General features: G+C 36.3%; 44 protein-coding genes and 4 pseudogenes. 12 read left to right on the top strand and 36 right to left on the bottom strand.

What is annotated here, in order from left to right; genetic code table 11:
• Window positions 1-365 precede the first annotated feature (365 nt).
• The 4 genes from CN326_RS05485 to CN326_RS05470 all read right to left on the bottom strand — a co-directional run bounded on the left by CN326_RS05485 (window position 366) and on the right by CN326_RS05470 (window position 4,057).
• Window positions 366-749, bottom strand: coding sequence for a hypothetical protein (locus CN326_RS05485; RefSeq protein WP_098307027.1), 384 nt, complete (start codon window positions 747-749; stop codon window positions 366-368).
• Between the two features lie 163 nt (window positions 750-912).
• Window positions 913-1,686: a Cof-type HAD-IIB family hydrolase gene (locus tag CN326_RS05480; RefSeq protein WP_098307025.1), complete on the bottom strand. Its 774-nt coding sequence runs from the start codon at window positions 1,684-1,686 to the stop codon at window positions 913-915.
• 303 nt (window positions 1,687-1,989) lie between these two features.
• Window positions 1,990-3,081, bottom strand: coding sequence for a DUF3626 domain-containing protein (locus CN326_RS05475; RefSeq protein WP_098307023.1), 1,092 nt, complete (start codon window positions 3,079-3,081; stop codon window positions 1,990-1,992).
• A 358-nt stretch (window positions 3,082-3,439) separates the two neighbouring features.
• On the bottom strand, window positions 3,440-4,057 hold the full coding sequence (locus tag CN326_RS05470; RefSeq protein ID WP_255258095.1) for a hypothetical protein: 618 nt from the start codon (window positions 4,055-4,057) through the stop codon (window positions 3,440-3,442).
• Between the two features lie 117 nt (window positions 4,058-4,174).
• Here CN326_RS05470 and CN326_RS05465 point away from each other — a divergent pair.
• Window positions 4,175-4,327 (top strand): annotated as a pseudogene (locus CN326_RS05465) (IS66 family transposase); the annotation flags it as partial.
• A 99-nt stretch (window positions 4,328-4,426) separates the two neighbouring features.
• Here the strand turns inward: CN326_RS05465 and CN326_RS05460 are convergent.
• From CN326_RS05460 to CN326_RS25540, 4 genes and pseudogenes are all read right to left on the bottom strand, one after another.
• Complete coding sequence (locus CN326_RS05460) at window positions 4,427-5,629, bottom strand: L-lactate MFS transporter (protein WP_098307018.1); 1,203 nt, start codon at window positions 5,627-5,629, stop codon at window positions 4,427-4,429.
• Window positions 5,630-5,766: 137 nt separating this feature from the next.
• Entirely contained in the window at window positions 5,767-6,507 is a 741-nt protein-coding gene (locus tag CN326_RS05455; protein ID WP_098307039.1) for a LytR/AlgR family response regulator transcription factor, read from the bottom strand.
• Window positions 6,482-8,251 carry a sensor histidine kinase gene (locus CN326_RS05450; RefSeq protein ID WP_098307016.1) on the bottom strand — a complete coding sequence of 590 codons (1,770 nt, stop codon included), beginning with the start codon at window positions 8,249-8,251 and terminating at the stop codon, window positions 6,482-6,484. The genes CN326_RS05455 and CN326_RS05450 overlap by 26 nt, the downstream gene beginning before the upstream one ends.
• A 171-nt stretch (window positions 8,252-8,422) precedes the next feature.
• Window positions 8,423-8,593, bottom strand: a pseudogene (locus tag CN326_RS25540) (IS66 family transposase); the annotation flags it as partial.
• Between the two features lie 178 nt (window positions 8,594-8,771).
• Between CN326_RS25540 and CN326_RS05440 the strand changes: the two are divergent.
• Complete coding sequence (locus CN326_RS05440; protein WP_098307014.1) at window positions 8,772-9,206, top strand: SMI1/KNR4 family protein; 435 nt, start codon at window positions 8,772-8,774, stop codon at window positions 9,204-9,206.
• A 355-nt stretch (window positions 9,207-9,561) separates the two neighbouring features.
• Here the strand turns inward: CN326_RS05440 and CN326_RS05435 are convergent, their stop codons facing one another.
• Together CN326_RS05435 and acnA are read right to left on the bottom strand one after the other, a co-directional pair.
• Window positions 9,562-10,212 carry a 2OG-Fe(II) oxygenase gene (locus tag CN326_RS05435; protein WP_098307012.1) on the bottom strand — a complete coding sequence of 217 codons (651 nt, stop codon included), beginning with the start codon at window positions 10,210-10,212 and terminating at the stop codon, window positions 9,562-9,564.
• 406 nt (window positions 10,213-10,618) lie between these two features.
• The gene (acnA, locus tag CN326_RS05425; protein WP_098307010.1) at window positions 10,619-13,342 is read right to left on the bottom strand and encodes an aconitate hydratase AcnA; all 2,724 of its coding nucleotides are present in this window, start codon (window positions 13,340-13,342) and stop codon (window positions 10,619-10,621) included.
• A gap of 285 nt (window positions 13,343-13,627) precedes the next feature.
• On the opposite strand from acnA, the gene sspO reads away from it, so the two are divergent.
• A complete protein-coding gene (sspO, locus tag CN326_RS05420) occupies window positions 13,628-13,777 on the top strand; it encodes a small acid-soluble spore protein O (protein WP_098307008.1) in 150 nt (49 codons plus the stop codon).
• 34 nt (window positions 13,778-13,811) lie between these two features.
• Here sspO and CN326_RS05415 read toward each other — a convergent pair whose 3' ends face one another.
• Together CN326_RS05415 and CN326_RS05410 are read right to left on the bottom strand one after the other, a co-directional pair.
• Complete coding sequence (locus CN326_RS05415) at window positions 13,812-14,492, bottom strand: polysaccharide deacetylase family protein (protein WP_375337703.1); 681 nt, start codon at window positions 14,490-14,492, stop codon at window positions 13,812-13,814.
• Between the two features lie 91 nt (window positions 14,493-14,583).
• Window positions 14,584-14,847 carry a hypothetical protein gene (locus CN326_RS05410; RefSeq protein ID WP_098307006.1) on the bottom strand — a complete coding sequence of 88 codons (264 nt, stop codon included), beginning with the start codon at window positions 14,845-14,847 and terminating at the stop codon, window positions 14,584-14,586.
• A 206-nt stretch (window positions 14,848-15,053) separates the two neighbouring features.
• Here CN326_RS05410 and CN326_RS05405 point away from each other — a divergent pair, with 206 nt between their 5' ends.
• Together CN326_RS05405 and CN326_RS05400 are read left to right on the top strand one after the other, a co-directional pair.
• Entirely contained in the window at window positions 15,054-15,200 is a 147-nt protein-coding gene (locus tag CN326_RS05405; protein WP_098307004.1) for a small acid-soluble spore protein P, read from the top strand.
• A 159-nt stretch (window positions 15,201-15,359) separates the two neighbouring features.
• Window positions 15,360-15,743: an Hsp20/alpha crystallin family protein gene (locus CN326_RS05400; RefSeq protein ID WP_098307002.1), complete on the top strand. Its 384-nt coding sequence runs from the start codon at window positions 15,360-15,362 to the stop codon at window positions 15,741-15,743.
• Between the two features lie 291 nt (window positions 15,744-16,034).
• Here the strand turns inward: CN326_RS05400 and CN326_RS05395 are convergent, their stop codons facing one another.
• Window positions 16,035-17,267 carry an MDR family MFS transporter gene (locus CN326_RS05395; RefSeq protein ID WP_098307000.1) on the bottom strand — a complete coding sequence of 411 codons (1,233 nt, stop codon included), beginning with the start codon at window positions 17,265-17,267 and terminating at the stop codon, window positions 16,035-16,037.
• 87 nt (window positions 17,268-17,354) lie between these two features.
• Complete coding sequence (locus CN326_RS05390) at window positions 17,355-17,747, bottom strand: hypothetical protein (RefSeq protein ID WP_098306998.1); 393 nt, start codon at window positions 17,745-17,747, stop codon at window positions 17,355-17,357.
• A gap of 139 nt (window positions 17,748-17,886) precedes the next feature.
• Between CN326_RS05390 and CN326_RS05385 the strand changes: the two genes are divergently transcribed.
• Window positions 17,887-19,095: an alanyl-tRNA editing protein gene (locus CN326_RS05385; protein WP_176524535.1), complete on the top strand. Its 1,209-nt coding sequence runs from the start codon at window positions 17,887-17,889 to the stop codon at window positions 19,093-19,095.
• A gap of 115 nt (window positions 19,096-19,210) precedes the next feature.
• Here CN326_RS05385 and CN326_RS05380 read toward each other — a convergent pair whose 3' ends face one another.
• The 9 genes and pseudogenes from CN326_RS05380 to CN326_RS05340 form a co-directional block, all read right to left on the bottom strand.
• Entirely contained in the window at window positions 19,211-20,305 is a 1,095-nt protein-coding gene (locus tag CN326_RS05380) for an acetyl-CoA C-acyltransferase (RefSeq protein WP_098306974.1), read from the bottom strand.
• Window positions 20,298-21,761, bottom strand: a complete 1,464-nt coding sequence (locus CN326_RS05375) for an acyl-CoA synthetase (RefSeq protein WP_098306972.1) — start codon at window positions 21,759-21,761, stop codon at window positions 20,298-20,300. Before CN326_RS05375 ends, CN326_RS05380 begins: the two co-directional genes overlap by 8 nt.
• A 39-nt stretch (window positions 21,762-21,800) precedes the next feature.
• Window positions 21,801-22,361, bottom strand: a complete 561-nt coding sequence (locus CN326_RS05370) for a biotin transporter BioY (protein ID WP_098306970.1) — start codon at window positions 22,359-22,361, stop codon at window positions 21,801-21,803.
• 119 nt (window positions 22,362-22,480) lie between these two features.
• Window positions 22,481-24,094: a long-chain fatty acid--CoA ligase gene (locus CN326_RS05365; protein WP_098306968.1), complete on the bottom strand. Its 1,614-nt coding sequence runs from the start codon at window positions 24,092-24,094 to the stop codon at window positions 22,481-22,483.
• Window positions 24,095-24,188: 94 nt separating this feature from the next.
• Entirely contained in the window at window positions 24,189-25,616 is a 1,428-nt protein-coding gene (locus CN326_RS05360) for an amino acid permease (protein WP_098306966.1), read from the bottom strand.
• Between the two features lie 135 nt (window positions 25,617-25,751).
• Window positions 25,752-26,327: pseudogene (locus tag CN326_RS05355) on the bottom strand (GNAT family N-acetyltransferase).
• 24 nt (window positions 26,328-26,351) lie between these two features.
• Window positions 26,352-27,365: a S66 family peptidase gene (locus CN326_RS05350; protein WP_098306964.1), complete on the bottom strand. Its 1,014-nt coding sequence runs from the start codon at window positions 27,363-27,365 to the stop codon at window positions 26,352-26,354.
• A gap of 475 nt (window positions 27,366-27,840) precedes the next feature.
• On the bottom strand, window positions 27,841-28,713 hold the full coding sequence (locus CN326_RS05345) for an RNA polymerase sigma-70 factor (RefSeq protein WP_098307035.1): 873 nt from the start codon (window positions 28,711-28,713) through the stop codon (window positions 27,841-27,843).
• A 17-nt stretch (window positions 28,714-28,730) separates the two neighbouring features.
• Window positions 28,731-30,014: a phytoene desaturase family protein gene (locus CN326_RS05340; RefSeq protein ID WP_098306962.1), complete on the bottom strand. Its 1,284-nt coding sequence runs from the start codon at window positions 30,012-30,014 to the stop codon at window positions 28,731-28,733.
• A gap of 399 nt (window positions 30,015-30,413) precedes the next feature.
• On the opposite strand from CN326_RS05340, the gene CN326_RS05335 reads away from it, so the two are divergent.
• Window positions 30,414-31,217 (top strand): GNAT family N-acetyltransferase, encoded by an 804-nt coding sequence (locus CN326_RS05335; protein ID WP_098306960.1) that lies wholly within the window; start codon window positions 30,414-30,416, stop codon window positions 31,215-31,217.
• Window positions 31,218-31,261: 44 nt separating this feature from the next.
• Here CN326_RS05335 and CN326_RS05330 read toward each other — a convergent pair.
• From CN326_RS05330 to CN326_RS05315, 4 genes and pseudogenes are all read right to left on the bottom strand, one after another.
• Window positions 31,262-31,366 (bottom strand): annotated as a pseudogene (locus CN326_RS05330) (tryptophan 2,3-dioxygenase); the annotation flags it as partial.
• A complete protein-coding gene (locus tag CN326_RS05325; protein ID WP_098306958.1) occupies window positions 31,367-31,612 on the bottom strand; it encodes a DUF2164 domain-containing protein in 246 nt (81 codons plus the stop codon).
• Window positions 31,613-31,753: 141 nt separating this feature from the next.
• The gene (locus CN326_RS05320) at window positions 31,754-32,221 is read right to left on the bottom strand and encodes a peptidoglycan recognition protein family protein (RefSeq protein WP_098306956.1); all 468 of its coding nucleotides are present in this window, start codon (window positions 32,219-32,221) and stop codon (window positions 31,754-31,756) included.
• An 11-nt stretch (window positions 32,222-32,232) separates the two neighbouring features.
• On the bottom strand, window positions 32,233-33,036 hold the full coding sequence (locus CN326_RS05315; protein WP_098306954.1) for a protein phosphatase 2C domain-containing protein: 804 nt from the start codon (window positions 33,034-33,036) through the stop codon (window positions 32,233-32,235).
• A 163-nt stretch (window positions 33,037-33,199) separates the two neighbouring features.
• Here CN326_RS05315 and CN326_RS05310 point away from each other — a divergent pair, with 163 nt between their 5' ends.
• Window positions 33,200-34,009, top strand: coding sequence for a YitT family protein (locus tag CN326_RS05310; RefSeq protein ID WP_098307033.1), 810 nt, complete (start codon window positions 33,200-33,202; stop codon window positions 34,007-34,009).
• A gap of 43 nt (window positions 34,010-34,052) precedes the next feature.
• On the opposite strand, the gene CN326_RS05305 is transcribed toward CN326_RS05310, so the two are convergent.
• On the bottom strand, window positions 34,053-34,427 hold the full coding sequence (locus tag CN326_RS05305) for a VOC family protein (RefSeq protein WP_098306952.1): 375 nt from the start codon (window positions 34,425-34,427) through the stop codon (window positions 34,053-34,055).
• A 440-nt stretch (window positions 34,428-34,867) separates the two neighbouring features.
• Here CN326_RS05305 and CN326_RS05300 point away from each other — a divergent pair, with 440 nt between their 5' ends.
• Window positions 34,868-36,766: a PAS domain S-box protein gene (locus tag CN326_RS05300; RefSeq protein WP_176524534.1), complete on the top strand. Its 1,899-nt coding sequence runs from the start codon at window positions 34,868-34,870 to the stop codon at window positions 36,764-36,766.
• Window positions 36,767-37,034: 268 nt separating this feature from the next.
• On the opposite strand, the gene CN326_RS05295 is transcribed toward CN326_RS05300, so the two are convergent.
• The 6 genes from CN326_RS05295 to hutP all read right to left on the bottom strand — a co-directional run bounded on the left by CN326_RS05295 (window position 37,035) and on the right by hutP (window position 43,738).
• Window positions 37,035-37,601, bottom strand: coding sequence for an undecaprenyl-diphosphatase (locus CN326_RS05295; protein ID WP_098306950.1), 567 nt, complete (start codon window positions 37,599-37,601; stop codon window positions 37,035-37,037).
• A gap of 163 nt (window positions 37,602-37,764) precedes the next feature.
• Entirely contained in the window at window positions 37,765-38,736 is a 972-nt protein-coding gene (hutG, locus tag CN326_RS05290) for a formimidoylglutamase (protein WP_098306949.1), read from the bottom strand.
• Window positions 38,715-39,986: an imidazolonepropionase gene (gene hutI / locus CN326_RS05285; protein ID WP_098306947.1), complete on the bottom strand. Its 1,272-nt coding sequence runs from the start codon at window positions 39,984-39,986 to the stop codon at window positions 38,715-38,717. Before hutI ends, hutG begins: the two co-directional genes overlap by 22 nt.
• 12 nt (window positions 39,987-39,998) lie before the next feature.
• The gene (hutU, locus tag CN326_RS05280) at window positions 39,999-41,657 is read right to left on the bottom strand and encodes a urocanate hydratase (protein ID WP_098306945.1); all 1,659 of its coding nucleotides are present in this window, start codon (window positions 41,655-41,657) and stop codon (window positions 39,999-40,001) included.
• Window positions 41,658-41,673: 16 nt separating this feature from the next.
• A complete protein-coding gene (gene hutH, locus CN326_RS05275; protein ID WP_098306943.1) occupies window positions 41,674-43,191 on the bottom strand; it encodes a histidine ammonia-lyase in 1,518 nt (505 codons plus the stop codon).
• Between the two features lie 106 nt (window positions 43,192-43,297).
• Window positions 43,298-43,738 (bottom strand): histidine utilization transcription antiterminator HutP, encoded by a 441-nt coding sequence (hutP, locus tag CN326_RS05270; protein ID WP_098306941.1) that lies wholly within the window; start codon window positions 43,736-43,738, stop codon window positions 43,298-43,300.
• Window positions 43,739-43,953: 215 nt separating this feature from the next.
• On the opposite strand from hutP, the gene CN326_RS05265 reads away from it, so the two are divergent.
• On the top strand, window positions 43,954-44,904 hold the full coding sequence (locus tag CN326_RS05265) for a class I SAM-dependent methyltransferase (protein WP_098306939.1): 951 nt from the start codon (window positions 43,954-43,956) through the stop codon (window positions 44,902-44,904).
• 55 nt (window positions 44,905-44,959) lie between these two features.
• Here the strand turns inward: CN326_RS05265 and CN326_RS05260 are convergent, their stop codons facing one another.
• Both CN326_RS05260 and CN326_RS05255 read right to left on the bottom strand, forming a co-directional pair.
• Window positions 44,960-45,550: an AAA family ATPase gene (locus CN326_RS05260; protein WP_483295635.1), complete on the bottom strand. Its 591-nt coding sequence runs from the start codon at window positions 45,548-45,550 to the stop codon at window positions 44,960-44,962.
• 103 nt (window positions 45,551-45,653) lie between these two features.
• Window positions 45,654-46,346, bottom strand: a complete 693-nt coding sequence (locus CN326_RS05255) for an aspartate/glutamate racemase family protein (protein WP_098306935.1) — start codon at window positions 46,344-46,346, stop codon at window positions 45,654-45,656.
• A gap of 257 nt (window positions 46,347-46,603) precedes the next feature.
• On the opposite strand from CN326_RS05255, the gene CN326_RS05250 reads away from it, so the two are divergent.
• Window positions 46,604-46,903 carry a hypothetical protein gene (locus CN326_RS05250; protein WP_098306933.1) on the top strand — a complete coding sequence of 100 codons (300 nt, stop codon included), beginning with the start codon at window positions 46,604-46,606 and terminating at the stop codon, window positions 46,901-46,903.
• A gap of 103 nt (window positions 46,904-47,006) precedes the next feature.
• Complete coding sequence (locus CN326_RS05245; protein WP_098307029.1) at window positions 47,007-47,438, top strand: DUF2621 domain-containing protein; 432 nt, start codon at window positions 47,007-47,009, stop codon at window positions 47,436-47,438.
• The last annotated feature ends 47 nt before the right edge of the window (window positions 47,439-47,485 follow it).

Genomic DNA, 47,485 nt, shown 5'->3' with positions numbered 1-47,485 from the left:
ACGTCTGGAGGTGCCAGAACATTTTTCTAACACTTGCGTTTGAAAAGCGAAATGCTTTGCACGATTAAATACGAAAAGAGCATGTCCAATAGCTTCAACATACTTCGGATTCAGTGCATTCTTATAGATACGAATTGAGAAATATGCTTTTTTCATTGGACACGCTCCTTTCTTTTTTTGTATACAAAAAGTATAAAAAAGAACATACGTTTCTATTTGTATACTTTAAAAAAACAAAAAAGTGATTCATCCCCCACCTACCGCTTCGCGCTTGAGGTGGGGGTCTTCTCGCCGGATATGATAAATAATTACAAATAAGTGGACAACGAAGCCGCTTTGACATAATTCAAAGCGGTTATCATTTATTATAACTTCCTATTTTTTACGGACTCGATTGTACTAAACATTCGTGAGTAAGCATCCTTAATATTCGGTTCATTTACCTTATCATTGTATAGCCCATAACCCCAACTTTGAATATCTTCGCCAGATTGGAAATAACCTGCTGCATATTCACCTGATTCCACTTCTGGAAAATCTTCGTAGGATAATTTCTCATCAACGAAAGGAATATATGATTTTCTAGTCTCAATAAAGAAAAATGGGATCCCTGCCTCTTTATATACTTTCGCATATTTACTCTGGGCAGCTTCTGACAGATGTTCTTTCATAATAAAGACGGCATCAAATTCAGATGCAAGTTTTTTCCCTTCTTCTAATTTAGCGAAATTTATAGTTGTGAATTTCACGTTATCTTCTCTTACCTTCGTAGAAAGGTGTATCAACTGTATCAGTACTACATCCCACTACACCCATTAAAAGAAAAAGGAAAATGGGTAATGCTTTTTTCATTACCTAAGCCTCCTCTGTAAACGTAACCTGAGTAGACACGATATGGAACTCTTCTTTCATTTAAATAATTCCGTACTTTCTTAGAGCAAAGTCGATTCCATCTTCACTTGACTTTTTGGTGACGAAATCCGCAACTGCTTTTAATTGTTCATTGCCATTCCCCATAGCAATTCCAAGCCCTACCAATTCCAACATGTCTATATCGTTTCCCCCATCCCCAAACGCAATAGCCTCTGATTTATCAATGTCAAAATACTGTAAGACACTTTTGATAGCTAAAGATTTGGATACTTCTTCTTGTAATACATTTAAAACAAAAGGATGCCATCTGCTAAACATTAGATGTGGGAACTTATGAATGTATTTCTCTACCATTTCATCAGTGGCATACAAACACATCAAATAGACCTCTTGATTATGAATATGTTTACTTATAGTTGGATAAGCATTCAATGACAACGTTTCGTTCAATGCTGTTAGTATTTCTTTATCTTCTACACCATTCATACTAAAATCTTCTGTAAAGAATGACAGCCCGTTATTCTCGATATATGCAAATTCAACCACTTCTCGAATGATATTTTTATCCATTGGTACTTTATGAATAACTTCTTGATAGTGCTTCACATAAGCTCCATTTGCTGTGATGAACGTATCTACTCCTAAACTTCTTATTTCATCGCACATGGATAACGGTCTTCCTGTTGCTGCAACCACCTTTACCCCTTTATTTTTCAGTGCTTTTATAGCCTCTTTCGTACTATCTGAAATACTACCATTTTCATGGTGTGTAAGAGTTCCATCAACATCAAAAAATATAATTCTATAATCCACAAGATAGCTCCTTTAAAAATCAATAAGTAAATCAGACGATAAGCGCTTAGAAAAATAAAAATAATCAGAAAATTATATACTCTAATAATATAAGCTTAAATATCTTAATTAGCAACATTGCTAAAGATAAGAAAAACATGACGCGTTGTGAAATCGACTTAACGCCTGATTTTCTAACAGACACAAATTTTATTCTGAATTTTTATTATTTCGCTCTGTTAAAGATTATTGTTGATATTTCACAAAAAAGAAAAGAACCAATTTTTTGGTCCTCTTGTATGTCTTCTTGAACTTACGCACCCTCTAGTTCAATTTTCGATTCGGCTTTCCATATCTCACTAAAACGTGCCACAATAGTTTCAATTCCTGAAGCACCTCCTTATACGTTCCACGATCGTTCCAAGATACTGGATTGCGTTTCAAGTCCATTACAGCAGATCCAATTATGTTCGCATCGATAAAATTATTTCGTGCAATGCGTCTTGCCAAGGAAGGCATTGTTGGACCTCTAAAATCTGCAGGAACCTCGTCTACCATAAGTACAAAGCCCATGTGCCAATAAAGATCAATGGAATACTTAAGGCATATTTGTTCCAAGGTTCTCCCTACATGAGTGTCCTTGAATGAAGGATCTGCAACAAGCATTTCCACGTCTTCTTTAAGAGAAATATCCCCATGAACCTGGGCTTCAATATAGTGGTTAAGATTGCGGTTTGGCTCTTTGTTTGCTAGGTCCGTAAACGGCCTTTCCAGATTAACCAGCAAATGATTGATTAATCTTGCTGGCGTCAGGTTTCTTTCACCAATTGCAAAATCTCTTAAGAACACCTCTTCCAAGAGAGCAGCCAAAATGATGTCAAATTCTTCATAAGTACCTTTTTCTTTTGGGTCTTGATGCGAATCCAAATACGTGTATGTGGAACGATAAGAGGCCTCAGGGGATAGAAGAAAATAACATGATCCAAAACGCGGAGCAGGCCCATCTGGATGTAACATCAAATTTAGTGCCCCATATTTAGGCCGTTGCTTATTGGTTACACCCTCCAGTTGATATGCTCCTCCAAAAATTCTCTTCTCCCAAAGGTCGCGTTCACCACCAGGGTAAGCGGATACGCTGCCATTAGATAAAAATGTTTCAAACTGGCTCTTATATATTCCCTGCTCAAGCAATGCCTCAGCAACGCTTTTCATAGTCGAATCTGATCTATCTGGATGAAAATGTAAACCAATCTTTGCGTGAGACTTTAAATTAACAACAGCATTTCCAAATATTTCATCCGAGATATTAGACATTTTAAGTATGTGATTAATTGTTGCTTTAGCCTCATGTTTATGGTCCCTTGCATACTTTGTAATATGCTCTAAAGCCAATAATTGAGACCTTGATAATTCCATGAACAGATCTCTCCTTTCATTAAATTGACCCTAATAATTTCAATTAAAAGTTTGTTTTTTCCTTCTTGTTCAACTAACCTGCTTCGTTGAACAAAAAAAGGCAAAAATCAACATTATACTTTAACAGAGCTTATTATTTAGCTATCGCTACAATAGAGAAATAAAATTACGATATCAGCATATGAGACCACAAACATATCGCTCGAAACATGATTTGCAAACATAAGAAAAGGGAAGGCGAAATGTGCCTTCCCTTTCTCGATATATACAACTTATGAAACCAATAAGTTCAACAATTGTGAAAAGAATCGAATTCTTATTGTTGTATGTTTTATAATTTGAGTTAAATCAAAGATAACTACATCCGTTCTTCTTTTCTTTTTACAGGCACTGCATTACATTTCACAATGACTACATACATAACAATGCTTCCTATCATTAGACAACAGGTAATATTTTGTGCAATACCAACAACGTCACTCCAGCTACTTTTACCGTTTACAAATAATTGTAAGATTAACCCTACAGCTAAAGGTAGTAATGCATACGATGTTTTTTTCATAAAAAACCCTAAAACTCCGCCTAAAATACCGCCAATAGCTGACGCTCCGTACCAAGTCGCATATGCAACTGCTTGTTCTTGAAATGATATCGTTACTGGTACGTCCTGATAAAAATAGCCAATCACAAAATAAAATGTAATGGCAGTGATTGTATAGAGGGCGCCAAGTAATACAGCTTTTTGAACATTCCTTGCAAATATATAGCCAACAAACATGGCAAGGATAAACCACATAGGTAAAGAGTTAATCATGACTGCTAAATACGAAATGAAAAATTTAAGGTATGTAACACCCTCACTTACATCTGATAAGTTATCTGAAAGAACAGAAAAGTAACCAACAATAAAACCAACGATACATGTAAAAAGAATAAAACTTCTCCAATGTCCGCTATATTTTTGATTCCCGTTCAACAAAACACGCTCCCTCATACGTTTTACAACATTCACTATATATCTAAATTGTACCAAAAAAGTATTTTTAAGGATATAATTTAGTAGGATGTAAAATTTTCTAAACTGTTGATATATCAGTTTTTAGCTAGTTTTCAAGGGTATTTACAAGTAGATGGATATAGTGGTTATCATCAAGTACCAGATGTTACCCTTGTGGGATGTTGGGCACATGCCAGACAGAAGTTTGATGAAGCCTTAAAGGCTTTACCTGATTCACAGAAGGGAAAAAAGTGAAGTAAACAAAAAATAACTCCAAAATCAACTTTTATTGTATATTTTGGAGTTACTTTACGTTTACTTTTAGAATGTAATAAAAATTTAAAATGCTTACGCTACACTGCGATAATTTTCTTCTTTTTCTTTTTGCTGATTAGGTGGTTGAATGAAAATCGCGATAATAAATGACACGATACACAATACGCCAATCACCATAAAAGTTGGTTTAAATCCACCTAGAATTACACCGATAAAGGAACCTGCAAGTGCTCCAAGACCAAAGCCTTGATACACGATTCCGTAGTTTTTACTATGATTTTTTAGACCGAAGAAATCACCAACAATGGCTGGGAAAATAGTGATATTTCCACCAAAACAAAAAGCAACACTTGCTACACAGGCTAAATAAATGCCATAATTTAAATCCACAAAACTAAGAACAAAGACAGACGTAGCTATAACGACAAACGTTGCGGTAACAATTTTTAAACGACCGATTTTATCTGACAATGGTCCCAAAATGATTCGGCCAACCGTATTAAAGATCGCAACTATAGCGACAGCATTAGCTGCTGTTGCTGCGCTAAGCCCTACGAGTTGAACACCAATATCCTTTACCATACCAATTAAATATAAGCCACTCATACATGATGTAAATAGCATGATAAATAACAGATAAACTTGTTTTGTACCTAGCATTTCTCTTGTTGTATAGTCACGACTTTTTGTTTCATGAACTGTATCTTGTTCAGCGGCTTGATGGATAAGACAAGCGCCTACCACTATCATAACTGTAACAATTAAGCCCCAATATAAAAACGCTTGTGATACACCAACTGAATCAATGAACTTTGCGTTAATGTATTTAAAGATTAGGCTACCCGTGCCATATGCGGAGACAGATATACCAGCAATTAAACCTTTACGCTCTGGAAACCATTTCAGTAAATTGGATAGTGAAGTAATATAGGCTGTACCATCTGCGTAACCTACAACAACTCCTGCTAGTACATAAAGCATTAGTAATGAGGAAACTTGCGAACTAAGCATCAAGCCAATTCCTAAGGCTAATCCGGCTATCATAATGAGTTTACGAAGTCCCAATTTCTCTTGTAATTTACCTGCAAACAAAGTTGAAAATGCTAAAGAAAAGCTAGTAATTGAGAAAGTTATAGCAACAGCGTTAAGACCCCAGCCGTATTTACTCACTAAAGGCTGATTGAATAAGCTCCATGTATATATCGTTCCAAGTCCCATTTGTACAATGACTGTACCGAGGACAACAAGCCACGGATTAACAGATGATTTTTTCATACCATCCTTGCACCTCTTTCGATTTGATAGCTTTATTGTATAGGATGTAAACGATTCCGTGAGCACTTACAACACAGAGCGTCAAATATATGAAATCAGTTACAGAAAAAGAAGGATGAAATGCAAAAAGCTGCTTGTTAAATACGAAGCAGCTTCTTTAATTCTTTTGCATAAGTACGGCTTACAGGTACTTTTGAATCCTCTTTCATAATTAAATTATACGTAGAGTTAAACCATGGCTGGATTTCAGAAATATGATTTACATTTACGATAAAACTGCGATGCACACGCAGAAAATTCATTTGTGGCAATTTCTTTTCTAATATGGCAAGCGTATCGTACGTCACATACGTATCACAAATCGTTTTCACAATTACTTTTCCGTCCAACAATCCAGCATATACGATATCTTCTATATTCACTAATACAATCGATTCATCAATCGGCAGCGCTAATTTTTTCATTCTACTAGATACATCTGACGCATGTACTTCTTGTTTCTCCTCCATTTCATGCTGTTTTCGTTTTTTAAATTTCTTAATCGCTTGGACAATGCGCTCTTCGTCAAACGGCTTTAAAATATAATCTAAAGCATCTACTTCAAATGCCTGAATGGCATATTGATCATAGGCCGTTGCAAATACAATAGCAGGTGGATTTTTCATCTTCTTTAGTATATTAGCAATCTCAAATCCATTATCATCCGACAACTGAATATCTAAAAAAACAAGATCCGGTTTACTCTCCATCAACTTCTCTAACGCTTCTTCTACACTGTCTGCCTCATCAATTATATCGACCTCTTTCGTTCGATATAATAAATATTTTAATTCGTCCCGCGCCAACATTTCATCATCGACTACTAATATTTTCAATATCGCTGCCTCCTTTTCTTTGAATTGGAATCGTGAAGGAAATCTCCGTCCCTGCTTCCAGTTCACTGACAATATGAAGCGTTGTATCTTTTCCAAACAACCCCATTAACCGTTCATTAATATTATATAATGCTGTTCCCGTTCCTTTTTTTGACGATACAATTGCTTTTCCTAACTGCTCTAATCGCTCCGGTTCAATCCCTTGACCGTTATCTTTTACTTTGAAATGTACGCTGTTTTTCTTGGCATAAACATGAATTTCAACTTGGCATAGAGGCTGTTTTTTAGGAAATGCATGACGAAGAGCATTTTCCACTAATAGTTGCAACACAAACGGTGGAAGCAAAATATTATGCAGCTCGTCTTCAATGTACATTTTCACCTCATATTTGTTCGGAAATCTTGCTTGTTCTAACGACAAATACGCATGCACATGATTCAATTCTTGTTCTAACGGAATGAGAAGCTGCCTTGCACCTTGTAAATTACAGCGAAAATACACGCTTAGCTGTAACAATAATTTCCTTGCTTTCTCTACATCTGTGCGACATAAAGCAGAGACTGTATTAATCGCATTAAAGAGAAAATGCGGGTTAATTTGTGCTTGCAGCGCCTTTATTTCCGCATCTTGCAACAATTTACTTTGCAGTTCTGCTTCTCCAAGTTCAAGCTGCGTTGAAAAGATTTTCGCTAATCCTTCTGCCAGCTCTTCCTCTACGGGGCTTAATGAATTGGGATTTTTAAAATAAAGCTTTAACGTACCGATGGTCTTTCCACGAGATGTGAGTGGAATCACGATTGCCGCTTGTAATAAACACTCTTCATGCTGACAATTAATCTCTTCGCGCGACTTTGCTTTCATAATTTTCCCGGTCTTTAATACCTCTTTTGACAATTCAGTAATTAAGCTATGAGAAGGAATATGATGATCAGATCCTAATCCAACATGTGCTAATATTTTCTCTGTATCTGTTAAAGATACTGCATCTGTTCCTGTAAAGCTGTGGATAATTTGTGCCACATGCGTACATGATTCTTCCGTTAATCCTTGGCGGAAATACGGAAGCGTTTTATCAGCAATGCGCAATACTTTATGCGTTTGTAATGCCTTCGCATGTTCTTCTTGTCGTAAAATGGACTGAATCATTGACAATAGAATAAAGCTTCCGAAACCATTTACGAGAATCATTGGGATTGCAATTGTTTTTACAATACTCCAGCCATCATCGATCATGAAAAGAATCATAATCATTTCCAGCGATACCATACAGATGCTAAGCACCGCAGAAAACTTAGGGGTTACAACGCGATTCCGTTTTTGATATAAATAGCCAATATAACCTGTCACAACCCCAGCTAAAATAGAAGAGATTGCACAGCTCAATGCAGTCGTTCCTCCTAGCATATAACGATGAATGCCGGCTATCAATCCTACTCCTATTCCAACAATTGGACCTCCAAGTAACCCGCTAATCCCAATTCCCATAATACGCGTATTCGCAATCGTACTAGAAGAAGAGACGCCCCGCAGCCAGTTATCATTCATAATCGTATTACCAGAAATCTCAATCCCTGTGTAGTTGCTTACAATTGTAAATAATGAAAATATGCCAATTAACATAAAGCTACCTTTATAGCTATCTTGCTTATACAGTAGCCAACGGAACGCCTTAATATGCGAAAGTAAATATCCTAAAATAACGATTAAACCAACGCGTTCAATCATCATCAATAATAAATCTCCCATTTTATGTCCATCCTTCATGTATTAACTTCATTTCATTCAATATATTACATCATTATGTCTATACCGTAAATGTTAATAGAATCCAAAAAATACCATAGAGATTGATTTTAGAGTTACCTTTTGTTTACTTCACTTTTTTCGGCCTTTGCAACTAGATGATAAATCCATTGACTACAGCAAGACTTTATCAATTTCCTCTTTATTATTTAAATCGATATTAGGGAGCGTTTCAAACAAATAGGAACTTAAATTGTTCTCTTTTCCGGTTTCAACCACACTACACATGATGGCACTTCCTCTAGCACCTCGTGGTGTATTTGAAAACATCCAATTTTTTCTCTCACCGATTTTTTGTTGAACAAATCGGACGCTTTTCTCTTATTAAACCATTTTATATTTTTAGCTCTGTTAATGAACATTGTTGATATCCTTATTGATTTAATATAGAAGTTTCATATAATGAAACTCTCAAGTAAAATTAACATCCATACAGAAAAACTTTTAAGTGAGGATGCTAAATATGTGGAAGACTTTTATCAGTACTATTTCAACAGCTTTTCAATTTAAATCCCCTGCAACGAAAGCTGAAATATCCCAAATAAAAGAAAAACTTAATGTTGAATTACCGAACGATTTATCCAGTCTATTGAATGAAACGGATGGTGTGTTCGATGAATATGACTGTCCTTTCATTTGGTCAATTGAACAAATCCTTGAAGAAAATCTGAATGTAAGAAAGGTTGATGATTTTAAGGATTTATATATGCCCTTTGATTGTCTGTTGTTTTTTGCAGATGGAGGAAATGGTGATTTGTTCGGATATGCAATATTAGATGGAGCCATACAAAAAGATGATGTATATGTTTGGAATCACGAAAACGATAGCAGAACATGGGTTGCCCCATCATTACAGACATTTATTGAATGGTGGAATGATGGTACCATTACTGTTTAATTGTAATCTCTTCTGTGCTAATTCCATTTTCTAAATGACGAGTAAATAAGATAAGAAATGATTTACGGTATAACCGAAAGAAGATCTGACGGAATTTCAGATTTTTTATTATTTCGATATCGATATATGGAATCACGAGCCATCTAAGGATATCCATTGATCACGAATATATCGCTTGAAATATGATTTTCAAGCATAAAAAAAGGAAGATGACTTTCGTCATCCTCCTTTTCTTATGCTGTAAATTAACTTTTATACACTTTAATGAATTACCATGCTAAACTTGCACTTCATTCGAGTATACTTAGTTTTGTCACAGTATAATACCATAAAAAACTCGTAATTGAGTGGTATCTTAATATAAAGGTCTTCTTCTTATCCATTGCGTCGCAACCCATTTTTCACCTTTGATAACAGGTGCACCGCCATGTAAAGTGAGCTCGTTTAATGATGCGTCCTGATAAAAATATTCAAAATATACCGCCATTCCTTTTTTTGGAGATACAGAAAGGTTGAGTTTTGGAAAGAAAGTCTCTCCGCCTTCTTCTACATGATTTAAGTACATGACAAGGGTACTAATACGATTGTTATTTGCTGCCGCACTGTTTTCTGTAAAAAAATCATAATGCGCTTTATATTCTTGGTCAACAGTATAATTTAAAATATGTAACCCTTCTCCATGTTCAACTGGAACATTCATGATTGAAGCGATCCGTCTTTCGATTCTAGTAGCAGCCTCACTTTCTTCTAAAAACGTACCACTACTCGTCCGAATGTCATTTATTTTGCGCGAAACACCAATTTTAGAACGTTTCATTTTATTTTTAGACATTTCAATTAACATTTCACACTCTTCATCGCTTAATACATTCGCTAACACGACAATAAGAGGCTCTTCTAATCTTGAAATAATTTGGATTTCTCTATCTTCTGTTACAATTGTGTTTCCAACGTGGTTAAAAATCGTTAGTTCCTTATTTTCAGCTGTTTGATTTTCCTTTGTCATGTTCCCCATCTCCCTTAAAAATGATTGGATATTATGAATATATCATATATTTCCCTCTATTCACTTTATTATGAAAATAATAACAAGAACTTTTCCGTTGCATGTTTTAACATGGGGAAAAAAGCTCGACTCAAACGGGAGCCGAGCTTTCTTTTACTAAGAAACGAACAATTTGGAGTACTAGGAAACTGGCAGTTGCACATAATATGCCCATAGCTAAGAATGTCTATCCCCCCACCAATAGCCAGGATGCACTTGCAGATGCAAACATCATTCCCATATACATCGCTTGAAATAGAATTTACAATCATAAGAAAAAAGAAGATGACAAAAGTCATCTTCTTTTTTTGGTAAAAATCAATTTTTATACAAAATATTGTTCATTTAGAACTAATAAATTTGCAACTTAGTTAGATACCTTAGACTCTTCTAATTTCTCACGAAGAACCATTTGTAAGATACCGCCGTGACGGTAGTAGTCGATTTCTACTTCACTGTCGAAGCGTGCTACTACTTCAAATTGTTTTTCGTTTCCTTCTGAGTCAGTCGCAACAACTTTTACAAGGTCGCGTGGTTTTACTGTTTTATCAATTTGAATTTCAAATGACTCTTGACCAGTAAGACCTAGTGTTTCTGCACTTTCACCATCTTTAAATTGTAGTGGTAATACACCCATTAACACAAGGTTACTGCGGTGAATACGCTCGAAGCTTTCTGCGATAACTGCTTTAATACCTAATAAGTTCGTACCTTTTGCAGCCCAGTCACGTGAGCTTCCCATACCGTAATCTTTACCTGCGATAACAAGAAGACCTGTTCCGTCTTGTTTGTATTTCATTGCAGCATCATAGATAGATGTCACTTCGCCTGTTGGCCAGTACGTTGTGAATCCGCCTTCTGTACCTGGTGCGATTTGGTTTTTAATACGGATGTTCGCAAATGTACCACGCATCATTACTTCATGGTTACCACGGCGAGAACCGTAAGAGTTGAAGTCAACTGGCTGCACACCATTTTCTAATAAGTAACGGCCTGCTGGTGTGTTTTTACCGATAGATCCTGCTGGTGAAATGTGGTCTGTTGTTACAGAGTCGCCAAATTTACCAACTACGCGCAGTCCTGAAAGTGTTTCCACTTCACCTGGCTCTTTTGATAATCCTTCGAAGAACGGTGGATTTTGGATATATGTTGAATCATTATCCCAAGTATATAAAGCTTCATTTGAAGTTTGGATTTCATTCCAGCGTTCATTGCTGTTAAATACTTGTGCATATTCTTTCTTAAATAGTTCAGATGTTACAACATTTTGTACAACTTCTTCGATTTCTGCCGCTGTTGGCCAAATGTCGTTAAAGTAAATTGGGTTACCATTTACATCGTTACCGATTGCATCGTTTTTCAAGTCGATATCAACTGTACCAGCAAGTGCATACGCCACAACTAGTGGTGGAGATGCTAAATAGTTTGCTTTTACAAGCGGATGAATACGACCTTCAAAGTTACGGTTACCAGATAATACTGATGTTACTAATAAGTCATTTGCAGCAATTGATTCTTCTAATTCTGGTGCTAGTGGACCAGAATTACCGATACAAGTTGTACAGCCGTAACCTACCGTTTGGAAACCTAATTGATCTAAATACGTTGTTAATCCGGACTTATCTAAGTATTCTGTAACAACTTTAGATCCTGGTGCTAATGATGTTTTTACGTAACCAGGTACTTTAAGTCCTTTTTCAATTGCTTTTTTCGCAACTAAGCCTGCACCAATTAACACATATGGGTTAGATGTATTTGTACAGCTTGTAATTGCAGCAATTGCAATTGCACCTGTTTTCATCGTTACTTCTTGATCTTGTAATACTACTTTCATTTCTTTATCAAATTCTTGCTCTGAGAAACCAAATCCTTGGTTACCAACCGGCGCTAAAACAGCTTTACGGAACTCATCTCTCATGTTAGAAAGAGGAATTAAGTCTTGTGGACGTTTCGGACCAGAAAGGTTAGACTCAATTGTATTTAAATCAATTTCAACAAGTTCTGTATAAATTGGATCTTGACTATCAGCTGTATAGAATAAGCCGTTTGCTTTACAATATTCTTCAACGATGCGAATTTGTTCTTCGCTTCTTCCTGTTAAACGTAAGTAATCTAATGAAATATCATCGATTGGGAAGAATCCACAAGTTGCACCGTACTCTGGTGCCATGTTAGAAATTGTTGCACGGTCAGCTAATGGCATGCTTTGTAAACCGCTGCCGAAGAACTCAACAAATTTTCCAACTACACCTTTTTGACGTAATACTTGTGTTACTTTTAGTGCAACGTCTGTTGCTGTTGTACCACTTGGAAGTGTACCCGTTAATTTCACACCGATTACTTCTGGTACTGGGAAGTATGAAGGCTGTCCAAGCATTCCAGCTTCTGCTTCAATACCACCAACGCCCCATCCAAGAACGCCGATACCGTTAATCATCGTTGTATGAGAATCCGTTCCTACTAATGAATCTGGGTATGCAACAAGTTCACCTTCAGCATTTTTCACCGCATGAACAACTGGCGCTAAATACTCAAGGTTTACTTGGTGAACGATACCTGTTGCTGGTGGAACTGCACGGTAGTTATCAAATGATTTTTGTGCCCAGCTTAAGAATTTATAACGTTCTTCATTACGTTTAAACTCCAAGTCCATGTTAAATTGAAGCGCATCTGATGTACCCGCTCTATCAACCTGTACAGAGTGGTCAATAACAAGATCAACTGTAATTTCTGGATTGATTTTATCAGGATTTCCGCCCATATCTGCCATTGCTTTGCGAAGAGAAGCTAAATCAACAACTGCTGGAACCCCTGTAAAGTCTTGTAAGATAACGCGAGATGGTTTAAACGGTACATCGATATCTTGAATATCTTTCGTTCCCCATTTCGCTAAATTTTCAACATGTTCTTCTTTAATAACGCGGCCATCAACTTGACGAAGTACCGATTCAAGCAATACTTTAATTGAATAAGGTAACTTAGAAACATTACCTACCCCTGCATCTTCAAGCGCTTTCAAACGATAATAATGATACGTGTTTCCATCTACTTCAAATGTTGTACGAGCGTGAAATGGATTGTGTTTTACCATTATGGTTACCCCCCTGTTAAACGTGACTGAAATTGTCTGAATATAAAATGTAGACAAACTTTTCAATACCTTACGATAATATATTATTACAACTTAAAGGATAAGTAAATAAGAAGAAACTTATAGTTTTTCATAAGTTTTCTTTATAACTTCGTTACTGCATAGTAAATTACTCGTTAACAGATACTATTTCTATAAAGTGAAACTGCTTTTTAGAAAGCGTTTTTCTTTATAAAAAGTAAATGGAACTCTTCAGGCTCTTATAGTCAATTAGGGGGTATAATCATGGGAAAACGTAAAGCCAATCATGTCATTCCAGGAATGAACGCAGCCTCTGCACAAGGACAAGGTACAGGGTATAATGAAGAATTTTCAAATGAGCCATTAACAGCGGCTCAGCGTCAAAATAATAAAAAGCGTAAAAAGAATCAATAATACAAAATCCCAAAAGATAATCTTTTGGGATTTTTCAATGCTTGTACTTTAATAACTCTGACACTTTCACGAATCGATACCCTTGTTTTTGCAAGGCTGGTAAAATCTCTTTTAGAGCTTCGACAGTTTGGCTTCTATCGCTTCCTCCATCGTGCAATAAGACAATATCACCACTTTTCGCGTTTTTTAGAACGTGATTTACAATCTTATCCTTTCCAGGATTAGACCAATCTCTCGGGTCTTGATGCCAAGACCATAACACGATTTGATATCCTGCTTCTGTTGCCGTTTTAAACACCGATTCATTAATATACCCACCAGGCGGACGAAAAAGGAGGGGCTTATCTACCCATTTTTGTAAATACCGTTTCCCATCTAGAATATCATTTTCGAGTTTTTGTCCAGCTTCACTGCGTGCGTACAAATGATTCATTGTATGATTACCAATTTCATGTCCTTCCTTTAACACCTGTTCAATTAAATATGGATTACCCTGAATTCGGAATCCAATCATAAAAAAGGTTGCCTCAGCATTATATTGATGTAATATCTTTAAAATTTGAGGTGTATATGTAGGATCCGGGCCATCATCGAAAGTGATTGCCATTATTTTTTCATGAGTTGGTACTTCCCATGTTACATAGCCAGTTGGTTCTAACTCTTTTCTCATTAACATTTTTGCATCAACATGTTCAATTCCTATCATACTTAACATAACAATAAAACAACTAATTATAATACATTTTTTCTTAATCATCATTAGCTTGTCTTATGTGAAAAGGCTGCTGAGACTACTCAACAACCTATTAATCACGTACTTCCTCCACATTTTGCATAATATGTTGTAAATTTTGTTCATATTGTTGCAATTGCTTTCGCTGTGTTTCAGAAGCAACTTCTAATGCATTTTGGATTTGTTCATATGCTTCATGCACTTCTTGACGTAAATGTTTTAAATCCTGTGCATAATTTGGATCGTTTTTTACAATGTTGTTATATACATTTTCTGCATCCGTCGTTCCTTGCTGTGCAGCTTGAAATGCTTGTTGCTTATCTTTGTGATACGGCATAACCATTCCCCTTTCTTTTATTACTCTCCATTATCTTTTACCTTTACCTCAAAAAACATTCTCGTATAAATTTATGAAGTTTTCTCATCCTAATATAGAGCGAAACTTTAGACTAGGTACTTTCCTTCAGCTAATTCATTTCGCTAATCGAGCTCTACCGTTCATTTGAATAACCGCTAGAGCACAAGAAAAAGAGGGGTATTATAATGGAGAAAAACAACAGCAAATCCATTCGTAAAAATTCTCCGCAAGGGCAAGTTTCTGGTGGTCAACCAGAACCGTTAAGCGGATCACACAAAGTAAAAAACCAAAAACATACGCGTCAAAAAAATCATGCTCACCACGATATGTAACAAAGCAGACAGTGCATGCGCACTGTCTTTTTATCATATATTTATCATATATTTCTAAAATCTTCTCTTCTTTTTAAGCACATTTCCTCTTTCTTTTTCACCTCTATTTTCAAAGTGAATATCGTAATATGAATGAATTTTTATGGAGGTTTTCTTACAATGGGCAATAAAAAGAAAAAAGACTGCCTTTTTCATGTTGATGGCTTTGAAGAATGGATGAATCAATTTTGCTCCGATTTATACGCAAATTCCCCCTCTCAAAACGATATTCACGTTGACCTTTTTGAAACAGAACAAGAATATATTTTAGAAGCCGACATTCCGAACATAGTAGAGCGAAATATTCTAATTAAAAAGATGGAGACAGGCCTACAAATTAACATATCTTATAATAATTCTGCCTTACAGCATATGATTTTTTTACCAACCAATATCATATATAAAAAAATGGTAGCCTCTCTTGAAAATGGTCTTCTTACCATTCACATTTCTAAAACAGAAACAGCACAATTAACAGAACGAACTGTCCTCTTTACAGAATAGTCATATGCAAATCTAACACATGATATAAGACATATCCTTTCTGCAAAATAAAGTGAAACTTCCATCAGTGGGGGTTTTTTTCATCCCCCACCTATCTTCTTTGCTTCTCTCTGAATCTTGAGGTGGGGGTCTTACTGCCCGCGAATAGCGGCATAAAGCAGAAAGTAACGGAAGATTTGAAAGCGATTAACACCTTTGAACTACTATTGCACTGGCAATAATACAAGGAGGCTGATTCTTAAAATGATCAGCCTCCTTTATTCATAAAACCTTATTTCGTACATACGCGTATTACATTTGTGCTTCCCATTTTTCTTCTATCGTTCTTTTACGTAGCAAATTCCTTGTCAACAACAAAATTGGAAATGCAAGCATTGAAAGCACCGCCAAAATTGTAAAAATCGTAAAACCATTATGATAACCGTAATAATCTAACAGAAGTCCGCCAAACCATGGCCCAATAACAGCTCCGATTCCTGAGAATCCCATTGCCCCGAAATATGTTCCCTTTAAATTTGCAACAGCAATTTGATCAATAAACACATCTGTCATGGAAAACATTAATACTTCTCCAATTGTAAATATGATCGTACAAACGAAAACAGTCCACATTGATTCAGCAAATCCAAATCCACATAATCCTACACTAACAAGTAATGTACCAATCATAATGGATACGAGTGGTGTATACTTTTTACAAATTTGAATGAGTGGGTACTGAACGATTACTACAGTAATTGCGTTTAATGTTAATGCATAAGAAAACAATTTCACTCCATTTTCAAATAGATGGGAGTTCGCAAAATATTGAGAAAGCGTTGATGAAAACTGTGCATATCCTGCTGTACTAATGATAATTCCAATTAACGCAACTAAAAAGACAATGTCTTTTCTTATAATGCGCAGGGAATCCATAAAAGTAACTCGTTCTGTCTCTTCTGTTTTTTCTTCTCCAATGCGATACTTTCGAAATTGTAATGCGAGCACAATTGTATAAAGAGCATACATAATAGCGGCTATAAAAAATGGTGTTGTTGATTCAGCGCTGCCAATCTGAAGACCAACAAGTGGCCCAATCGCAACACCAACATTAATAGCACCGTAACGTAAGTTAAACACCATTAAACGATGCTCCGGCTTTGTTAAATCAGATAATAAAGCGCGAGACGTTGGCTCAAAAAATGAACGACACATCCCATTTAGTGCATTTAGCAGAAAAAATGCAACGACATGCTCTGCAAATCCAAATCCAATAAATACAAGAATCCAAACAATAATAGAAGATAGCATAATCTTTTTTCGCCCAAAACGATCTGATAAATTCCCGCCAATAAAACTTGCAAATACACCCACTAATGCGCTCGTTCCAATAATGGCTCCTGTAACTCCTGCTGATATCCCTTTTGCATTCGTCAAGTAAATTGCTAAAAATGGAATGCTCATCGATGTTGCAAATCTTGCAAATAATGTTCCAATAATAATATTCATCCCTATAGGATGAATGTGTTGTAACTTCCCCTTCATCTCTTTCACCTTCTCTATCTACAAATGCAATGCAAAGAAAAAGAAAGCTGAAAAGCAGCTTCCTTTGAAAACATGATTTTCATTTCCCTAAACACGAGCTGTTCGTTTCAACTCCATGTCAATGCCATATGTAAACTGTAATTCTTTTAATACTGCCTCTAATACAATGTCTACATTATGTTTACTGTTAAATTCAGCCACCCAACTCTCTACTTCTTCATGTGTGTAGCTATATTCTCCAGCTATCCAACTTTTCATATCAAAACATTCATTAATACAAATTTGAATAAGTAGCTGATCATACATAGAGACTACATCTTCTTTCTTCCATAGCAATTCTTTCACATATAACCGATCAAACGTGACACTTTCTCGGTTACATTCTGTTAAATGACGGGTCATTTCATGCAATTCTCGGTATAGCTCAGATATATTTGTACTTAGATGAATCAGTTTACTTACCCCATTTTCATATAACATATCATCCACCCCCGTTATGTTACCTTTCCCTTATTATAGCAAGAAAATTCTAAAAAAGAGAATTTTTCTTATGAAATATTAGGAAAGTGATACGTATTGTTTTACAATGAAAATAGTTACATTTGAAAGGAGTATAGACGTGAACCCAAAACTGTATTACAAAGACGCATACTTACAAACATTCACAGCTCAGATTACAAAACAAGCACGCGACAACAATGGTAATATATATGTTGTATTAACAGAAACAGCTTTTTACCCAACGGGCGGTGGTCAGCCACATGATACAGGACAATTAAATCAAATTCCTGTTATAAATGTGGAGGAAATAGATGGAGAAATTCGTCATTACATTACGGAAGAGATACATGTAAATGAAATAACAGGATATGTTTCTTGGAAACGTCGTTTTGATCATATGCAGCAACACGCTGGACAACATATTTTGTCTGCTATATTTTGGGATCACTTTAATATTCCAACAATTGGTTTTCACCTAGGAAGAGAGATCGTAACAATTGATTTAGAAACTTCCGACCTTTCTTTGGAAACAGCCGAAGAAGCTGTTTACCTTGCTAATCAAATTGTATTTGAAAATCGTCCCATTACAGTTCAATGGGTAAACCAAGAAGAAGCAAAACAGTTTCCCCTTCGCAAGGAACCGACTGTAACAGAAAACATTCGTGTTGTGATTATTGAAAATCTTGATTATAACGGCTGTGGCGGTACACATCCAAAACAAACTGGTGAAGTTGGTCCGATTCAAATTATCGATTGGGAGCGTCATAAAGGAAATATTCGTCTTACATTCGTTTGCGGCTGGCGTACAATCGAACTTATGAAGTGCAATCAAGCTCTCGTAAAAAGCGCAGCCCAGCAATTACATAGTAAAGAAGACGCTATTCCAAACAAAATAAATCAGCTTCTTTCCTCTCAAAAAGAAAATGAAAAAGCGCTGCAAATAGCGAATGAAAAACTACTCACTGTGGAAGCAAATGAATTACTGCAGCAAGCAGAGAAAACTTCGTTTGGAAAACAAATTGCGGTGAACTTTACAGACCGTTCTATGCAGGAACTGGCTAAATTAGCAGCTATAATTACAGAGCAAGACGTACATATCATTACATATTTTGTTACACAAAACGGTGAAAATTTACAATGCATTTGCGTATGCGGTAAAGCCGTTGAGCAAGACATGAACACTCTTTTAAAAACAGCTCTTCCTCTTATAGAAGGAAAAGGTGGAGGTAATCAAAAAAGCGCACGCGGCGGTGGAAAAGCAACTGTTACAGGCGAAGCATTTTTAAATCATCTCATTCAAATACAAAAAGAAACGCAAAAAGCATAAATAGCTTCTTGCGTTTCTTTTCTTCTCTCTCAGAATATGAAGTAACTGATGATACGAATGAACATAATAATCCGCATCTTGAATCGTTAAGTTTAAAAAGCATATGTTGTGATTCCTAGCTTTTTACCTTTTCAAATAAAAGCGCAAGTCCAATTCCTCCGCCAATGCCTAACGTTGCAATCACGTATTTCACCTGTTCTCTTTGTACTTGATGAAATAATCTTGTCATGAGCATTGCTCCCGATGCACCGTACGGATGTCCAAGAGCAATTGCTCCGCCGTTTACATTTAATTTTTCATAAGGAATATTTAACTCTTGCGCGCACGCAACTATTTTAGAAGCAAACGCTTCATTCATTTCAATACAATCAATGTCCTCCATTGTAAGATTCGTCTGTTGTAATAGCTTTTGCACTACAAATATCGGGCCACTGCCTGGAAAATGAGGGTCTATACCAGCAACGGCACTATGCACAAATCGTAGCACCGGTTTATAACCAAGCTTTTCAGCTTGCCTTTCATTCATAATAAGAAGTGCACACGCTCCGTCGTTCACTCCACATGAATTACCTGCCGTCACTGTCCCCTCTTGTAAAAAGGCAGGGCGTGTTCGTTTTATAATCCTTTCATAATTCATACCATGTTTAATCGTTTCATCTACTGTAATGTGAGAAACTGGTACAATTTCTTCTTGTAAATACCCTTTTTCTAATGCCCCTAACGTTCGTTTATAGCTCAAACATGCATACGCATCTTGCATCTCCCTTGTAATTCCGAAACGCTTGGCTACATACTCTGCAGCAACTCCCATATCAGGATCACCAATATGTTCAGGTGAGAAGCGTGCTCTTTTCTCGAATAGTGAAGTGCTTACACTTTCGGCTCCACCTGCAATGTAACAAGTTCCAGCTCCGCCCTGAATCAGATAGCATGCTATACGAATTGCTTCCAGTCCAGCTCCGCACTGACGATCAATCGTCACGCCCGGTACTGTATATGGAAGGCCCGCCTCCAGCGCTGACAACCGGGCCACATTTCCACCAGGCCCGACAACATTTCCGAATATAGCATCATCGATTTCTTTTTCGATACCTTTACTTATATATGTAAGTAAAGGGGCCGCTAATTTTTCAACAGAATAATCTTTAAATATTCCATTTACCTTTCCAATCGGAGTGCGTTTTGCTTCAACAATTACTGCTCTATTCATACATAAATCCCTGCTCTTCAACGATTTCTTTCGCTTCTGCCCGTGCAACTTTTCCACTGCTTGTATGAGGAATTGCATCTACAAAATACCATTCTGTCGGAATTTTATAAGAAGATAACTTTCCTAAACAAAGTTGCTTCAGCTCTTGTTTTGATACCGCTCCTTTAACCAGTACTACTGGTTTTTCTCCCCAATACACATCTTTCTTACCAACCACCACTGCTTCATCAACATTTGAATGCCTCTGCAATACACGTTCAATTTCTTCAGGGAAGATGTTAATTCCGCCATAAATAATCATATTTTTTTCTCGTCCTACAATATATAAAAATCCATCTTCATCAACATAACCGACATCATGAACTGTCATCCATCCATCACTTGTTACGTGACAAATTGGTGCATCATCTATTATATACCCCATAAAAAACTGTTCACTCTTCACATAAATTGTACCGACTATTCCTTGCCCTACTTCTTGTCCGTCCCTATTACGAATACTAATCTTTACATTATGACATGGTCTTCCAACTGAAGATGGTTTATTTTCATTATCATGATGTGATAGTGCTGTAACAAAGCTTAATTCAGACGCTCCATAAAATTCATATCGCTTTGCCTTTGGAAAGATCTGTTTTATTTTTTGCTTTGCTTCAGCTTCCCATTTTGCACCTGATGAAATAATCTTTATCTCTCGTTCTATAACTCTTTTTTCTTTGTATAGGGATTCTAGCATCGTTGGAACTGTATACATAACAGAAATAGATTCCTTCTCTAATATTGAAAGAACACGGTTTGGAATAAACTTTTCTGTCATGTGTATCGTTTGTCCTAAAAATAAAGCACTCATTGCACCGTATAAAAAAAGAGAATGAACAAATGTTCCTGCGAGCAATACTGCCTCCTCTTTTTCCATATGAAAATCATGAACATTACAAGCAAAGCTTTCTACCCATGATTGTTGTGAACGAAGAAACGCTTTTGCTTTTCCGGTTGATCCTGATGTGAATCCCATATAAAAAGGTAACTCTCCTACCTTTTCTACACAATTTGCTGTAATCGAAGCATTTGTTATTCTTTCAGACCACGTACTGATAGAAAATACTTTACTATTTGTTTGAGGCAACTGGTTACGTTTATGCTGCGCTACAACTATAATAGAAGGCTGTACGATTTGTAGTCGTTCCTCAAGTTCATAACTATTCCACTTTGGATCAAGTGGTACACAAATCCATCCTGCCATAGCAGACCCAGCAAAAATTTGTAAAAATTCCACACTATTATCAAGCAAAATCGCAATCTTTTTATTACTTGATTCTTCCTCGTGAAGCCAATTTGCAACTTGGCAAACAGACCGATACCATTCTTTATATGTAACGGTTCTATCTTTTGTTTTTATTGCAGTTTTGTTCGGACGGTAATGAGCATGTGCTGCATAAGATTTTGTAATTCCCACCTATCCCACTTCCTTTTCTATAACAAAAAGAAACACGTTTTAACGTGTTTCATAATTTGTACTATAAATTGTTCGTTTCAATGAACGTTGTAGTCTCGTAACAAGAATTGCCGCAAATACAGCCTTCAATATATCTCCCGGTAAGAACACAACACTTAATTTCGCTGCTTTTACTACACTTATATCCATCACAAAGGCTTGTACGATAACACCAAAGAAATATACAACGAGAATACCACCAATAATATTAATTAAAAATACTTTCAGAAATGATACGTTGCGAAGACGTTCTGCGAAATATCCAATAACAAATGCTCCGATTACATATCCCATTAAATAACCGGCACTTGGTCCCACAAAAACTGAAAATCCACCGCGTCCTCCAGCTAACAGCGGCGCACCCGCTGCTACAACAAGTAAAAATACCAATTGGCTAAGAGCCCCTAGACGAGATCCTAACAAACCGCCTGAAAGCATGACACCAAGTGATTGTAATGTAATTGGTACAGGTGTAAATGATAAAGCAATTGGTGGTATAAATCCTAAAACTGCCATAATGGCACTAAATAAAGCTACAAAAACTAAATTTCTTGTATTCATATTATGTTTTCTCCTGTTTGTAAACTATAAATCAAAATAAGGTAACATATCATATGTGATATGTTACCCTGCTCTTTTTATATTGTCAACCAAAATATAACTATAGTTAACATTCACTTTCAATCTTCTATATAATATTGCTCCAATTCTTTTCGAAGTGCTTGCTTTAAAAACTTTCCGACTGAAGTTTTCGGAATTTCTTTCATAAAGACAATCTCATCTGGTAGCCACCATTTTGCAAATTGTGGTTTTAAAAAGTCATATAATTCTTCTTTTGTAACAGATTGATCTTGTTTTACAACAACGCATGCAACAGGACGTTCTTGCCACTGTTTATGCGGTACTGCAACAACAGCTGCTTCAAATATTGCTTCATGCGCCATCAAAGCATTTTCTAAGTCAACAGATGAAATCCATTCTCCCCCGCTTTTAATCACATCTTTCGTTCGATCCACAATTTTAATACATCCTTCTTCATCAACCGTAACGACATCTCCTGTATATAACCATCCATCTCGAAATCCCTCTACTGTTCGTTCATCTTTATAATAACTTGCTGCAATCCACGGAGCACGCAGGCATAGCTCACCCATTTCTTGTCCGTCCCATGCTACATCTCCGTTTTCCCCAATAACTTTCATTTCAACACCAGGTACTAAATAGCCTTGCTTAGCACGAATCGTAAGTTGTTCCTCATATGGCAATTCACATTCATAACTTTTTAAACGTGCAAGTGTGACTAGTGGACTTGTTTCTGTCATCCCATACGCATGCACAAATGGGACATTATATTTTTGTTCAAATGCAGCAATGACACTTTTCGGTGCAGCTGCACCGCCGCATAAAATTCGTTTTATATTTGATAAATCATAACGATTCTTTTCTAATTCTTGCAGCACACCAAGCCAAATTGTTGGGACACCCGCTGCTATTGTTACTTTTTCTTCCTGCATCATTTCTAATAAAATCTTCGGTGTAAACATCGGTCCAGGAAGAACTTGCTTTGATCCAAACCATGTTGCTGCAAACGGTAATCCCCAAGCGTTTACATGAAACATAGGAACAACCGGCATAGCAGCATCACTTTCAGAAAGTGCCGTTGTATCTGCAAGTCCAAGCGACATACTATGCAAAACAGTACTGCGATGTGTATAAACGACGCCTTTCGGATTGCCTGTTGTAGCTGATGTATAACACATACCAGCTGGCATATTTTCATCGATATCTTTTAAAAACGGAAAATTAGGATTCCCTTCTTCAAGAAGTTGTTCATAATGGTATGCAGGTTGAAGTGAAGTTTCTGGAAGTTCTTTTTTATCGGTCATGATGATATAAGCTTGTACAGTTGATAATTCCCCTTGAATTTTTTCAACAAGCGGTACCATATCTTCATCTATGAGTAAAATGCGGTCTTCTGCGTGGTTAATAATAAAAGAAATATGTTCCGAAGATAAACGAATGTTAATCGTATGTAGTACAGCACCAATACTAGGAATCGCAAAATATGCTTCTACATGACGATGATGATTCCATGCTAGTGTGCCCACTCGTTCCCCTTGCTTCACACCTAACTTTTGCAATGCACTAGACAAGCGTCTCGTTCGCTCACCTAGCTCTTTATACGTTAACCGTGTAATTGTACTATGTGTACGAGAAATAATTTCTTTCTTTGCAAATAACTTCTCTGCCCTTTCTAACATCGAGCTAATTGTTAGTGGTACATCCATCATCATAGTTTTTCTCCCCCTCTTTAAAAGCGCTTTCATTTTTTAAAAACTTTATAGCAACAATTATAAAAAATAGAAACCACAACTATTATTTTACTTGTTACTTTACATGACCAGATACTTCATCTTTGTTCACTAATATTTTTCTTTCATTTGCTTTTTTCCAAACAAAATATCCTACTGTTACTACGATTAAAAACGGGATACCCGTTGTAAGTGTTGATTTAAACAAGTCAGTAAACCAAGTTGTTATTAAAATGGAAAACATTAACACTGCTCCTAATGCAGTTAAATATGGATATCCCCACATCCGAACTGGTAAATTTCTTCCTCCAGATGCCACCCACTTTTTTCGAAAATATAAATGAATAATAAAGATCATCATCCATGTAAACATAGCTCCAAACATTGAAATGCCCATCATGAGCATGAATGCTTGATCCGGTGAAACAATTGTTAAAACCGTTGCCAGTGCAATACCAATTGTTGAGAAGAACAAGGCTGAAACAGGAACTCCTCTCTGGCTTAGTTGACCAAACCTTGCTGGTGCATAACCAGCTCTAGATAGCGAAAACATCATTCGCGTTGTAATATATAATTGACTATTCATTGCAGACAAAGCTGCGATTAAAACAACAAAGTTCATAATGCCAGATGCACCTGGAATATTTAATAGCTCCATTACTTTAACAAAAGGACTTTTATCAACACCAGCAGCTTTCCAAGGAACAATCATTAACATGAAAGCCAATGTTAAAATGTAAAAAATAATTAATCGATAAATGGTTGAACGAAGTGCTTTAGGAACTGCTTTTTCTGGATCCTTTGCTTCGCCAGCCGTTACAGCAATCATTTCAATACTTAAATAACTAAATAAAGCTACACAAACCGCAACCCACATGCCCCTCCAACCATTTGGTAAAAATCCACCGGCATTTGTATAATTTTGAATTCCTATTTCTGGATTTGTGTTAGTACCAAATACAACGTAAGCACCCAAAAGAATAAAACCAACAATAGCTACTATTTTAATCATCGAAAACCAATATTCAATCGTTCCAAATAACCCTACACTAGTAGCATTTACAAAAATAAGTAACGCTGAAAAGAGGATAACCCAAATCCAACCTGGTGCAGTAGGAAACCAATATTTCATATACACTGAAACTGCTGTTACTTCTGTTCCAACTGCTGCTACAATACTTGCCCAATATGCATAACGCACAGTAAAACCTGCCCAAGGACCTATATAATGCTCAGCGTATGCTCCAAATGACCCAGAAGTAGGGTGCGCTACTGTCATTTCTGCTAGACACCCCATTAATAAAAAAGCAATAATGGCTCCAATCCCATAACTAAGTATTACGCTAGGACCAGCCAAGCCAATAGCCATGCCACTCCCTAAAAATAAACCTGTTCCAATTGCTCCACCGATTGCAATCATAGACAGCTGCCTCGTAGATAGTCCACGATGCAAGCCTTTCTCTCTTTCTATAATTTCTTGAAAATGCGCTTCTTCCTTCTCCATATAGCCCCTCCATTCCTACTAATTAGTAAAAACTTAGCTAAGTATAAAAATAGAATGAGTTTTTTGTCAATATTTTTAGAAAATTTAGATATTTTTTCTTCACCTTTAAAAACAAACGGAAGAGTAAGCTCTATATTACTCTTCCGTTTGGGTATTGTATTCCTCTCGCAAAATCGCATATATTTTCGTATCTCGATATACTCCCTTCACAAACATATCTTTTCGCAACGTTCCCTCATATTGCATTCCTAAACGTTTCATTACTCGTTCTGATTGTACATTACTAGCATGACATCCTGCTTCAATACGGATTAACTGTAATATTTCAAATCCATAACGGATACATGCTTTTGCTGCTTCCGTCGCAATGCCTTGCCCCCAATAGTTTGGTGATAATGCATACGCCAGTTCGGCCTTATGGTGATTCTCGTCATATTCGATAAAACCGCACGTCCCTATGATCTTTTTTTCGTTTTTCAGTTCTATTCCGTAAGCCGCCATTTCTCCTTTTTCATATTGATCTAGGATTGACTGTACGAATATTTGTGAGTCCTGTAATATTTCATGCGGCTACCAAACTGTATACGTCGCAATTTCTGGATTTGAAGCATATTCAAATATATCATCAGCATCTTTTATTGTTAACGGCCGTAAACATAATCGTTCTGTAATCAGTGTTGGATATTTTTCTGAGATATTTTTATATTCCATTCATGTCATTTCCTCTCTACATTCCTACTTAAAATGCTGTGTAATTATTCCTTTCTCCTCTTCCACTTCAATTTCTGCAAATGCCCCGTTTATAAATGTAATTTGCGGAGGCATATGTCCACAGTCTACATCATAAATAATTGGAATTTGAAGCTCATCAGTAAGCTCTTCATATACGTCTTCAGCAGTATAATCCTCGACTGGATGGTTTGCAGCACTTCGACCAAATAAGATACCCGAACAATTATCAAACCAACCTGCTAGTTTCATTTGAACCAATGAACGTCGCAAATCAGTAGTAGTTAACTCGCAGTTTTCAAAATACCAAATGAACGGGTCGTCATTTAAGTGTTTCTGCCTAAACTCTTGTACTCTACCAAACGGAGTGCCAATGAGATGTCTAATAACATCGATACACCCACCTAACAATCGACCTGCAATTTTCACATTTTTATTTGAAATTGTTTTCCAATTTGTATCTTCCGTTAAATGAAAAACACACGGAGATGGATTATTATGCTCCCATTTCTTTTGATATTTCTCTGAGGAGTATTGGATAATTGAAGAACCTGTTTCCGTTGATAAAACAGTTTGCCACATCGCTGTTGTATCATCGGAGTATTCGCCTCTTAAATCTACTAAATTTGTTCCGTGAGCAGTGGCTATTCCTGTGTTTAAAGTTATTGCTAATAATAAGGTACTTGTATCCGAGTACCCTAGTACCCATTTCTTGTTTATCTTTTCAAAATCAATTTCTTCTAGTATTTCAATTAATAGTTCACCGCCCCAAGGAGGAATAATCATATCAATGTTTTCATCTTGCATCATTTCAATAAATTCATTTGCTCTCTTTTTCGCACTAGAGGATTTAGCTTTCTCTTCTGTCCAAACTGTTTCTCCGCATACGACTGTATAACCTTTTCTTTCCATACTTTCACAAGATTGTTTAAACATATTATGTAACACTTCATCTACGCCAGACGAAGGTGCTGTTACACCAATCGTTGTCCCTTTTTGTAAAAACGGATATTTTATCATATGTATTCCCCCATTCTTTTCTATTTATCTAGATTTACATTCGTTAAAGTACCATGAAACCCCTTCATTATAAGTAATCAAAGCCGTGTTAAATCATTACTGCTTAATCGAAAACAATATAACATTTATATATTCAAACACAACTAAAAAGGTCTAACAATTTGTAACCTTGATAAAAGAGCAGATAGAAAAAGCATATTTTGAAAAAAGATTGATCAAAACACGCTTTTTCTATCTTCAATTGAATCATTCTTTTATAAAAAAGTTTGATCATTTCTGTAATTCTTATTCCATTAAAGTGCCCTTTTTGAATAAGGATCTTACTGTTAATGCCAATATCGCTGGATTTGGTACACTATAATGTTTTGAACATGTGTTGCATCTGATAGTAGCTATTAGGTCTCCCGAAATCATGAAGTAAGTAGACTACAAGATTGACCCAACATCATTTTTTATTGATGTTTTGGATAACTCCCTAGATATTTTTGTTTAAACGGCTAAGCTTATCAGGATTCGCTACCATGTAAATGGAATTGATTTTCCCTTCTTTAAACTCAAATGAAAGTACGTAGGCCAGGTAACCGTTAATCATAACAACAATTCCTGGGCCACCATTAACCTTTTTAAATTTGAACACTGCACCTTCTGGTAACTTTTTAATTATACTCAAGAATAGGCGTGTAATTCGATCCGCAGTATAAATAGGTTTAAGTGTAGTTGTAACTTTCCCGCCACCATCTGCATAAAAGATTGCGTCTTTCTGCAGCATTTGAATCATTTCTGAAATTTCACCGTTTTGCAATGCCGCAGTGAACCTTTCTACATAGTTACTAAAATGCTGATAATCTTGTTGGTAAACATTCGGTTCATATACAAGGCCTTTCTTTGCTCTATGAAATATTTGCCGACAGTTTGTGCTGCTTTTATCCACCATAGAGGCAATCTCATCATATTCGTATTGAAAGACTTCTCGTAAAAGAAACACCGCTCTTTCAACTTCAGATAACTGTTGCAACAACATTATATAGGCGGTGGATAAAGATTCCTTCATAAAATATGAATTAGCCGGATCATCAAGGTAATCTTCCACAATCGGTTCAGGAAGCCATGTGCCCACATAAGTTTCTCTCTTGTGGGCAGCAGACCTTAAGTGATCAATACAGCAATTGGTCGTAATTTTACACAAATAGGCTTTTACGCTTGTAATGGACTTGGAATCTTTAAGTTTTGCAAAAGTAACGAATGATTCATGAACAATATCTTCTGCATCCATCACACTTCCTAGCATTCGATATGCTAGAGAAAAAAGCAGTGGCTTGTAATCTTGATAAATTTGTTCTAATTCCATCTTCTTTTTCTCTTGATTCATACTAACACCCAATCTTTTTTCAATATGTGTAATGCTGCACGTTTCGCGCTTGCAACAGCTGCATCGACCAATAATTCCTCGTCTCCTGCCCAATCTCCTGCTATATAAAGGCCCTTTATTTCTGGAACTGCTGGACCTGATTTTTCCGTTCTACCGGTATGAGGAAAATTATGCACAACGGTTATTTTAGGTAAATATTGCTGTTCGACCACTTCTTTTTGCCAGCCTGGATGAAGCAAATCCATTGTATGTTCTAATTGTTGTTTATCTGTTCGAGAATCTATCGAAATTCTATTCAATTCATGATATTTAACCAGGCTCACTACAGATGTTCCGTTATTACTCAGCTTCGCGGCCCTAGATTGATTTGTAAAGACGACTGGTTGGTCAAGCCCCAGCACAAATTGATGATTTATATTAGGCAACGTTTTTAATCCTAAATCGTAGCAGGATGCGGTTACAGGAATTGCTTCCTCCTTCCAACGATACAGGGAGGTTTTTTCAACATGGGGTACAAGACGACATGCTTCGTTAGGAGGTGTTGCAATAATCACACTTTCTACATCAAACGATTCTCCATTCGTACAACTCACTCGTTCAACTTGGCCATTGTGGTCAATACTATTCACATTCATAGATTCAAGAAGTTTAACACCGAGACTAACAGCTTTAGACCTTAATTCGGTTACAATAGATTCCCAACCATGGTCGACATAGAGAACACCTTCTTTCATACCCCTCTGGATCTGTCTCAAAACTGGACGAGCTAGCTGTATACTTGGAGCATATGTTAGAGTGGTTAATCTACATAATGCATAAAAGAAGTGGCGTACCATTGGATCAATGATTTCCCTTTCTGCCCAAGCTTGCACGCTTTCATTTGAAACCGAATTCACATCCATTTTACTGAGATGAAACATAAGCTTTGCAAGACGGACCTTCCCTAAACCATTAAGAAATTGCTTCGAAAATAAGGAACGTAAACCCATCGGTACTTGATAAACCTCATTTTTCCAAATAACATGTGCACCCGTAGACGGTTCATTTCCCTTGATTGTAATCCCGAGTTCATCAAATATCTTCATTGCTTCACCGCCTTTATAAAGGGCATGTGCACCTAGGTTCATGAGAACGCCATTTTTATTAATGGTCATCGACCGTCCTCCATATCGGTCTGATTTCTCAAGCACCACTACCTTTTTACCTTCCTTTGCTAGAAAAAGAGCAGCTGTTAATCCAGCAAACCCACCACCAATAATGGCGACATCAAATTTATTCATTTAAATCCCTCCTATTCTTTTCATTAATCAAGACGGATAGAGGGTTTCAATTGTGACAAAAAAACTTAATTTATGAAAACCTTTTTTTAGCCGAATATACGAACCAGTTTACCCGTGGTCTATATTCATTATTGGACATATGGTGGCACAATTTGCAGATGCTGCATTTACCCCTACTAGAACAACTCTTATTCAACAAAGGGCATATAGTAGAGTAACAAACTGGAGTTTTACATCATCGACAAGAACATAAAAAGAGAAATCCTGTTTAAATTATAGGATTTTAATCAAACTTTATTCACAATCCACACAATTAAAAAGGAAGCAGAAAAAATATGGCGTATTAGGTACATAGTGAACAAAATCTCTAATAATCAGGAAAGGTGAATAAATAAAAATATGAAACATGTTATGAATGTAGAGTTAGCAAAACGATTAGAGCAATCTGAAATAGACATGATGTATTCGAGATTGAAAACCATTCAAGAACAAGAAAATAACCCAATGGAAATCGATATCCAAACTTTTGGAAGTGCAATGGCCTTTTCAGCAAAAGGAATCCCAGGCCCTTCTTTCAATACCGTAAAAGGTGTAACGTTTACTGATACAAAAGAAATAGATAAGATAATCGATTATTACGAAAAACAAGACATTCCTTGTCGCTTTGAAATAACTCCTGCTCATTCAACTCCTGAACTATTTGAGTATTTGTCCAAAAAAGGGTTTTATCAAACAGACTTTCATACCACTCTTTATGGAGACGTAACAGAAAATACTATTTCAAATGAAATCATCGTTCGAGATTTAGAAGAATATGAGTTTCACATCTTCGGAGATATTTATGTAAAAAGCTTTGGCATGCCTACTTTCACCATAGACGGTGTTAGTCAAAATAACAAAGTGTTATATGGACAAGAAGGCTGGCATTTTTATTTAGCTCTTATTGAAAACACCCCAGCTGCAATTGGTGTTTTATATACTAATAAAGGCATTGCTTCTCTGGCAGCTTCGGCTACTTTACCACATTTGCAAGGAAAGGGCTGTCATACTGCCTTACTTAAGCAAAGAATGAATGCCGCCAAACAATTAGGCTGCGAGTTAGTCGTTGGGCAAGCACGCTTCGGAAGCATTAGCCAAAATAATATGGAACGAACTGGAATGGAAATTGCTTATACAAAGGCAATTTGGACAAAAAGAGGCTAACTCACTAAAATGTGAGTTAGCCTCTTTCCTTTGTGTAAACTTACATGTGGTGTTTTATAATCAAGCGCAAATTCAATTATTCGATATTGATAAAATTGAAACCCGGATGCTTGACCGAGCGAATCACGAAATTAAATATATTCAGCTGGCTACTTAACTGGCTTTTCTAATACATATAAATCTTCTTCTAAATTTGTAAGTTTATCTGCGACAAGCTTTCTAGCGTCTCCTATCGCTTGATTATATATATGCGGCCCTAGTTCTTTTATCATTTCTTCAATTAAACGTTCCGCTTGAAAACGACCAATCTCTTCTAGCCCTTCCTCTTCAAAAAACTGTTGAATATGTTCTACAAGTGTTTCTTTTTTCTCATTTGGTAATTTCATAAAAATCATGCTATAAATCTCCTTTTTCATTATTAGATAAAGTGAAACTAACCATCAGTGGGGGTTTTTCCCCCCCACTGATGGTTAGTTGAACCAATCGGGCTTTTATGGGCAGTTATCCCCCACCTATCTTCCTCGCATCTCTCTGACTTACTGCCCGTTAATGCGGGATAGAATGCTGCGCAATTCTGTCATTGAAAAACGTGTTCCAGGACACGTCTTTGTTACCCCATCTAACTCGCGATGACCAAGAACCTGGTCACTATACAAAGAAAACTGACGCATTAACTGTTTACATAGCCAATGCAAAGAAAGCATTTGTACTGGTGTTGGATCATAGTCGTCAAAATTTCCAGACATGCAAATCCCTATACTCTCAGTATTATATCCTTTCGCATGAGCTCCTATATACAGTCCTCGACCTTCATAAATAGTACCATCTTCTTCAAGAAAATAATTGTAGCCAATTCCGCTCCAACCTTGATTATTTTGATGAAAATCATGCGTTTTATATATATCCCATCCATTTTCCGCTGTATGATGAATAATAATTTGTTTAACAGCTTGCAATGGTTGCAGCGGATCACGAAAAGATAGATTTGCTTTTTGAATATGCATAGTCTCACCCTTTACAGACGAATGATAATTGCTGTTTTATCATCTGGACGAACAAACTGTTTCGCTTCTAATTCCTCTATTATTTGTACGTATTGTGTAATACCATGTTCCCACACAAATTGTGCACTTTTTTCTAGCTGCCACTCTGGGTGAAACAAGCCATCTGAACAAATAAATAAATTTGTAATTTCTTGTCGTAAGAGTTTCCCTTGCTGAATAAACAAGGCTACTTCACTCATCCCATTTGCAACAGAATATCCGTTTGGAATATTTGCCATATAACGATTGTAGCTTAATCGCTCCTTTCTATCATCAAATATTGCTTCACTCGGAACAGAAAGTCCTTTTTGACGATCTTCTTCACGCTTTTGCTTTGCCCGTTTACTAATCCCTTTCACAGTGTCTTCCGTAAGTACTTGAACTGTTCCATCAAAAAACTTAGCAACAATCATACAATCTCCAAGCTGCGCATATTCTATCGTTCTATCTGTTATATAAATAGCGGCAATACACGTACACCAAAGTTGATCTTTTTTTGTTGTATCAATATGATAGGATTGCATTTTTTCTTGCAACAACTGATTTGCTTTAGCAACTTCATTTTGCAAGAAATCCACACCTGAAATAGATTCAAAGTGTTGCTGAAACAAATGCGAAGCTAAATATGCTCCGTTATGCCCATTCTCATCTTGAAACTCAATAAGCGGCGTCGCACCATCACACACACCATATAGCTTCAAACCTTCATTACAAATCAGTGCATCTTCACATTCTCTTTTCAACGGACTCTTTTGCTGAAACACTTGAATTTTCATATTTACCCTCTCCCCTTTCCAAGAACAGAAATCGCTTCCATTTTTCAAACTAATCTAATTTCCCTAAATAAACTGTTTTCCCTCAAATATTACAAACTCATATATAATTTTGAATTAATGTGAGTTTGTATATAGAGCATTTTTAGTGAAGGACGGGAAAGATATGTATCGATTACTTGGAGTGATTTTAGGGTCTTTAGTTGTAGCACTTTCTTTTAATCTTTTCCTTATCCCCCACAAGATTTTAAGCAGTGGGATTAGTGGAATTGCAATTATCATTGGAATCTTAACCCCATTTAATACTGGAATAGTAAACTTTTTATTAAACTTACCTATTCTTATTTTAGGGTATATTGGACTTGGCAAACGATTTATCGGTTACACAATCGTATCAGTTATCACACTTTCGGCAGCATTATACGTTATTCCTGTGCATGCAGTGGCAACCGATGCGCTACTTTCTTCGTTATTTGGTGGTGTAATTGCTGGTGCAGGTATTGGACTTGTTTTCAACTGTTATGGTTCAACAGGTGGATTTGATGTTATCGGTATGTTACTTTCACGTAAAAAAGATATTCAGCTTGGCGGGCTCTTAATCGTACTTAATACTATTGTAATCGTTATTTCTGGATTTTTCTTCGATTGGGATACTGCCTTAAACAGCTTATTATCTATTTTTGTTACAGGAAAAGTAATTGATGCGATTCACACAAAACATCGAAAAATTACTCTAATGATTGTAACAAGTCACGCAGAAAAAATGAAAGAAAAGCTTCTTTCCAGTCTTGTGCGCGGGATTACCTTACTCGACGGAGAAGGTGCGTACTCAAATGAGAAAAAACATGTATTAATGACCGTAATTTCTCGAGAAGAACTAGCTGGAATGAAATCTATAATTTCTGAAGTTGATCCGCAAGCGTTTGTAAACATTACAGAAACAGTGGAAGTATTAGGGTTATTTAGAAGAGGTTAAAAGCGAGATGGAATATTATCCATCTCGCTTTTTTACACCAAATTCATACTCCTTTTTGCTCCATAAATTCAATGCGGTTTCCAAATGGATCTGATACATAAAATCTTGTAACATCAGGACGTGCTGTATCGACTATAACAGAAACCCCTTTTTGCGTTAAATCATCTTGAAAACGTTCAATGTGCTGAACAAAAAAAGCAGGATGGGCTTTTTTTGCAGGAGAAAAATTTTGTTCTACTCCAATGTGAATCTCTTGATTTCCGCATCGAAACCAACAGCCTCCTCGTTTTCTTAGTTCTTCAGGTTTTGGAATTTCTTCTAATCCAAGTATGTCTCCATAAAACGTACGTGCTTTTTCTTCACATCCTGCTGGTGCTGCTAATTGTACATGATCAATCCCTTGAATCTTAAACGTCATAATAATCCCCTCCCCTTTACTATCCTCATTATATCAAAGAGTGTTTTATAAATAACTTACATACTTATTATGAAGATATATAAGAAAAACGAAAGAACATCTCGTATTTTCAGTTATGAAGTGAATCTTTCATTAGATTGTTTTTTCATCCAAGCTAATGAAAAACTCCTATCAATCGGACGATTACAGGTAATTATCCCCTGCCTATCTTCTTTGTTTTCTCATAATCTTAAAGAGAAAGACTTACTAACCGTTAACAAAAAATAAAACTTATAATTTAGAAATATACAATAAAAATTGACTATTCATAATTAGCATGTCTATACTCTTAAAGGATATAACATTAGAAATATTAAATATTTAAAATAAAACATATAAAACAGTAAATCAGCTATCTAAAATCATCACATATACAGAATATTTATCCGGGGGAATAATGAATGCGACGGAAACGGTTTACGTCTTTTAAAAAAAGTATACATCCAAAAAGACGCTCTATTATTACAAAAAATAAAATGACAGAATGTATAATTGCAACAGAGCATTGCACATCTCTTTTCAAACATAATCCCGATGGTATCTTATCTGTCGATTTACAAGGTAATATATTATGTGCCAATCCTGCAGCCGAAAGAATGCTCGGATATACAGCTAAAGAATTTGAAAAGATGACACTCTATTCTTTCATTACTTCGCAACATACAGAACAAAATTTACAATCCTTAAAAAATATAATGAATAGAAAACAGCAAGAATATAAATTATCTATGATACATAAAAACGGTCACCCCGTAGAAATAATTTTGAAAAGCTCACCAATTTTTGCAGATCATAAGATAGTCGGCACATATGTAATAATGAAAAATATCATGAAAATAAAACCAATAAAAGAAGATGCTACATTAACAAAACAACAACTAGACTCGCTTCTAAAAAATACAGTAGATGCCATTGTTGTTCTTGATTTAAAACTTCGGGTAATGAAAGCAAATAAAGCTTTTGAAACTCTATTTGGCTGGACTGAACAAGAAATGCTCGGAGAAACAATACCCACTATCCCAGACTTTTCAAAAGAGAAATACAACAAAATCTATCAAGAACTTGCTAATAACAAACTTTTCACATCACAAGAAACACTTAGAAAGCACAAAAACGGGAATTTAATTAATGTAAGTAATTTTATCTCTCCTATTGTAAATACATACGGAGAAGTAGTAGCGTTTGTAAGTAGTTTAAGGGATATTACAGAGCGTAAAAAAATGGAACACGCATTAAAAGAGAATGAAAAACGTTTACGGACTCTTATAAATGCGATGCCAGCGTTTATCCTTTTGAAAGATGAAGAAGGAAGATGGCTTGAAGCAAATGATTATGCCATTTCTAGTTTAAATTTTGAAAATGTGCCATATCGCGGCAAAAAAGATAGTGAGTTAATCCAATATAATAAACTATATCGTAACTCCTTATTATACTGTGAAAAATCTGATGAATTTGCATGGGAGAAAAAAGAGAGCATACGTGGTGAAGAAATTATTATGCACTCTAGTTCCACTCCTCTTATTCTCGATATTATAAAAGTACCTCTTTTTCATCCTGATGGGTCCCGAAAAGGAATCGTCATTATGGGGCAGGATGTTACAGACTTGAAGAAAACAGAAGAACTATTGAGAAAATCTGAGAAACTAGCAGTTGTTGGGCAACTAACTGCTGGAATTGCTCATGAAATACGAAATCCATTAACTTCTTTAAAAGGATTTTTGAAATTGTTAGAACCCGATATTATTGAAAAAAACAAATGGTATGTTGATGTCATGTTAAATGAAATTGCTCAAATGGAATCGATTACGAATCAATTTATGGCAATGTCTAAGCCACAAGCTATATCTATAAAATCCAGTCAAATTCAAACGTTAATTGAAGAAGTAGTAACGTTCATTTTACCAACTGCAATGATGCAAAATGTACATATTATCATGAATCACGCATCCATTTTGCCAACAATTCAATGTGATGGAAATCAACTCAAACAAGTATTTATCAATATCTTGAAAAACGCCATAGAAGCAATGCCTCACGGAGGTAATATTTTCATTGAAACTATGCAGGCAGAAAATCATTCTATATTAATCAACATCACAGATGAAGGCTGCGGAATTCCACAAGATCGCATTTCACGTTTAGGGGAACCCTTCTATAGTTTGAAAGAAAAAGGAACTGGATTAGGCTTAATGATGTGTTATAAAATCATCGAAGAACATAATGGAAAATTACACATTACAAGTGAATTAAATAAAGGAACAACTGTAGATATTCGGTTACCTATTATGTCAGCCAAATAAAGTGAAACTTCTATCAGTGGGGGTTTTCTTCATCTCCCACCTATCTTCTTCGCTTTTCTCTGAATCTTAAGGTGGGGATCTTACTGCCCACGAATAGCGGGATAAATAAGAAGAGCAAACAGAAAAGTTACTTTCCTATTTGCTCTTCTTTTAGTAAGCAATGCTTTATCTATCATTTTTTATATTTCAATTATTCATACTCCACTAACTTCCTAATAATTAGAATTTACTCTAACAAGATAATACACATTTCATATTCCATTCATGATTAACGCAATCTTACGAAGGTACAAAGACGATTGTAGCTATGCATAATGCATAAAACAAAACAATTCCATAGCCATAAAATAACGTTAACAACAATACTAGTTAAACTCCCGATTAAGGCGCTTCCTATAATATCAGATGGATAATGCTGTCCGCTCCAAATACGTGAGAATCCTGTTAAAAATGCTAGTAACCACATAAGACACCCAAGCAATCGTTTATAAAAAAGGATCGAAGTTGCAACGGCAAATGAGAGCATCGTATGTTTGCTCGGAAATGAAGAATTCATTCTTGGTGGAATTGGGGGTAATATGTGCGCATTATGATCCAAAAAAGGACGAGCTCTAAAATAGAATCGTTTTATAAAAAAATTAATAAATAATGTTATACTCGCAGAGAGTGTTGCCTGTATCGTAATTTTTTTATAAAACCTGTTCCGAAACCACATTAAGATTAATAAAAAAGCATACACATAGCGCGCTTTTTGAGAAATCATAATCATGATGGCATTCACAGATGGATAACGACCAGCCAACTGGTTAATAAATCTAAATATTTTGTAGTCCATAAGAACATCTCCTTCCATTTCACTTCAAATATTATTCTTAGTATTTCTATATACCAAGGAACTATGTACTTATGGCCCAATACGATTAAAGTGTAACCCAAAAGAAAAAAGAGCTAACGGTCAAAATTCCGTTAAAACGAAACTTTGAGTTAACTCTCTTTTCTCATATATTTATTTGTTTACGCACCGTTTCGCGAGCCAATAAAAAGCTCATAATCACCTGTGCTGCCACGCGGCTTGTCATATCACGAAAATCAAGTGTTGGATCGATTTCCACAATATCCATACCTGCTACAAGAGGTTCTTGCCCAAGTACTGTCATTGCATCAAGTAACGTGGTACTATCCATACCACCCGGCCCAATTGCTGGACACCCTGGTGCAAATGCTTGATCTAATACATCCATATCAACAGAAATATAAATAGATGTAACACCTTGATAGCGCAGTAATTCAATACTTTCTGTAATAATATCTTTTATATGACGCTCTCTAACATGTTGCATTGTATATACTGTTACTCCATGTTCTTTTGCATATTCATGGTACGTACGGGCATTAGAAAAGTTTCGAATCCCTATTTGCACGAGTTGCTTCCCTGTAATAACATCATTCTCTAATAAACTACGAAACGGTGTCCCATTTGAAGGTCCGCCATCTTCTAAGTTACGTAAATCATGATGAGCATCAAATTGAATAATCCCAACTTTCCCTTTGCTACTTGCAAAACCACTTATACTTGGAAAGCTAATGGAATGATCTCCACCAAGAACAATCGGTACCATCTGTGGATTCGACTTTGTAAGACTTTCTAACGTTTTTGCAATGCGAGCATGGCTTTCTTTTAAATCCGTGACATGCATCGTAATATCACCACAATCATACAGAACGCTATCTTTCATATCATGCTCTTCTGTAATTGCATACGTACTATAAGCATCTAACATCGCTCGAATTGTGTTCGGTGCAAAGCATGCGCCAGAATGACTAATGGATGGTTTTGACAGCGGAGCACCAATTAATGCTGCTCCGAAGATTTCTTCGCTTTCATCCCATCTCTTAATCATATCGCTCCATTTCGTTACTTCACGGTCAATAAACTTTGCATTTTTCTTTAAATAGTGGCCTTGCTCCACACCTTGTCACCTCTTGTATACGCAATATTTCCTTGCTTCCATACTGTATTTACATGACTAACGCCGTAATGGTATGGTACGTACGCATAATTGTATGCATCCCATAATACGATGTCCGCCTTACGTCCAACACGGATTTTTCCAGCTACATCACCGCGATTAATTGCATACGCTGAGTTTACTGTTACAGCATTCCATACTTCTTCTGGTGTCAATTTTAACTTTAACATCGCAATACTCATGATGAGTTGAATGTTTTCTGTCGGACAGCTGCCAGGATTGAAATCAGTCGCTAAAGCTACTGCTACACCATCATCAATCATTTTACGGCCTCTAGCAAAACTTTCTTTATTCAAGTAAAATGTTGTACCTGGCAGTAGTACAGCAACTGTATTGGAATTTGCTAGCATCTCAATCCCTTTATCAGATGCTCCCACTAAATGGTCAGCTGATGCAGCACCAATCTCAGCAGCCGCTTCCGCACCGCCAAGGGGATCAATTTCGTCCGCATGAATTTTCACATCAAAACCAAGTTCTTTCGCCTTGCGTAAAAATTCTTTTGATTCTTCAACAGAGAATACTCCTGTTTCACAGAAAATATCAACAAACTCTGCTAATTGCTTTTCTTTAATTTCTGGTAACAAATCAAGCATCCATTGTAAAAATTCTTTCGATTTTCCTTTATATTCTTTTGGCACTGCATGAGCCCCTAAGAACGTTGACACAACATCAATTGGATGCTCTTTCTGAACCTGCGCTGCCGCCTCTAATTGTTTCCACTCTGTTACATCATCTAATCCATAACCACTCTTCGCTTCCATTGTTGTTACCCCAAAAGATAACATGCGATCTAAGTGGAATTTTGCCTTTTCAACAAGGTCTTCTTTTGTTGCTTGTTTTGTAGCATTTACAGTGGAAAGAATTCCGCCGCCTTTTTCTAAAATCTCCAAATATGGTACACCTTGTAATTTGAGAGCAATTTCATTTTCACGAGAGCCGCCAAATACAAGGTGTGTATGTGGATCGACAAGACCTGGTGAAACCATTTTTCCTTCGCAATCCACAACTTCTTTTGCATGTAATTCCTTTGCTTCTTCCATTGTGCCTACGAATGTGATAACACCATTTTCAATACCTACCGCACCGTTTTCAATGACAGGAAGTGTATTCATCGCTTCCCGTCTTAGTAATCCATCTTCTTGATCCATTGTTAATAATTGACCGATATTCGTTAATAAAATGTCTAGCATGGTTTCTCCCCCTTACTTCATCATCGGAATATTAACGCCTTTTTCTTTTGCTGTTTCTATAGCAAGGTCATATCCAGCATCAACGTGACGAACAACACCCATTCCAGGATCAGAAGTTAAGACGCGCTCAATTCGTTTTGCCGCTGCTTCCGTTCCATCCGCAACAATAACCATTCCCGCATGAAGAGAATATCCCATACCAACACCGCCGCCGTGATGCACAGATACCCAGCTCGCGCCGTTTACACTGTTAATTAACGCATTTAAAATTGGCCAGTCAGCTACAGCATCACTACCATCTTTCATTGCTTCTGTTTCACGGTTTGGAGAAGCAACAGATCCGCAGTCTAAATGATCACGACCGATAACGATTGGTGCAGATAATTCACCGTTTGCTACCATTTCATTAATAATACGGCCAAATTTCGCACGCTCTCCGTATCCTAACCAACAAATACGAGATGGAAGCCCTTGGAATTCAACTTGGTCACGTGCCATACGAATCCAATTACATAAATGCTCATTATCAGCAAATTCACGTAAAATAACTTCATCTGTTTTATAAATATCTTCTGGATCACCAGAAAGTGCTACCCAGCGGAATGGCCCTTTTCCTTCACAGAATAGTGGACGAATAAATGCTGGAACAAATCCTGGGAAATCGAATGCATTTTTTAAGCCTTCATCAAATGCAACTTGGCGAATGTTGTTACCATAATCAAACGTAATTGCACCGTTCTTTTGCATATCAAGCATTGCTTCCACATGCTTTTTCATGCTTTCCTTCGATAATTGTACGTAGCGCTCTGGATCTTCTTGACGAAGCACTGCCGCTTCTTCTAATGAATAACCAACTGGAACATAACCATTTAACGGATCATGTGCAGATGTTTGGTCTGTTACTAAGTCTGGTGTAATGCCGCGTTTTACAAGCTCTGGTAAAATTTCAGCTGCATTACCTAATAAGCCAATGGAGATTGGTTCTTTCTTTTCTTTATATTCTTTTGCAACAGCTAATGCTTCTTCAAGAGATTCTGTATACATATCACAATATCTCTTTTCAATGCGGCGATCGATGCTGCGTTTATCCACGTCAATTGCAATCACAACACCGCCGTTCATCGTAACAGCAAGCGGCTGCGCTCCGCCCATACCACCAAGACCAGCAGTAATTGTTAATGTTCCTTTTAATGAACCATCGAAGTGTTGACGTGCTGCTTCACCAAATGTTTCATAAGTTCCTTGTAAAATCCCTTGTGTACCGATATAAATCCAGCTACCTGCTGTCATTTGGCCATACATCATTAAACCTTTTTGTTCAAGTTCACGGAAATGCTCCCAAGTTGCCCATTTTGGTACTAAGTTTGAATTTGCTAGAAGGACACGCGGTGCATCTTCATGAGATTTGAAAATTGCCACTGGTTTCCCAGATTGAACTAATAACGTTTCATCACTCTCTAAATTTTTAAGAGACTCTACAATTGCATGATAGCTATCCCAGTTACGAGCAGCACGGCCAATACCACCGTATACAACAAGTTCTTCTGGCTTTTCTGCTACTTCTGGATCAAGGTTATTCATAAGCATACGAAGTGCTGCTTCTTGTACCCAACCTTTTGCATTTAATTCAGTACCTCTTGGCGCGCGAATTGTTTGTTTTACATTTTCCATTGTAATCTCTCCCTTATTATAGTGTTGCATTTGCATTCATACGGTCCATTGTCCAATTTGTTGTTCTTAACCAATGAGCCGTGTTTTCAATATCTGTTGAAAAAATACGATCATTTTTAATAGATGGTACAATTTGGCGAACTTGGTGATAAAACGCTTTTGTTTGCGTGCTCATTTGTTCAATGCCGCGGTACTCAGCTGCTTGCATCGCACAAATCGTTTCAATTGCTAACACGCGACGTACATTTTGAATAATTTGATGTGCATGACGCGACGCAATTGTTCCCATACTTACGTGATCTTCTTGATTTGCTGATGATGGAATAGAATCTACACTCGCTGGATGAGCTAATGTTTTATTTTCTGAAACAAGTGCTGCTGCTGCATATTGCATAATCATCGCACCGGATTGAAGACCTGGTTCTGGACTTAAAAACGGTGGTAAATCGTTTAACTGCGGATTAACAAGTCTCTCAATACGACGTTCAGAAATATTTGCAAGCTCTGCCATTCCTACCTTTAAGAAGTCCATTGCAAACGCAATTGGCTGTCCGTGGAAGTTACCACCAGAAATTACTTTTTGACCACCGTCAAAAATAAGCGGATTGTCTGTTGCAGCATTCATTTCAATTTCTAACTTTTCTTTCACATAATTCAACACTTGCCAAGATGCTCCGTGCACTTGTGGAATACAACGAAGTGAGTATGCATCTTGTACACGAAGTTCCCCTTGTTTCGTAACAAGTTTGCTATCATGAAGCACATTACGAATACGACTTGCAACTTCTACTTGCTCTTTATATCCACGTGCAAGATGAACATCTTCATCAAAAGCATCAATAATGCCTTGTAATCCTTCAATTGTCATCGAAGCAATTAATTCTGCTTGATAAGCGATTGCTTCTGCTTCTAAATACGCTACAATTCCTTGCGCAGTCATTGCTTGTGTTCCGTTAATAAGCGCTAAACCTTCTTTTGCTTCTAATGTGATTGGTTCTAATCCTTCTTTTGTTAAAGCGATCATCGTATGAACACGCTCACCTTTATAAAGCACTTCCCCTTCTCCTAATAAAGCAAGAGCAAGATGAGAAAGCGGTGCTAAATCTCCGCTCGCTCCAAGTGAACCTTGCTGCGGAACAACGGGATGAATTTGACGATTCACAAGTTCAAGAAGCATATTTACAACAAGTGGTCTAACACCAGAAATACCTTTCAACATTGTATTTGCACGTAACACAAGCATAGCGCGTGACACTTCTTCAGAGAAAGGTTCCCCAACACCACATGCATGAGATTGGATTAAATTATGTTGAAGCGCTTTCACATCTTCTTTTTGAATTAGTACATCACTAAATTTTCCAAACCCTGTTGTAATGCCGTAAACAACTTTACCCTCTTCAACAATTTGTTCTACAGCTTGCCTACATTCTGTAACTTTTTGCATGCTATTTGGACAAGCAGTTACCTGCTCTCCTTCAAACAGTATTCGTTTCATTTCCTTCAATGTTAATGAATGTCCAGTTAATGTAATCATGATTTTCCTCCTTTTAAAAAAGCAAAAGGGGACCTTAGCTTTTTAAGACAGACTAATGTCCTAAAAAGTAAGGCCCCCTCTTAACTAATTAACTATGGGCAGTTTTTTATATGTGATTAATACCTAATCCAATCGCCTCATGCTCTGATCCTTTCACAGGCGCACCTATCGTACCATATAGTGCAACAGCAAGCCATTCGCCTTCTTTTTCACCGTCGTATGGTGTGCCGCGCACAATCGCAAATCGAAGCCCTACTGTACGAAGAACGTCTGCTAACTGAATCTGTCCTCTCGTTACTCCGTACAACGCTTCCATAATTGCATGATAAAGCGCATGTGTTTCTCTGTAAACGTCTGTTTCAATAACATGGTTACTACGTGCAGCTGTTTCCATTGCAGCAACAACTTTTTGCGAATTCATTGAACCGACTTTGCCCGTACAATATTTCCATCCTTTTGGAAGAGATAAAATCGGACTCTCGTGTTCCTCCGCAAGTGCAAGCAGCATCGCCATGCGACCAATTCGTTGTGTTCCATGAAGAAGCATGTGACTCTCTCTTTTCTTTTGAATTGTTTAAATATTTCTTAATTTAAGAATAAATGAAAACGTTTAATTCGTCAATGGTTTACTATAAGAATTTTAGTAAAAAATATTCATCACACAATTTCTCACTAAAATTCTCTGTAATTGTGTACACAATTCATTTACAGAAAAATTTGACGCATGTTATATTCTCCTTAACTTATTAAAGGAGAGAGAATATGGTAAAAAGAAAAGATATTCACTTTAGAATCTGTGAAGAATTGTTAGAAAGATTTGATGCAGCTTTGACATATGAAGGTCTTAACAAAACAGAAGTATTAACTCATGCCATTCGAAATTTTTGTACGCAAGTGGAAGCTCAAAAGATACATGATGTAAAACGACAATATACAGTGAGTGATTATTTACAAGTACGAATCGATACACATATGAAATATGAGGAAAAAAAAGTAGATTTAGAACAGAATGTAATCTTTCAGTTACAATTAACTGGGAATGAAAAAATATTAGATATTGGCTGTGCGACTGGAAAATTTCTTATAACATTACAACAGCAGAGGCACCAAGGTCTGCTTACAGGATTAGATCAATCCCCCACCATGATTCAAGAGGCAAAAGAGAATAGCAAAAATACAAAGAAACCTATTGAATGGGTAGTTGGAGACGCTACGAAACTTCCTTTTCCCTATAATTTTTACGATTGGGTTATTGCACGTCACATGTTGTATCATGTACCCGATGTCGAAAAGACTATTCGAGGGTTTAAAAATATTATCCGTTCAGATGGTGGTTTTCTAGCTACAACAAATTCCTATGCATCATTACCACGCATAGAAGACATGTGTAATCGAATGTTACTCGCATTTGAGTTACCTGAAAAGTTACCAACGGCTAGTCCATTTTGTTTAGAAAACGGTAAAGAACTATTGAGCGCAGTTTTTCCTATTGTTGAGGAAACTGTTATTCACAACTCTCTTCTTTTCCATGAATCTGCACCAATTATAAATTATATAGCAAGTATGTTTCCATCACTAAATATTCCAGATGATTTTAGCTTACATACAGAGATGAAAAAGTGGTTACAAGTTGAAATAGAACAGGATTTATCACATCATAACGGCATATGGCGCGATCCGAAGGCTGTAGCGGTTTATCGCTGTAGAAAATAATTAAAATGGTACTATACTAGCAAAGCTGTTTCTTCTAGAAAAAGACAGCTTTCTTTTATGCCCCTCCACGCTCTCCTAACCATTTTATAAAATAGTGCTCCACTTCCTCTACTAACTTTGCATCCACATTCAAATACGTGACTGGAAATTGTTCATACCAACTTTTTTCTATTTCTATTAATTTCATTTGTTCTTCAAATGTACTTCGTTGTCTTATATCATCAGATTCTTTTCTTTTTTGCAATACTTCCTTTGAAGCGCTTAAATAAAAAATGGCTTGTGAACGACATTTCCGTAACTCCCTTAATTCATTTATCATTTCCTTTTCCATATCCCAATCTTTTCCTATTAATTTTGGATAGTATAAGGTATAGAACTCAATATCTTCTGGTCCACGATCAAAGATAATAATGTCATCAGATAGCTGCTGAAACTCTTTTATTTTCGATTCAATGAAAAGCTTCTGATTTGCAATAAATCCTTCTTTTGTACCAATATCTAACTGCATTTCTTTCCTCTTTTGGACAATTGGATACGGATTTTCGTACACAATCCGCATCCCCCTTTGTTCTAACCTTTTCGCTAACGTTGTTTTTCCACTTGCCATAGGTCCTTGTAACGATATAATGTTCCTCATTTCCTTCATCCTTTTTATCCAAAAGTTGTTTATCATTTTTTAAACCTTTTATTCCAATGCTCTTTTTGTTCAATCATTAATCCATGCCTCCTTTTATTAAAGTTAGATTCCCTTAATCTTCTAAAGATTTATTAACAGCTTCAACAGCATGTATGAAAGCTGTATCAAATAATGGAACGCTGGAATCCTCTGGTTTAACTAGTAATCCAATTTCTGTACAACCTAATATAATTCCTTCAGCTCCGTTATCAACTAAGCGTTCAATTACCTTTTTGTAGTAGTCTCTTGATTTTTGACACACTTTTCCTAAACACAATTCTTCATAAATTACTTTATTTACAATTTCTCTATCATTTTCATTTGGTACTATAACCTCTATACTACTAGATTCTAATCGTGATTTATAAAAACCTTGCTCCATCGTATATTTTGTCCCAAGTAAACCTACCTTGTTAATTCCTTGTTTTTTCACTTGCTTAGCTGTAGCATCGGCAATATGCAAAATAGGAATATTGATTTTTTCTTTTATGTCCCCTACAACTTTGTGCATCGTATTTGTGCATATAACAATGAAATCAGCTCCACCTTTTTCTAATGAAAATGCAGCTTCCCCCAGCACTTCACCAGCTTGTTTCCAATCACCCTCTGATTGATAACGTTCAATTTCTTCAAAGTCAACGCTATATAAAAGGCACTTTGCTGAATGTAACCCTCCTAATTTGTTTTTTACTTCTTCGTTAATAACTCGATAATACTCTACAGTTGATTCCCAGCTCATTCCACCAATAAGCCCAATCGTTTTCATAATTTCCCTCCCTACAAAAAATCTTCTTCATTAATTATATGGAATTTTCAAAATTATAAGCAAGATATTTCTCTCCTTGTTTCCTTTTTCTATCTGTCTTATAATAAAAAACAGAGATTAAATTGAACGTATTTTTCCGTTATGTAAGCTTGAAAAACCAAGCTTACATTATTTTTTGCTTTTCCTTTTCTTTTAAAAGGAGTATACTATATAGGAACATATGTTCTTTTTACTACATACAGTAAGGAGCTTGAACAATGGTATACGACACACAGGTACGATCATGGAACGAAACATTAAAACAATTACAAAAGCGTTATACTGGAGAAGCGATTGAAAATCGCAAGCAGTTTGAAGACATTGAACTTATGACTTTCTTTCAAAACAACGAATATATTGCCCTTCCTACACATATTAGCGGCTTATCAACAGCACGCTTTACTTCTTATTCTATTTTCACTACAGAGGATAAAAATCGCAAAGTTGGCACGCTAATCATCGAATATTTCGAAGATGATACAGAAACATTCCGAATTGAACAATTATACTTTGTATAAGAAAGCTTGGCCAATAGGTCAAGCTTTCTTGCTTTCTATGAATCTCACTGCTTATAATAAAAAGAAAAGAATCGGTTTCTAATAACATAAAGGGGGAATTATGTTGCTTGAAGGATGGTTCAGTTGGTTTATTGTCATATGGACAGTTATTTTACTAGGGCTCATGTCCATTGGTGGATATTTTATGTTCCGAAAATTCTTAAAACGACTACCAAAAGAAGATGGCATGTCCATTTTAGATTGGGAACAACATTATATCGATGAAACGAGACATTTATGGAAAGCTGAGCAAAAAACTTTATTAGAAGAACTTGTCAGCCCTGTTCCAGAACTATTTCGTGACGTCGCTCGGTCTAAAATTGCTGGAAAAATTGGTGCACTCGCTTTAGAGGAACAAGCATCACAAATAACAGAAGATTTAATCATTAAAGGATATATTTTAGCAACTCCAAAACGAGATCATAAATTTTTAATAAAAAAATTAAAAGAAAAGCAAATTGACTACTCACGTTATCAATCGTTATTAGCAAATTGAACTATCCCCACCTAAAATCCTTACGGGTTTTTGAGGAAGGGGATTCC

Source organism: Bacillus sp. AFS018417 (genome assembly GCF_002560985.1).
Lineage (GTDB): Bacteria > Bacillota > Bacilli > Bacillales > Bacillaceae_G > Bacillus_A > Bacillus_A rhizoplanae.
Note: the sequence above shows the minus strand (reverse complement) of the source record. Positions and strands in the feature narration are given on the sequence as shown.

Bases quoted from the DNA above. Each gene is read 5' to 3' on its own strand.
- CN326_RS05405 (WP_098307004.1), top strand. From the start codon at position 15,054: ATGGAGAAAAACAACAGCAAATCCATTCGTAAAAATTCTCCGCAAGGG.
- CN326_RS05325 (WP_098306958.1), bottom strand. From the start codon at position 31,612: ATGATTTTTATGAAATTACCAAATGAGAAAAAAGAAACACTTGTAGAA.
- CN326_RS05340 (WP_098306962.1), bottom strand. From the start codon at position 30,014: ATGAATAAATTTGATGTCGCCATTATTGGTGGTGGGTTTGCTGGATTA.
- CN326_RS05350 (WP_098306964.1), bottom strand. From the start codon at position 27,365: ATGATAAAATATCCGTTTTTACAAAAAGGGACAACGATTGGTGTAACA.
- CN326_RS05415 (WP_375337703.1), bottom strand. From the start codon at position 14,492: ATGTTAAGTATGATAGGAATTGAACATGTTGATGCAAAAATGTTAATG.
- CN326_RS05300 (WP_176524534.1), top strand. From the start codon at position 34,868: ATGCGACGGAAACGGTTTACGTCTTTTAAAAAAAGTATACATCCAAAA.
- CN326_RS05410 (WP_098307006.1), bottom strand. From the start codon at position 14,847: ATGCCGTATCACAAAGATAAGCAACAAGCATTTCAAGCTGCACAGCAA.
- CN326_RS05475 (WP_098307023.1), bottom strand. From the start codon at position 3,081: ATGGAATTATCAAGGTCTCAATTATTGGCTTTAGAGCATATTACAAAG.
- CN326_RS05370 (WP_098306970.1), bottom strand. From the start codon at position 22,361: ATGAATACAAGAAATTTAGTTTTTGTAGCTTTATTTAGTGCCATTATG.
- CN326_RS05255 (WP_098306935.1), bottom strand. From the start codon at position 46,346: ATGAAAACGATTGGGCTTATTGGTGGAATGAGCTGGGAATCAACTGTA.
- CN326_RS05250 (WP_098306933.1), top strand. From the start codon at position 46,604: ATGGTATACGACACACAGGTACGATCATGGAACGAAACATTAAAACAA.
- CN326_RS05310 (WP_098307033.1), top strand. From the start codon at position 33,200: ATGTATCGATTACTTGGAGTGATTTTAGGGTCTTTAGTTGTAGCACTT.
- CN326_RS05460 (WP_098307018.1), bottom strand. From the start codon at position 5,629: ATGAAAAAATCATCTGTTAATCCGTGGCTTGTTGTCCTCGGTACAGTC.
- hutP (WP_098306941.1), bottom strand. From the start codon at position 43,738: ATGCTTCTTCATGGAACACAACGAATTGGTCGCATGGCGATGCTGCTT.
- CN326_RS05390 (WP_098306998.1), bottom strand. From the start codon at position 17,747: ATGTTATATGAAAATGGGGTAAGTAAACTGATTCATCTAAGTACAAAT.
- CN326_RS05315 (WP_098306954.1), bottom strand. From the start codon at position 33,036: ATGAAAATTCAAGTGTTTCAGCAAAAGAGTCCGTTGAAAAGAGAATGT.
- acnA (WP_098307010.1), bottom strand. From the start codon at position 13,342: ATGGTAAAACACAATCCATTTCACGCTCGTACAACATTTGAAGTAGAT.
- CN326_RS05295 (WP_098306950.1), bottom strand. From the start codon at position 37,601: ATGGACTACAAAATATTTAGATTTATTAACCAGTTGGCTGGTCGTTAT.
- CN326_RS05440 (WP_098307014.1), top strand. From the start codon at position 8,772: ATGTGGAAGACTTTTATCAGTACTATTTCAACAGCTTTTCAATTTAAA.
- CN326_RS05360 (WP_098306966.1), bottom strand. From the start codon at position 25,616: ATGGAGAAGGAAGAAGCGCATTTTCAAGAAATTATAGAAAGAGAGAAA.
- CN326_RS05265 (WP_098306939.1), top strand. From the start codon at position 43,954: ATGGTAAAAAGAAAAGATATTCACTTTAGAATCTGTGAAGAATTGTTA.
- CN326_RS05395 (WP_098307000.1), bottom strand. From the start codon at position 17,267: ATGAAGGGGAAGTTACAACACATTCATCCTATAGGGATGAATATTATT.
- CN326_RS05365 (WP_098306968.1), bottom strand. From the start codon at position 24,094: ATGATGATGGATGTACCACTAACAATTAGCTCGATGTTAGAAAGGGCA.
- CN326_RS05335 (WP_098306960.1), top strand. From the start codon at position 30,414: ATGAAACATGTTATGAATGTAGAGTTAGCAAAACGATTAGAGCAATCT.
- hutI (WP_098306947.1), bottom strand. From the start codon at position 39,986: ATGCTAGACATTTTATTAACGAATATCGGTCAATTATTAACAATGGAT.
- hutU (WP_098306945.1), bottom strand. From the start codon at position 41,657: ATGGAAAATGTAAAACAAACAATTCGCGCGCCAAGAGGTACTGAATTA.
- hutH (WP_098306943.1), bottom strand. From the start codon at position 43,191: ATGATTACATTAACTGGACATTCATTAACATTGAAGGAAATGAAACGA.
- CN326_RS05320 (WP_098306956.1), bottom strand. From the start codon at position 32,221: ATGCATATTCAAAAAGCAAATCTATCTTTTCGTGATCCGCTGCAACCA.
- CN326_RS05435 (WP_098307012.1), bottom strand. From the start codon at position 10,212: ATGACAAAGGAAAATCAAACAGCTGAAAATAAGGAACTAACGATTTTT.
- CN326_RS05380 (WP_098306974.1), bottom strand. From the start codon at position 20,305: ATGAATAGAGCAGTAATTGTTGAAGCAAAACGCACTCCGATTGGAAAG.
- CN326_RS05400 (WP_098307002.1), top strand. From the start codon at position 15,360: ATGGGCAATAAAAAGAAAAAAGACTGCCTTTTTCATGTTGATGGCTTT.
- CN326_RS05450 (WP_098307016.1), bottom strand. From the start codon at position 8,251: ATGGGAGATTTATTATTGATGATGATTGAACGCGTTGGTTTAATCGTT.
- CN326_RS05260 (WP_483295635.1), bottom strand. From the start codon at position 45,550: ATGAAGGAAATGAGGAACATTATATCGTTACAAGGACCTATGGCAAGT.
- CN326_RS05345 (WP_098307035.1), bottom strand. From the start codon at position 28,713: ATGGAATTAGAACAAATTTATCAAGATTACAAGCCACTGCTTTTTTCT.
- sspO (WP_098307008.1), top strand. From the start codon at position 13,628: ATGGGAAAACGTAAAGCCAATCATGTCATTCCAGGAATGAACGCAGCC.
- CN326_RS05305 (WP_098306952.1), bottom strand. From the start codon at position 34,427: ATGACGTTTAAGATTCAAGGGATTGATCATGTACAATTAGCAGCACCA.